General features: G+C 68.5%; 49 protein-coding genes and 3 tRNA genes. 30 read left to right on the top strand and 22 right to left on the bottom strand.

Annotated elements, in window-relative coordinates:
- From IFT36_RS02865 to IFT36_RS02850, 4 genes are all read right to left on the bottom strand, one after another.
- Positions 1-242 (bottom strand): hypothetical protein (locus IFT36_RS02865; RefSeq protein WP_200412369.1); only part of this gene is annotated, 242 nt, incomplete at its 3' end.
- Positions 239-1,561, bottom strand: a complete 1,323-nt coding sequence (locus tag IFT36_RS02860) for an EsaB/YukD family protein (protein WP_056044178.1) — start codon at positions 1,559-1,561, stop codon at positions 239-241. The genes IFT36_RS02860 and IFT36_RS02865, both read right to left, overlap by 4 nt.
- The gene (locus IFT36_RS02855; protein ID WP_055975719.1) at positions 1,558-1,887 is read right to left on the bottom strand and encodes a hypothetical protein; all 330 of its coding nucleotides are present in this window, start codon (positions 1,885-1,887) and stop codon (positions 1,558-1,560) included. Before IFT36_RS02855 ends, IFT36_RS02860 begins: the two co-directional genes overlap by 4 nt.
- Positions 1,884-2,807 carry an FHA domain-containing protein gene (locus IFT36_RS02850; RefSeq protein WP_056044180.1) on the bottom strand — a complete coding sequence of 308 codons (924 nt, stop codon included), beginning with the start codon at positions 2,805-2,807 and terminating at the stop codon, positions 1,884-1,886. The genes IFT36_RS02855 and IFT36_RS02850 overlap by 4 nt, the downstream gene beginning before the upstream one ends.
- Before the next feature lie 356 nt (positions 2,808-3,163).
- On the opposite strand from IFT36_RS02850, the gene IFT36_RS02845 reads away from it, so the two are divergent.
- From IFT36_RS02845 to IFT36_RS02785, 13 genes are all read left to right on the top strand, one after another.
- Positions 3,164-3,505, top strand: a complete 342-nt coding sequence (locus IFT36_RS02845) for a WXG100 family type VII secretion target (RefSeq protein ID WP_307785006.1) — start codon at positions 3,164-3,166, stop codon at positions 3,503-3,505.
- A gap of 12 nt (positions 3,506-3,517) precedes the next feature.
- Positions 3,518-3,826, top strand: coding sequence for a pore-forming ESAT-6 family protein (locus tag IFT36_RS02840; protein WP_043595262.1), 309 nt, complete (start codon positions 3,518-3,520; stop codon positions 3,824-3,826).
- A 9-nt stretch (positions 3,827-3,835) separates the two neighbouring features.
- A complete protein-coding gene (locus tag IFT36_RS02835) occupies positions 3,836-4,927 on the top strand; it encodes a DUF6177 family protein (protein ID WP_192125077.1) in 1,092 nt (363 codons plus the stop codon).
- Between the two features lie 4 nt (positions 4,928-4,931).
- Positions 4,932-5,306, top strand: a complete 375-nt coding sequence (locus IFT36_RS02830; protein ID WP_200412368.1) for a hypothetical protein — start codon at positions 4,932-4,934, stop codon at positions 5,304-5,306.
- On the top strand, positions 5,303-5,659 hold the full coding sequence (locus IFT36_RS02825) for a DUF6507 family protein (RefSeq protein WP_200412367.1): 357 nt from the start codon (positions 5,303-5,305) through the stop codon (positions 5,657-5,659). Before IFT36_RS02830 ends, IFT36_RS02825 begins: the two co-directional genes overlap by 4 nt.
- Complete coding sequence (locus tag IFT36_RS02820; RefSeq protein ID WP_200412366.1) at positions 5,659-8,097, top strand: DNA/RNA non-specific endonuclease; 2,439 nt, start codon at positions 5,659-5,661, stop codon at positions 8,095-8,097. Before IFT36_RS02825 ends, IFT36_RS02820 begins: the two co-directional genes overlap by 1 nt.
- On the top strand, positions 8,087-8,569 hold the full coding sequence (locus IFT36_RS02815; RefSeq protein WP_137846903.1) for a hypothetical protein: 483 nt from the start codon (positions 8,087-8,089) through the stop codon (positions 8,567-8,569). Before IFT36_RS02820 ends, IFT36_RS02815 begins: the two co-directional genes overlap by 11 nt.
- A 54-nt stretch (positions 8,570-8,623) precedes the next feature.
- On the top strand, positions 8,624-9,148 hold the full coding sequence (locus IFT36_RS02810; RefSeq protein ID WP_148053679.1) for a T6SS immunity protein Tdi1 domain-containing protein: 525 nt from the start codon (positions 8,624-8,626) through the stop codon (positions 9,146-9,148).
- Between the two features lie 431 nt (positions 9,149-9,579).
- Complete coding sequence (locus IFT36_RS02805; protein WP_192118391.1) at positions 9,580-9,846, top strand: hypothetical protein; 267 nt, start codon at positions 9,580-9,582, stop codon at positions 9,844-9,846.
- On the top strand, positions 9,843-10,325 hold the full coding sequence (locus IFT36_RS02800) for a hypothetical protein (protein ID WP_156155555.1): 483 nt from the start codon (positions 9,843-9,845) through the stop codon (positions 10,323-10,325). The genes IFT36_RS02805 and IFT36_RS02800 overlap by 4 nt, the downstream gene beginning before the upstream one ends.
- The gene (locus IFT36_RS02795) at positions 10,312-10,797 is read left to right on the top strand and encodes a hypothetical protein (RefSeq protein WP_200412365.1); all 486 of its coding nucleotides are present in this window, start codon (positions 10,312-10,314) and stop codon (positions 10,795-10,797) included. Before IFT36_RS02800 ends, IFT36_RS02795 begins: the two co-directional genes overlap by 14 nt.
- 23 nt (positions 10,798-10,820) lie before the next feature.
- Entirely contained in the window at positions 10,821-11,312 is a 492-nt protein-coding gene (locus IFT36_RS02790; protein WP_200412364.1) for a hypothetical protein, read from the top strand.
- Entirely contained in the window at positions 11,309-11,767 is a 459-nt protein-coding gene (locus tag IFT36_RS02785; protein WP_200412363.1) for a hypothetical protein, read from the top strand. The genes IFT36_RS02790 and IFT36_RS02785 overlap by 4 nt, the downstream gene beginning before the upstream one ends.
- Positions 11,768-11,773: 6 nt before the next feature.
- On the opposite strand, the gene IFT36_RS02780 is transcribed toward IFT36_RS02785, so the two are convergent.
- On the bottom strand, positions 11,774-12,400 hold the full coding sequence (locus IFT36_RS02780) for a hypothetical protein (RefSeq protein ID WP_200412362.1): 627 nt from the start codon (positions 12,398-12,400) through the stop codon (positions 11,774-11,776).
- 94 nt (positions 12,401-12,494) lie between these two features.
- A tRNA-Leu gene (locus IFT36_RS02775) sits at positions 12,495-12,578 on the bottom strand.
- Between the two features lie 108 nt (positions 12,579-12,686).
- Here IFT36_RS02775 and IFT36_RS02770 point away from each other — a divergent pair.
- The 7 genes from IFT36_RS02770 (at position 12,687) to pknB (ending at position 21,726) form a co-directional block, all read left to right on the top strand.
- Positions 12,687-13,400 carry an FhaA domain-containing protein gene (locus tag IFT36_RS02770; protein ID WP_043595272.1) on the top strand — a complete coding sequence of 238 codons (714 nt, stop codon included), beginning with the start codon at positions 12,687-12,689 and terminating at the stop codon, positions 13,398-13,400.
- Positions 13,397-13,918, top strand: a complete 522-nt coding sequence (locus IFT36_RS02765) for an FHA domain-containing protein FhaB/FipA (RefSeq protein WP_200412361.1) — start codon at positions 13,397-13,399, stop codon at positions 13,916-13,918. The genes IFT36_RS02770 and IFT36_RS02765 overlap by 4 nt, the downstream gene beginning before the upstream one ends.
- 6 nt (positions 13,919-13,924) lie before the next feature.
- A complete protein-coding gene (locus IFT36_RS02760) occupies positions 13,925-15,172 on the top strand; it encodes a PP2C family protein-serine/threonine phosphatase (protein WP_043595276.1) in 1,248 nt (415 codons plus the stop codon).
- 85 nt (positions 15,173-15,257) lie between these two features.
- Positions 15,258-16,613: an FtsW/RodA/SpoVE family cell cycle protein gene (locus IFT36_RS02755; protein WP_043595278.1), complete on the top strand. Its 1,356-nt coding sequence runs from the start codon at positions 15,258-15,260 to the stop codon at positions 16,611-16,613.
- Positions 16,613-18,088: a peptidoglycan D,D-transpeptidase FtsI family protein gene (locus IFT36_RS02750; RefSeq protein WP_056044205.1), complete on the top strand. Its 1,476-nt coding sequence runs from the start codon at positions 16,613-16,615 to the stop codon at positions 18,086-18,088. The genes IFT36_RS02755 and IFT36_RS02750 overlap by 1 nt, the downstream gene beginning before the upstream one ends.
- On the top strand, positions 18,085-19,863 hold the full coding sequence (locus IFT36_RS02745) for a protein kinase domain-containing protein (protein ID WP_200412360.1): 1,779 nt from the start codon (positions 18,085-18,087) through the stop codon (positions 19,861-19,863). Before IFT36_RS02750 ends, IFT36_RS02745 begins: the two co-directional genes overlap by 4 nt.
- 156 nt (positions 19,864-20,019) lie before the next feature.
- On the top strand, positions 20,020-21,726 hold the full coding sequence (gene pknB, locus IFT36_RS02740) for a Stk1 family PASTA domain-containing Ser/Thr kinase (RefSeq protein WP_200412359.1): 1,707 nt from the start codon (positions 20,020-20,022) through the stop codon (positions 21,724-21,726).
- A 117-nt stretch (positions 21,727-21,843) separates the two neighbouring features.
- On the opposite strand, the gene IFT36_RS02735 is transcribed toward pknB, so the two are convergent.
- From IFT36_RS02735 to IFT36_RS02725, 3 genes are read right to left on the bottom strand one after another with little or no spacing between them, the layout of a single operon-like run.
- On the bottom strand, positions 21,844-22,482 hold the full coding sequence (locus IFT36_RS02735) for an anthranilate synthase component II (protein WP_123571112.1): 639 nt from the start codon (positions 22,480-22,482) through the stop codon (positions 21,844-21,846).
- The gene (locus IFT36_RS02730; RefSeq protein ID WP_173154031.1) at positions 22,479-22,640 is read right to left on the bottom strand and encodes a hypothetical protein; all 162 of its coding nucleotides are present in this window, start codon (positions 22,638-22,640) and stop codon (positions 22,479-22,481) included. Before IFT36_RS02730 ends, IFT36_RS02735 begins: the two co-directional genes overlap by 4 nt.
- Positions 22,641-22,642: 2 nt before the next feature.
- Positions 22,643-23,419, bottom strand: coding sequence for a class E sortase (locus IFT36_RS02725; RefSeq protein ID WP_200412358.1), 777 nt, complete (start codon positions 23,417-23,419; stop codon positions 22,643-22,645).
- 152 nt (positions 23,420-23,571) lie between these two features.
- Here IFT36_RS02725 and IFT36_RS02720 point away from each other — a divergent pair, with 152 nt between their 5' ends.
- Positions 23,572-23,805, top strand: a complete 234-nt coding sequence (locus tag IFT36_RS02720) for a cell division protein CrgA (RefSeq protein WP_043595289.1) — start codon at positions 23,572-23,574, stop codon at positions 23,803-23,805.
- A gap of 161 nt (positions 23,806-23,966) precedes the next feature.
- Here IFT36_RS02720 and IFT36_RS02715 read toward each other — a convergent pair whose 3' ends face one another.
- Both IFT36_RS02715 and IFT36_RS02710 read right to left on the bottom strand, forming a co-directional pair.
- A complete protein-coding gene (locus IFT36_RS02715; protein ID WP_056044212.1) occupies positions 23,967-24,815 on the bottom strand; it encodes a rhomboid family intramembrane serine protease in 849 nt (282 codons plus the stop codon).
- A complete protein-coding gene (locus tag IFT36_RS02710; protein ID WP_056044214.1) occupies positions 24,816-25,355 on the bottom strand; it encodes a peptidylprolyl isomerase in 540 nt (179 codons plus the stop codon).
- A 137-nt stretch (positions 25,356-25,492) separates the two neighbouring features.
- Here IFT36_RS02710 and IFT36_RS02705 point away from each other — a divergent pair, with 137 nt between their 5' ends.
- Positions 25,493-26,029: a hypothetical protein gene (locus IFT36_RS02705; RefSeq protein ID WP_123571109.1), complete on the top strand. Its 537-nt coding sequence runs from the start codon at positions 25,493-25,495 to the stop codon at positions 26,027-26,029.
- Between the two features lie 256 nt (positions 26,030-26,285).
- Here IFT36_RS02705 and IFT36_RS02700 read toward each other — a convergent pair.
- The 10 genes from IFT36_RS02700 to dnaA all read right to left on the bottom strand — a co-directional run bounded on the left by IFT36_RS02700 (position 26,286) and on the right by dnaA (position 37,731).
- A tRNA-Ala gene (locus IFT36_RS02700) sits at positions 26,286-26,358 on the bottom strand.
- Positions 26,359-26,441: 83 nt separating this feature from the next.
- Positions 26,442-26,515, bottom strand: a tRNA-Ile gene (locus IFT36_RS02695).
- Between the two features lie 73 nt (positions 26,516-26,588).
- Positions 26,589-26,996, bottom strand: a complete 408-nt coding sequence (locus IFT36_RS02690; RefSeq protein WP_043595295.1) for a DUF3566 domain-containing protein — start codon at positions 26,994-26,996, stop codon at positions 26,589-26,591.
- Complete coding sequence (gene gyrA / locus IFT36_RS02685) at positions 26,989-29,676, bottom strand: DNA gyrase subunit A (RefSeq protein ID WP_056044217.1); 2,688 nt, start codon at positions 29,674-29,676, stop codon at positions 26,989-26,991. Before gyrA ends, IFT36_RS02690 begins: the two co-directional genes overlap by 8 nt.
- Positions 29,677-29,753: 77 nt before the next feature.
- The gene (gyrB, locus tag IFT36_RS02680; protein WP_056044219.1) at positions 29,754-31,727 is read right to left on the bottom strand and encodes a DNA topoisomerase (ATP-hydrolyzing) subunit B; all 1,974 of its coding nucleotides are present in this window, start codon (positions 31,725-31,727) and stop codon (positions 29,754-29,756) included.
- Between the two features lie 166 nt (positions 31,728-31,893).
- Complete coding sequence (locus tag IFT36_RS02675) at positions 31,894-32,448, bottom strand: DciA family protein (RefSeq protein ID WP_082460102.1); 555 nt, start codon at positions 32,446-32,448, stop codon at positions 31,894-31,896.
- A complete protein-coding gene (gene recF, locus IFT36_RS02670; RefSeq protein ID WP_200412357.1) occupies positions 32,445-33,704 on the bottom strand; it encodes a DNA replication/repair protein RecF in 1,260 nt (419 codons plus the stop codon). The genes IFT36_RS02675 and recF overlap by 4 nt, the downstream gene beginning before the upstream one ends.
- Positions 33,705-33,721: 17 nt before the next feature.
- On the bottom strand, positions 33,722-34,609 hold the full coding sequence (gene gnd, locus IFT36_RS02665) for a phosphogluconate dehydrogenase (NAD(+)-dependent, decarboxylating) (RefSeq protein WP_056044222.1): 888 nt from the start codon (positions 34,607-34,609) through the stop codon (positions 33,722-33,724).
- 60 nt (positions 34,610-34,669) lie between these two features.
- Positions 34,670-35,818 carry a DNA polymerase III subunit beta gene (gene dnaN / locus IFT36_RS02660; protein WP_056044224.1) on the bottom strand — a complete coding sequence of 383 codons (1,149 nt, stop codon included), beginning with the start codon at positions 35,816-35,818 and terminating at the stop codon, positions 34,670-34,672.
- A gap of 497 nt (positions 35,819-36,315) precedes the next feature.
- Positions 36,316-37,731 carry a chromosomal replication initiator protein DnaA gene (gene dnaA / locus IFT36_RS02655; RefSeq protein WP_056044226.1) on the bottom strand — a complete coding sequence of 472 codons (1,416 nt, stop codon included), beginning with the start codon at positions 37,729-37,731 and terminating at the stop codon, positions 36,316-36,318.
- Between the two features lie 388 nt (positions 37,732-38,119).
- Between dnaA and rpmH the strand changes: the two genes are divergently transcribed.
- The 8 genes from rpmH to IFT36_RS02615 all read left to right on the top strand — a co-directional run bounded on the left by rpmH (position 38,120) and on the right by IFT36_RS02615 (position 43,226).
- On the top strand, positions 38,120-38,257 hold the full coding sequence (rpmH, locus tag IFT36_RS02650) for a 50S ribosomal protein L34 (RefSeq protein ID WP_043595303.1): 138 nt from the start codon (positions 38,120-38,122) through the stop codon (positions 38,255-38,257).
- Between the two features lie 8 nt (positions 38,258-38,265).
- Positions 38,266-38,601: a ribonuclease P protein component gene (rnpA, locus tag IFT36_RS02645; protein ID WP_056044228.1), complete on the top strand. Its 336-nt coding sequence runs from the start codon at positions 38,266-38,268 to the stop codon at positions 38,599-38,601.
- Positions 38,598-38,960 carry a membrane protein insertion efficiency factor YidD gene (gene yidD, locus IFT36_RS02640; protein ID WP_082460104.1) on the top strand — a complete coding sequence of 121 codons (363 nt, stop codon included), beginning with the start codon at positions 38,598-38,600 and terminating at the stop codon, positions 38,958-38,960. The genes rnpA and yidD overlap by 4 nt, the downstream gene beginning before the upstream one ends.
- A 10-nt stretch (positions 38,961-38,970) precedes the next feature.
- Complete coding sequence (gene yidC, locus IFT36_RS02635) at positions 38,971-39,927, top strand: membrane protein insertase YidC (RefSeq protein ID WP_200412356.1); 957 nt, start codon at positions 38,971-38,973, stop codon at positions 39,925-39,927.
- Complete coding sequence (locus tag IFT36_RS02630; protein ID WP_200412355.1) at positions 39,924-40,487, top strand: Jag family protein; 564 nt, start codon at positions 39,924-39,926, stop codon at positions 40,485-40,487. Before yidC ends, IFT36_RS02630 begins: the two co-directional genes overlap by 4 nt.
- A 10-nt stretch (positions 40,488-40,497) precedes the next feature.
- Positions 40,498-41,133 (top strand): 16S rRNA (guanine(527)-N(7))-methyltransferase RsmG, encoded by a 636-nt coding sequence (gene rsmG, locus IFT36_RS02625; protein WP_056044233.1) that lies wholly within the window; start codon positions 40,498-40,500, stop codon positions 41,131-41,133.
- A gap of 222 nt (positions 41,134-41,355) precedes the next feature.
- Complete coding sequence (locus IFT36_RS02620) at positions 41,356-42,279, top strand: ParA family protein (RefSeq protein WP_056044235.1); 924 nt, start codon at positions 41,356-41,358, stop codon at positions 42,277-42,279.
- Complete coding sequence (locus IFT36_RS02615) at positions 42,279-43,226, top strand: ParB/RepB/Spo0J family partition protein (protein ID WP_159828383.1); 948 nt, start codon at positions 42,279-42,281, stop codon at positions 43,224-43,226. The genes IFT36_RS02620 and IFT36_RS02615 overlap by 1 nt, the downstream gene beginning before the upstream one ends.
- A 1,209-nt stretch (positions 43,227-44,435) precedes the next feature.
- On the opposite strand, the gene IFT36_RS02610 is transcribed toward IFT36_RS02615, so the two are convergent.
- Positions 44,436-45,398, bottom strand: coding sequence for a D-alanine--D-alanine ligase family protein (locus tag IFT36_RS02610; RefSeq protein ID WP_159828386.1), 963 nt, complete (start codon positions 45,396-45,398; stop codon positions 44,436-44,438).
- Between the last annotated feature and the right edge of the window lie 14 nt (positions 45,399-45,412).

Raw genomic sequence — 45,412 nt, 5'->3', positions numbered from 1 at the left:
CCGCGCGACGCGTCCACGCCGAGGACGAGCCCGGGGCGGCGACGGGCGAGCAGGGCGGCGACGTAGCCGGCGGTCGAGCTCGCCCCGGCTCCGCCCCGTGCCTGCACGAAGCCGATGCGGCGCGACACCGGGAGCGGGCGCCGGACGATCTCGTCGACCGTCGTCACCTCGTGCACCCGGGCGCTCACGCTGCCGAGCAGGGCCAGCGGCGCCGACCGGACGAACGCGTCGAAGGCGCTCACGAGAAGGCCCCGAGCAGGTCGGCGTAGACGCCGAACACCCCGAGCAGGACGGGGAGCAGGGCCACGACGCCGAGGGCCTCGACGGCGTTGCCCACGCGGCGCAGCGAGGCGCGTTGGTGGGCGACCGGGTCGACGCCGCCGGCCACGACCGCGACCACGACCCCGGCCGCGAACAGGACGACCACGAGCCACCCGGGAGCGAGCGGCTGCACGAGCAGACCGCCGAGCAGGCCGATCAGGGCGGCGGCCCAGAGCACCCAGCCCTGGGCGGCGATCGGCAGGGCCCGGGTGCGGGCCGCGACGACGAGCACCACGGCGACCCCGAGACCGACCTGCCAGAGATCGGCCGACCCGACGGACGAGACGGCCGTGACGGCCACGGGCCCCGCCACCGCGAAGGTCGACCAGGTCAGGGTGCGGTAGGCGTCGCCGACCGTCAGCAGCACCTCGTCACGGCGACCCCGACGTCCGTCGACCACCTGGTCGTCGAGACCGGTCAGGCCGGAGGCGCTCATGGCGAACCAGGGCAGCAGGCCGCAGACGACGACGGCGAGCACGGCGCCGACGCCCACGGCCCCCGCGTCCTGGACGCCGAGGGACCGCAGCACGATCGGCACGGCCCCGAGCACGACGCCGAGGACGCCGCCCCACCACGCCGACCGGGAGCCGAGACCGGCGCCCGCTCCGAGCGCCAGCGCGACCCAGGCGAGCACGATCACGGCGAGCGCCACGTCGACCGGCGGCAGCTCGAGGGCCGGGACGGCCCCGAGCACGACCGCCAGGGGGGCCGCGCACCCCAGGGCGACCGAGGTCGCGGCGACGGAGAGCCAGCGGCCGTCGAACCGGCCGGACACGAGGGCCACCACGACGGCGAACCCGTAGACGATCGCGAGCGTGCCGACGGGCTCGACGTCGGACGCCCTGGCCACGACCGTCGAGAGCGCCAGCGAGAGCAGTCCGATCGCGACGGCCGCCGTCGCCGTGCGCGACCGTCGCGTCCACAGGCCCGGTCGGCTGGCGAGCGACTCGGCGAGCACGTCGGTGACGTCCGCGACCTCGGGCGGCGGGGGCGCGGCGTCCTCGCGCAGCAGCCGGAGCAGTTCGCCGTCGACGATGCGCTGTTCGGCGACCGACAGAGAGGTGTCGAGCTGCTCCCCCGTCGAGCGGACGAGGGTCAGCGGGCGCGACACGGCACCGGGACGCTCGTCGAGGAGCTCCATGAGGCGCGGGATCAGACCACCGATCGGCTCGTCGGCGGGCACGACCATCTCGGCCTTGCGCGCCGTGCCGACGATGGTCAGCCGGGTGTAGTCGGTCATCGGGGCTCCGTCGTGGGGGTGGGGTCGGGGACGTCGGTCGACGCGGGAGAGGGCGACGGCGAGCCGGTGACCGGCACCGCGCCTCCTGACCCTCCGGTGGTCTGCGACTGGGTCGCGCGCTGGTCGGCCAGCACGGAGAGCACGAAGGACGTGCCGGCGCAGCCCGCGCAGGCGACCGCAGCGATGACCAGGCTGACGATCAGCCGACGGACGTTGTCGTTGACGAGCCGACGCTCGTCGAGTTCGCCGAACAGGAGGGCCGAGACCAGGCGGGCGCGGTGCGTCTTGACGGTCTCGAGCAGGACGACGTCGCGGTCCCCGCTCATGCGTCCACCACCCCGGACGGTTGGACGGTGAGGGTCCGTTCGCCGAGCTCGACGACGTATCCCGGTGCGGCCGGCCCGCGCAGGCCCGCCACGAGCGGCTGCCGCGTCCCGTCGGGCGCGACGAGCGAGGACCCGTTCGTCGACCCGAGGTCGGTCACCCACAGCACGGCCCCCTCCCACGCGAAGAGGGCGTGGGTCTTGGTGAGGCTGCGGGCGAGGTCCGCCCAGGCGAAGACCGGGTGCTCCTCGCCCTCGCGGTTGACCGGGGCGCGGCCGATCAGCAGGGTCGACTCGAGGTCGAGGCGTTCGCCGCTGTCGAGCTCGAGGACGATCGACGGCGCGGTGGTCGTGGGTCGGCCCTGGCCCGTGCGCCCGAAGGTGTTCTCGTCGGGTCGTCCCGCGGCGTCGAGCGGGTCGGTCGGGTGGAGCGGCAGCGGGGCGGAGGCCGCGACGGGGAGAGCGGGCCTCTGCACGAGCGGGGGCGACGACGTCATGGGGTCCCGGCCACGCCGCAGGTCGACCGTCACCGCCTGACGACGGATGCTGAAGCGCCCGCGGCGGTCGACCCTCAGCACGGCCGGCGGGCGACCGGTCAGGTCGTCCACCGTGCGCAGGGACAGGACCAACCGGCCTACCGAGCGCCCTCCGCGCACGTAGAGCACCACGTCGAGCAGCACGAAGACCAGGGCGACCACCACCACCGCGATCTCGACGGGCACGGGGACGAGCGCCGCGCCGGCCGTGGCGGACGAGGCGCCCGTGGCCACACCGACGACGAGGACGCCGAACAGGACGAGGGGCACGCCCCAGTCGATGGCGACCGCACCGCGACGCCGCGACGGGGTCGCCGTCTGCACGCCCGCGAGCAGTCCCGAGTAGGTGCCGATGGCGCTGCCGGTCGCCGCCGAGACGATCCGCACACCGCACCAGAAGCACCAGGTCGCGCCCGCACCGAGCGGTTGTCCGCAGCGTCCGCAGCTTCGCGCGCCGACCAGTGCGCCCACGGTTCCGCCTCTCGCCTGCGGGGTGCCGGACCAGGTCGTCGAGACCGACGAGGAGCGACCGCCCGCGTCCCCGGAGCGCACGATCGGCCCCAGGCTAGCCGACCCCACGTCCCCCGGTGAGACACCCGTTCCGGGGCCGTCACCCACCCGTCCCCCGCCTCGGTCCCCCGACATGTACCCCGCAGACGGGTGGCGATCGAGACGGAATCGTGATTTCCTCATGAGTCGACCCGTGACGGGTCGCCATCAGATCGAAGCAAGGGGAGAACGACATGATGAAGTTCGCCATGGGGAGCGAGACCCTCACGCAACTGAGCCAGAAGACGAGCGGGGCCGGCGACGACCTCGGCGCGCTCGTCCGCCAGCTCGCCGACGCGGCCGCGCCGCTCGAAGGCCGCTTCAACGGAGCCGGCCGCGCCGCCTTCGACCGCTTCAAGGGCGAGGTCGACGGCATCTCCGTCGAGCTCAACGCCGCCCTGTCGTCGGTGCTGACCGGCATCACGGGCCAGAACCGTGCCTTCGTCGAGGGTGAGCAGCAGATCGCCGACGAGACCACCTCGGCCCAGTCCGGTGCCGGATTCGAGAGCGCCCGCTTCGGCGGATCGCGCGCATAAGGGGGAACGACCATGGCCAACGCAACCGACCGCCGCGACTTCGACCTCGGAGCTTCCGGCAACGCCCAGGACAACTTCAACGCCGTCGCCAGCCGCCTCGAGGCGCTCATCACGCAGCGCGACTCCGACGTCAAGACCGCCATGGCGGACTACCAGGCCGACGGCTCCAGCGAGGAGTACGCGGGCAAGGAGCAGCGCTGGAACCGCGTCGCCACCGAGGTGCGCACGATCATCAACACGCTCCGCCAGTCGCTCGCGTCGAACGACGAGTCGGCCCAGACCGCCATGCAGCGGGCCAAGGCCGCCGTCGACGGCATCTAGGCACGGCCCGTGAGCGACTCACGGGCGACGACCCTGCCCCACCCGCTCGCCGACGCGAACGGGCCGGGGTGGATCGCGACGATCAGCACCGCCCCCGTCGTCGGCCTGACCTCGGGGCGGCAGGCCCTGCTCACCGACGCGACCCGCGCCGGCGTCCGCGTCGTCGTCGTGACCCACGACGACGCCCGGCTCAGCTGGGCGCTCTACCAGGCCCTGCGCCTCGTCGCCGGGGCCTGGCTGGTGCGGGACGCCGACGGCCACCTGCGCCACGCCATCGGCGGTGCCCGGGTGGCGTCGTACGACGAGGCCCTGCTCGATCCCCTCGGCGACCCGGTCGACGGATCGGCGCGGGCGACCGCGCCCGCCGACGAGTTCGCCCTCCTGCCCCAGCCGGCGGTCGAGACCACGCGCCCGTGGCTGCAGTTCTCCGTGGCCGTGCACCACGCGGCGAGGGCCGAGGCCCTGACCGGCACGACGACGGAGGCGCTGGTCACCGCCGTCGCGGGCGTCGCGCCCACCGTGTGGGGCACCTCCGAACCCCCCGCCACCGTCTGGGACCGCGGTCGCATCACGGCCCTGGCCCGGGCCCGCATGCCGCGGGACTCCCGGGTGCACGTCGCCGGCTCCGCGCCCGACGGCACGGTCTGGACCGGCACGATCCGCATCGCCCGCAGCGAGACCGGCCTGACCGAGGAGACCCGGCTGCTGTTCGCGCTGCCCGAGGCGACCGGCGTCGACGACGCGACCCGCGCCTCCTCGGCTCTCCGCAGCCTGTCCGAGAAGCAGCAGGTGCTGCTGGCGACGGCGTGGAGCCTGCGGGGCGCGGCCGACGCGACCATCACGCCCTACCGGCCGACGACGCCACAGCCCCTCGCCGCGGTGGTCGGCGCGCGGGCCGTGCGGCGCCTGGGGCTCGACGCGACCTCCTTCGCCGCCGAACACGGCGGGACCACGACCGGCAACGCCCGCACCCCCTCGCTCGTCGTGCCGTTCGGTGCCGACGCGACCCGGTGGCAGCGCTTCGCGGCGGCCCTCGACGCGATCGGCCCGGGTGTCGTCGCCGACGCCCTCCTCCCCCCGGCGGTGCGCCGTGCCCCGTGAGTTCGTGATCCTCTCCGCCGAGCCCGTGACGGCCGTCGAGGTCGTGACCGCGGCCGCGGCCGTCGACGGCGGCCTCGGTGCCGGGCGCCTCTGGCAGGGCGGCGGCATCCAGATCGCGTCGGAGGACGGCCTGGTCTTGGCCGTGCTGCGCAGCACGCAGCTCGAGGACGCCCTGGAGGCGCGGCGCGGCCTGGGACTGCCGGTCACCGACCCGGCGTCCCCCGACCGGCCCACGGACCGAACCACCGACGGCCCGGCCACCGACCGCTGGTGGACCGAGGCCTACGGCCCCTTCGACGGGCCGCTCACCCAGGCGCTGGCCCGGCGCCTGGCCGACGACGTGCAGGGCACCCTCGTGACGACAGGAGACGACCGATGAGCTCGTGGAGCATCGAACCCGACGGCGTGGTGGCCGTCCTCACCAAGGTGCAGGGCTCGGCCGAGACGTTCGCGGCGACCTTCACCGGCGTCGAGACGGCCCAGGCCGAGCTGAACGCCGGCGTGGGCGGCGACATCCTCGTGTCGTCGGCCGTGGCCGTCGTCGACCTGATCTCGTCCGAGACGAACCGTGTGCAGGGCATCAACGCGCGCATCCTCGCCTGCGCGACCGGGGCGGGTGACGCGACGCTGGCCTACGTGAACGGCGACGAGGAGATGGCTGCGCAGACGCAGTCCGCCGCCGTGCAGGCCGCCGAGTCAGGCGACCTCAGCTTCTTCGAGGGGGGCCGCTGATGGCCACGAAGGGATCGCTGATCGAACCGGCCGAGTTCTTCGGTCTCGACATCGTGCCGGAGTCGATCGCGTCGGCGGCGGCGAGCTACAAGTCGACGGCCACCGCGGTGACGACGAACGCCGAGGCAGTGATGACCGACTGGTCGGGACTGTCGGCGTCGTACACCGCGCCCGAGGGGCCACAGCTGTTCGCCTCGATGGACCCGGTGCGCACCGATGCCGAGGCCGTCGCCGGCACGATCTCGACGGTGGCCGACCTCCTCGAGACGCTGGCCGAGGCGGTCACGGCACCCGTCGCACGCATCAAGGAGCTGGTCACCGAGGCGAACGCCTTCCGGGCCTCGGTCTCCGGCGGCGTCACCCTCGACTTCTACGACCCCGACAACCCGCTCTTCCAGGCCAGTCAGATGAGCGGTGGCGTGCCGATCATGGCCGAAGGTCAGGGCGAGACCACCATCCCCTGGAACGAGCACACGCCGTCGGTCGAGCGCAACAACGAACTGCAATCGCAGTACAACGCCGAGATCGCGAAGATCGACGCGGCCCGGGTCGAGTTCGAGAACGCCGTCAACGCCCTGCGCGACGACCTGTGCGTCGCGCCCCAGACGGCGGTGACCGGGGAGCAGCTCGACGTCGCCGAGGACAACCCGTGGGGTGCCCAGGGCAAGGGCGAGCGGTCGTGCCAGGAGTCGGTCGGCGACGGACTCGTCGAGTTCGGCACCAGCTTCGTCGAGGGCACCGTGTCGCTCGTCGGCTTCGACGCCGCGAACGGCTGGAAGCACGACTGGTCGTTCGCCGGCGAGGCCTGGACCGGCATGCTGACCGGTCTCGGCGCCCTCGCCATCACGGCGGTCTTCCCGGCAGCGCCCGCGCTGGCGAACCTGCCCGACTCGGCCGTCCCCGAGTCGCTGCGCGGCCTGCGCGACAACTACAAGCAGACGATGGACGGCATGGTCGGCGGAATCGTCGGCACGCCCGAGCAGTGGGAAGAGGACCCGGTCGCGGCCGGCACCTTCGCGGTGGCGAACGTCGCCTCGTTCTTCATCCCAGGCGCGGGCCAGGTCGGAGCGGGCCTCAAGGTCGGGTCGGGCGCGGCCCGGGCGGCGACCCTCACCGGTCGGCTGGCCGAGGTGGCGGAGGACGCGTCGCACCTGCCGAAGGGCCTGTCGCGGGTCGAGGACCTCGTCGCCGAGTTCGGCGACCACGCCGGCGGCCTGTCGAAGCTCGACGACCTCGACGGTCTGTCCGACACGATGGCAGCCCTCGACCGCATGACCGACGTCGAGTTCGAGGGCCTGACCGGCGCCCTCAAGGCGGGCGAGGAGGTCGACTTCGGCTCGCTGTCGAAGCTCGAGGACTTCGCCGACTACGGCGACCTCGGTCGAGCAGCCGAGGAGGCGCGTGCCGCGTCCCCCACGCACGCCGACGCGTCCGCCCACGCGGGTGGTGGCACCGGCTCCGACCCCGCTGCCGGTGCCGCCCGCGCCGCCGACCCCGGGTCGGGCGGCACGACGCTGCTCGAACGTGGCGACGGAGGCGGAGCGGGCGATGCCGGTCGGGCCGACGGTGCCGGATCGAGCGATGCAGGTCGGGCCGACGGCCCTGGGACGAGCGAAGCAGGTCACGCGGACGGCCCTGGGACGGACGAGCCCGGTCGGGCCGACGGTCCCGTCGACGGCGCGGGTGCAACCCCTGACCGGTCAGCCGGTGGCGGCCATGACACGGACATCGGGGAGCTCGACCTGTCGGGCCCTGACCGGACGCCCACCCCGACCGAACCGACGCCGCACGCCACACCGGCCGTCGAGCACCACGTGACGGTCTCGGGCTCCGACCTGCCGACGAAGGAGAAGCCGTTCGCCCACGGTCAGGTCCTCGCCCCGGACACGGCGTACACGGTGCCTGGCCGGGGTGTGTTCTCGACCGACGCGACAGGTCGCATCGTCCACGTCGAGACCGAGTACGGCGGCAAGGGCAACCTGAACTACGACCTCATGCAGCCCGCCGCGGACACGACCTACGTCGTCGGTGGCAAGCACGTCTACGTCACGGACCACGCCAGCCGCACGGTGCTCGCCGAGTTCGACGACCTCCAACTCGGCGATGCCGACCGGTCCGAGTCGGTGCAGAAGCGCATCGGCAAGGAGGGCGGTGTCGGGTACGAGGGAGGCCACCTCCTGGCCAACATGTTCGGCGGCGGCGGCGAGAAGATCAACATCGTGCCGATGCTCCGAGAGGTCAATCGCGGCCGGGGCCACTCCTTCGGTAACCTCGAACGCGAACTCCGGCAAGCCCTGACCGCGTCCGACGGAGGCGCCGCCGACCTCAAAGTGCTTCCGGAGTACGAGGGCACGAACACAGTCCCGACCGGTGTCCAAGTCAAGATCCAGGCTCACGGTCAACCGCTACGACAGGAGTTCTACGACAATGTCCGGTGACGACAAGGTGAAGTCGGGTCTCGAAGCAGAACGTGATGCACTGAGAGAACTGGGTTCGCAGCTCCTTGCACTGATTCCTTCGGGTTCCGACCGCATCCGCATGCAGACAAGCATGGCTCGGGGTGTGATGGCCGGCGAGACGTTGCTCTTCGCAGCCGACGGCTCCCAGGAGTCGGCTGCTCCCGCGCGACGCACGTTCGAAGCGGCTCGTCGACTGAGGCGCCTGATGTACAAGCCAGGGGCAGGCACGTGGTTCACCGCCGTCTTCACCGTGACGGCCGCCGGAAAACTCAGCGCACAGTACGACTACGACAACGAACCCGAACTAGGTCACTTCGGTGCCGAGGAATATCGTGCCGACTTCGAGGATTTTCCCCGGACTGCCGAGAACACGCCCGAGTGGCTCGCCGCGATCCTCGCGGGTGCGCCCACCCGGCACGACCTCGTCGGCCGTGACGAGGGTCCCGTCTGAGAGTCGAGACATGGACTCGCGCAACAGGGCTGGAGTCACGTGACGCAGCCGTTGATGCCAGGGCCTCCACTGTCCTCCGCCAGCCTCGACGCCGCTGTCGAGCGTCTTCCCGACGACGTCGTGGCCCTGTGGCGTGACCACGGGCTGGGCGCGACGGCTGACGGGTACCTGCGCATCGTCGACCCCACCGCGTGGCAGGACGTCCTCGCCGAGGTCGCACCTCGATTCGCGGCGGCCACGCCCCTGATGTCGTCCGCCCTCGGAGACCTGGTCGTCTGGCTCGACGGCCGAGCGCACCTCCTCGAATTTCGACGGGGCACGAGCCGGATCATCGCCAACAGGCTCTCGACGCTCCTCGTCATCCTCGGCTACGAGTCGTTCCTGGCCGACCCCGACTACTTCGACTGGAGCCCCTTCCCGGAGGCGCGGGAGCGTCTCGGGGTGCCCCGCTCCGACGAATGCTTCGGTTTCAGCCCGCTGCTCGCCCTCGGAGGCCGACGATCTGCTGCGTCCCTCGAGGTCGTCGACATGCGCGAGCACGTCCTCCTGATCTCCTCCGTCGCGGGCCCACTGCCGTGACTCACGCCAGCGGCACAGACGCCGCATGCTCGCATCCACTTGCACGTGAGGTGGGGCTGTCGGTCGCGACCGCGCAGTCGACGACGGGCGGGACCCTGATCCTCGTCGGAGGCGGCACATCGCCCGATGCCTACCTCGAGGCATGCCTCACGACCTCGAGAGAACTGGCGGACTCAGGAGTACTCGGGCCCGTGCCGTCCGCTCACGACTCGGAGCCCCACGGCATGCCTGCCGAGAGGGACGCACTCCGCATCCTCGGCAAAGCGCTCCATGCCGTCATCCCGCGCGACCACGATCGAGTGATCGCCCGGATCAGCGTGGTCGGCGGAGTGACAGCCGGCACGATCGAGCTGCATGCCGCAAACGGCAGCTCGACCTCTCTCTCGTCCGGTCGTGGCGTCTTCCGGGCGGCCCGCGATCTCCGGAGGGTCATGAGCAAACCCGAAGCCGGGACGTGGTTCACGGGCGTGTTCACCGTCACCGCCGGGGGGAAGCTCAGTGCGAGGTACGACTACGACCACGAGCCCGAGCTCGGGTCTTTCGCCGCCGAGGCGTACCGCGCCGACTTCGACGAGTTCCCCCGCACGCCGAAGAACACCCCCGACTGGCTGGCCGCCATCCTCGCCGGTGCCCCGACCCGCCACGACCTCGTCGGCAGGGGTGGCACACATGAGCCGAAGGGAGAACCCGAGTCATGACACGACATGAGAACCCACCCGGACTCGAGCAAGGGCGCTCTGCGCTGAGAGGGGTCGGTCTGGCTCTTCACGGCGAGATCGCAGCGGGCTTCGATCGCATCGAGGCCGAGATCAGCATCGTCGGTGGTGTCTCCTCCGGAAAGAAGCGCCTCTACCGCCCGGACGGGACGGACGACTCCATCATGGGCACGAGGGACTCCACCCTCCGTGCTCGTGAACTCAGAGAGGCCATGTACAGGCCGGGGGCCGGAACATGGTTCACCGCCTGGTTCACGGTCACGGCGGAAGGGAAGCTCCGCACGCGATTCGACTACGACAACGAACCCGAACTGGGCCACTTCGCCGCCGAGGCCTACCGAGCCGACTTCGATGAGTTCCCCCGCACCCCCGAGAACACCCCCGACTGGCTCGCCGCCATCCTCGCCGGTGCCCCGACCCGCCACGACCTCGTTCGCCTCGGACACGATGACCGGCGCTGAGGAGAGCCGCTCTGCTTCACGTGACGGGCAGCCGGCGGGACTCGAAGCCGAACGCGTCCAACTGCGCGCCATCGGTCGTCTGCTGTATCCGACTCTGAACTCAGAACACGATCGTGTCGAGATGCAGGTCAGCGTGGCGGGCGGCGTCCTCGCCGGCCGGACCCGTGTCCATCGACTCGACGGTTCGCTCGAATCGATCATCGGGCCTGTCGATGCGTTCGAGGCGGCCGAAGTCCTCCGCGGCGCCATGCACCGTCGAGATGCGAGGACCTGGTTCACCGCGGTGTTCACGGTCACGGCGGCCGGCAAGATGAGCGCGTCGTACGACTACGACCACGAGCCCGAGTTGGGCCACTTCTCCGCGGATGCCTACAGGGCCGATCTGGCTCGATTTCCCCGCACCCCCGAGAACACCCCGCATTGGCTGGCTGCCATCCTCGCCGGCGCCCCGACCCGCCACGACCGCAAGTGATCGATGACCGAAGGGATACACGCATGTCCGACGGCCCACCGACGACCGGCATCGAGGCCGAGCGCACGATCCTCCGAGACATCGGCCGGCAGCTGTACGGCCTGCTCCCGACCGGCTTCGACCGGATCGTCATGAGGACCAGCATCGCTGGGGGCGTCATGGCCGGTGAGACGGTCCTGCCCCGCATCGACGGGAGCGAGGACCACGCGCTGCCCGACGAGACGACCTTCCGGGCGGCACGCGACCTCCGGAAGGCGATGTACCGACCCGGTTCGGGTACCTGGTTCACCGCGGTGTTCACGGTCACGGCGACCGGCAAGATGAGCGCGTCGTACGACTACGACAACGAACCCGAGCTGGGCCACTTCGCCGCCGAGGCCTACCGAGCCGACTTCGACGAGTTCCCCCGCACCCCCGAGAACACCCCCGACTGGCTCGCCGCCATCCTCGCCGGCGCCCCGACCCGCCACGACCTGGCCGGCCGAGCCGACGGTGGCGGCGGGGCCGAGCGATGAGCGAACACGACGACGGCGGTGGCCGCGTGCCGACCGAACGTGATGCCCTCCGTCGGGTGGGTCTCGCCGTCCACCGCATGATGCCTCGAGGCTCCGTCCGGGCGGAGTTCGACTTCTCCGAGGTCGGAGGCGTCCGGGTGGCATCCGTGGGTTTCTTCGACGAAGCCGGCCACGAGTCGTCCACTCCCGACACGGACGAGGCGGGCGCCGCCGCCTCCGACCTCCGACGGCTCATGTACCGAGCCGACGTCGGATCGTGGTTCAGCGCCCGCTTCCGGGTCACCGCCGCCGGCAAGCTCGGCACCTCGTTCGACTTCGACCACCGCGCTCCTCACACCTGGATCGACGACCAGGCCTACCTCGACGATCTCGAGTCGTACCCACGGCCCGCCGAGGCGATCCCTGGCTGGCTCGCCGCCGTCATCGCCTCACGATCGGCCGGAGGCTCTCCGTGACCGGCCTCACGGGCTGATCGGGCCGAGACGCCTCACAGCGGCAGCACGGCCTCGAGGGCGAGCGGGTCGCCGTCGATCGCGATGTCGTTGAGCTGCCGGCCGACGAACTCCGCGGCCTCGACCGTGTCCGACTCGATCCGGTGCCCCGTGCCCTCGACGACGAGCGCCCAGGCGACCGGACCCCACGGAGGCGCGGGTCACCTCGAGACGGCAGCGCGTCAGTTCGCGGTCCTGTCCGAATCGCATCTCCGACAGGTCGGTGATGACCATGCACTCGAGGTCGTCGAGGAACCCGTGCAGGGTGGCGTCCCTCGCGATCTCGAGCCGCGCCTCCTCGTCGAGGCCGTCGGCGGACGAGGTGAACCGCGTACCCTCGACGGTCCGGACGATCCATGAGACGTGGTCGCCGACGGTGACGAAGGACTGCATGCTGCTGATCCTCGGCCCGATGTCGGCATGCGCGTACACCGGGGGCAGGTCGGTGACGCTGACGACGATGCCGTCGCGGCGACCCACGACGCGGCGGTCGGAGTCGACGACGATGCGCTGGTTGCGGGGCACCCACGGGGCCTTCGGGAACTCGTCGAAGAGCACCTCGTCGAACTCGAACACGACCGCGCCCTGCTGGCTCATCGCACCAGACAACCACTGCACGGGCCGACGGCGACGGGTGGGACCAGAGCCGGGAAAGAGAGAAGGCCCACCCGGAGGTGAGCCTTCACGTTCGTGCGCGAGGGGGGACTTGAACCCCCACGCCCTTTCGAGCACTGGCACCTGAAGCCAGCGCGTCTGCCAATTCCGCCACTCGCGCGAACTCGTAGACTTTAGCATGCGTGGGACGCCCGAAAGAGCACCGGTGAGTCCCTTTCACTCGTTCGGGCTAAGATCGGGCGACCAGAGACCCCGAACCTGGAGACCCATGGGACTGCTCGACAACTTCGAACGCGGGCTGGAGCGCGCCGTCAACGGCGCCTTCGCCAAGACGTTCCGTTCGGGCGTGCAACCACTCGAGATCACGAACGCGCTGCGCCGTGAGCTCGACACCAAGGCCGCGGTGGTCTCGCGTGACCGCATCCTCGTGCCCAACGAGCTCCAGGTGCGCCTCGCCCCCATCGACTACGAGAAGATGTCCGGCATCGGTCCGGCCCTGATCGACGAGCTCACGCAGCTCACCCAGCGGCACGCCACCGCCCAGGGGTACCAGTTCGCCGGGCCCCTCGGCATCCGCCTCCGCGAGGACGACTCGCTGAGCGTCGGCATCATGTCGGTCGACTCGCGCAACCTGCGCGGCGAGGTGCAGTGGAAGCCGTTCGTCGAGATCGACGGCAAGCGCCGTGAGCTCAGCGGTGCCCGCACCATCATCGGCCGCGGCAGCGACGCCGACATCACCGTTCAAGACACCGGTACCTCCCGTCAGCACGTCGAGATCCTGTGGGACGGGTCACGTGCCCAGGTCCGCGACCTCGGCTCGACGAACGGCTCGAAGCTCAACGGCAACCCCCTCACCAAGGCGCCGCTGCAGCCCGATTCGGTGATCCAGATCGGTCGTACGCGTATCGTGTTCCGCGTGCTCCCCCAGTCATCGACGCCCGACCCCTTCGACGGGCCCGACTCCACGGGTGGCCGACGATGACCTCAGCCCTCACCCTGCTGGTGCTCCACTTCGGCTTCCTGGCCGTCCTGTGGCTGTTCGTCTTCGTGATCGTGTTCGCGCTGCGGAGCGACCTCTTCGGGCAGCGGGCGCGCAAGATGCCCGCCGACGCCACACCCGGCAAGGCGAGCGCGACCGCCACCGCGCCTCCTGCCCCCGCCCCGCGTCCCGCGCCCGCCGCGCCGGCACCGACGCCTCAGGGTGACGGGCGCGCCACGCGCCTGGTCATCACCAAGGGCGCCAAGGCCGGCCTCGAGATGCCCCTCGGCGACGGGCCGCTCACCATCGGGCGGTCCCAAGAGAGCAACCTCGTGATCCGCGACGACTACACCTCGACCCACCACGCGCGCCTCATGCTCTGGAACGGCCGCTGGGTCGTGCAAGACCTCGACTCCACCAACGGCACGTTCCTCGCCGGTGAGCGCGTGTCGGTCCCCACCCCCGTGCCCACGGGCGCGACCGTGACGATCGGGCAGACGAGCTTCGAGCTCCGGCGGTAGGCCCTCATGACGACGCACGCCAAGAGTGCCGCTCTGTCCAACGTGGGCAAGATCCGGTCCAACAACCAAGACAGCGGCTACGCCGGCACGCAGCTCTTCGTCGTCGCCGACGGCATGGGCGGGCACGCGGGCGGCGACGTCGCCTCGGCCATCGCGATCCGACGGATCCGCGAGACCGACCGCGTCTACACCTCGCCGGGTGACGCCGAGTTCGCGCTGCAGTCGTCGTTGATCGCCGCGAACCAGTTGCTGGCCGAGACCGTCTTCGAACACCAAGAGCTCACCGGCATGGGCACCACCGTCAGCGCCATGCTGCGCGTCGGTGACAGCATGGCGATCGCCCACATCGGCGACTCACGCATCTACCTGTTCCGCGAGGGCGAGCTCAGCCAGATCACCGCCGACCACACCTTCGTGCAGCGCCTGGTCGACAGCGGTCGCATCACGCCAGAAGAAGCGGCGGTGCACCCGCGACGCAGCGTGCTGATGCGCGTGCTCGGCGACGTCGACGCGGCACCCGAGATCGACACGGCGACCCTCGGCACGCAGCCCGGCGACCGCTGGCTGATCTGCTCGGACGGCCTCAGCAGCTACCTCGCCGAGGAGCGCATCAAGAAGGCCATGGCCATGGGCCTCGACGCCGAGCAGACGGCCCGGCGCCTCGTGAAAGAGACCCTCGACCACGGCGCCCCCGACAACGTGACCGTCGTCATCGTCGACGTCGACGAGTCGGGCGACTCGGCACTCGACGAACCCGTCACGGTCGGGTCGGCCGCCGCACCCCTCAGCTTCGACAGCGACGCCGGGCGCAAGCAGCTCCGCCTGCCGACGATCCTGCTGCACCCGCTCAAGGTCGCCACGACGCCGGAAGACAGCCACTTCGAGCCCGAGAGCGACGAGTACCTCGCCGAGCTCATCGCCGAAGACAAACGTCGCCGTCGCCGTCGCCGCATCACCTGGCTGACCGCCCTCGTCGTGGCGATCGCCGCGCTCGTCGCCGGGCTCGTGCTGACCTACCAGTGGACGCAAGACCACTACTACGTGGGCGAAGAACGGGGCACGGTCGTCATCTACAAGGGCGTGCAACAGAGCCTCGGGCCCATCGGCCTCTCGAGCGTCTACGAGACCACCGACGTCCAGGTCGACGACCTGCCGAACTACACGCAGACCACCGTGGAGGACACCATCAACGCCGGTTCCCTCGCGGACGCCAGGGCCATCGTCGAGAGGTTGGCCGATGCCAGCAACCCCTGACGCACCCGGTGGTGACGCGACCGAGGTCATCGGTCGCGTAGGAGGCGCGCGCAAGCCGTCCGCGAAGGCCTCGCGTCCCACGAACATGACGCAGGCTATCTCGCTGCGCCTGCGCGAACCCGCGCGCCTCCGCAACCTTGAACTGCTCATGCTGCTGATCGCCTGCGGCGTCGCCGCCGGAGCGATGGTGCTGGTCCAGCTCGGTGCGACCGGCGAGGTCGACCCGACCGTGCTGATCGCCGGCTCGATGGTGCTGGGCCTGGCCCTGATCTTCCACGTCGTCCTGCGGGTCGTCGCCCGCGAGGCCGACCCGTTCGTCATGCCGATCGCCGTCACCCTGAACGGCATCGGCATCGCGATGATCTACCGCCTCGACCTGGCCGAGGGGCGTGAGGGCTGGGGCGCGCTGGGCATCAAGCAGATGGTCTGGACCGTCCTCGCGATGGTGATCGCCCTCGCCGTGCTGCTCGTGATCCGCAACTACCGGGTGCTCTCGCGGTACCGCTACATCGCGATGTTCGTGTCGATCGTGCTGCTGCTGCTGCCCCTCCTGCCGGGCATCGGCCGCGAGGGGCTGAACGCCCGCGTGTGGATCGACATCGGACCGTTCTCGTTCCAGCCGGGCGAGATCGCCAAGATCACGCTGGCCATCTTCTTCGCCGGCTACCTCGTTACCGCCCGCGACAACCTCTCGCTCATGGGGCCGAAGATCCTGGGCATGCGGTTCCCGCGACCACGCGACCTCGGGCCGATCCTCATCGTCTGGCTCGTCGCCATGGGCGTCCTGATCTTCCAGCGCGACCTCGGCACCTCGTTGCTCTACTTCGGGCTGTTCCTCGTCATGATCTACGTGGGCACGGGGCGCGCGAGCTGGATCGTGCTCGGCGTCGGCCTCTTCCTCGGAGGGGCCCTGATCGCCAGCACCTTCCTGGGGTACGTGCAGGGCCGTTTCGCCGCCTGGCTCAATCCCTTCGCCCAGTCCGAGTACGACGCCGTCGGCGGGTCCTTCCAGCTCGTGCAGGGTCTGTTCGGCTTGGCGAACGGCGGACTGATCGGCACGGGGCTCGGTCAGGGCCGTCCGCAGACCACCCCGCTCGCCGAGAGCGACTACATCTTCGCGTCGCTCGGCGAAGAACTCGGCCTCACCGGGCTCTTCGCCATCCTGGCGCTCTACCTCCTGCTCGTCTCCCGCGGGTTCCGCATCGGCTTCGTGGGTCAGGACGACTTCGGTCGCATGCTCGGGGTCGGCGTCGCCTTCGTCGTGGCCCTGCAGGTCTTCGTGGTCATGGGTGGCGTGACGAGGGTGATCCCGCTCACGGGCCTCACCGCTCCCTTCCTCGCCGCGGGCGGCTCGTCGCTCGTGGCCAACTGGATCATCGTGGCCCTGCTGCTGCGACTGTCCGACTCCGTGCGCAACCAACCGAGGCTGGTGATCGGCTGATGAACAAAGAACTCCGACGCGTGAGCTACGTGGTGCTCGCCATGTTCGTCGCGCTCTTCCTCTCGACGACCTACATCACGGCGTTCCAGGCCGACGCGCTGAACGCCGACGCCCGCAACTCGCGGGCCCTGCTCGCCAGCTACTCGGCGCAGCGCGGTCCCATCCTGGTCGGCGGCCAGGCGATCGCGCAGTCGACCCCCGTCGACGACCAGTACGAGTTCCAGCGCACCTACTCGCAGCCCGACCTCTACGCACCCGTCGCCGGCTACTACACGTTGGGTCAGGGATCCCGAGGCATCGAGGACGCCATGAACCGGTACCTCACGGGCAACGCGAACTCGCAGTTCTTCGACCAGGTCAACTCGCTGCTCACGGGTCAGGACCCCGAGGGGGCCACGGTCAACCTCACCCTCGACCCCACCGTCCAGCAGGCGGCCTACGACGCCCTCGGCTCGAACTCGGGCTCGGTCGTCGCGATGGACCCGAAGACCGGCAAGATCCTCGCGATGGTCTCGAAGCCCAGCTACGACCCCAACCCGCTCGCCAGCCACGACCGTCAGACCGTCACCGACGCCTACGACTCGCTGATCGCCGACCCCTCGGCTCCGCTGCAGAACCGGGCGATCCAGGGCGACCTGTACGCACCGGGGTCGACCTTCAAGCTGATCACGACGGCGGCTGCGCTCGAGAGCGGCGACTACACGCCCGACAGCGCCTTCCCCAACCCGTCGACCCTGACGCTGCCCGGCACCAGCACGAACATCAACAACGCCGAGGGCGGGAGCTGCGGCGGCGGCGAGACGGCCACCATCGCAACCGCCCTCCGCCTGTCGTGCAACATCCCCATGGCGCAACTCGGCCAGGCCCTCGGTGCGAAGGCCCTGCAAGAGCAGGCCGAGAAGTTCGGCTTCGGCGACGACTCCATCGGCGTCCCCCAGGCCGTCACGCCGAGCCAGTTCCCCATCGAGGACTCCAAGGGCCAGGCCATCAACGACGCCACCCTCATGCTGCAGTCCTTCGGGCAGGGCTCCGACCGCGTGACGCCCCTGCAGATGGCCATGGTCTCGTCCGCCATCGCCAACGGCGGCACCGAGATGAACCCGACCCTGATCGAGAGCGTCCTGAACCCCGACCTGAGCCCGGTCGAGGATTTCTCGCCCTCGGAGTACGGCAAGCCCATCAGCTCCCAGACTGCGGCCACGATGACCGACATGATGGTGCAGGACGTCGCGAACGGTGCGGCGAGCAATGCAAGAATTGACGGCGTCGACGTCGCCGGCAAGACAGGAACGGCCGAGAACGGCCCCGGCGAGCCGTACACCCTCTGGTTCACCGGGTTCGCGCCTGCTGCTGACCCCGAGGTCGCGGTCGCGGTCGTCGTCGAGAACGGCGGCGGACAGGGCCAGTCCGCATTCGGCAACAGTGTCGCGTCACCGATCGCGAAGAAAGTACTAGAGGCGGTGCTGAACAAATGAGACCATCCGGCGGAGTCACCTTCGGTGGGCGTTACCAGCTGTCGACCCGAGTCGCCATCGGCGGCATGGGCGAGGTCTGGGAAGCCACCGACCTCGTCATCGGCCGCACGGTCGCCATCAAGATCCTCAAGGACGAGTACCTGGGCGATCCCGGATTCCTCGAGCGCTTCCGCGCCGAGGCCCGTCACGCGGCCCTGGTCAACCACGAGGGCATCGCGAACGTCTTCGACTACGGCGAAGAAGAGGGCAGCGCCTACCTGGTGATGGAGCTCGTCCCCGGCGAGGCCATGTCGACGGTCCTCGAGCGCGACCGCGTCCTGCCGACCGACAAGGTCCTCGACATCGTCGCGCAGACCGCCTCGGCCCTCCAGGCCGCCCACGCCGCAGGTCTCGTGCACCGCGACATCAAGCCCGGCAACCTGCTCGTCACCCCGGACGGCCGGGTGAAGATCACCGACTTCGGCATCGCACGCATCGCCGACCAGGTTCCGCTGACGGCCACGGGCCAGGTCATGGGCACCGTGCAGTACCTCTCGCCCGAGCAGGCGAGCGGCCACCCGGCGTCCCCCAGCACCGACATCTACTCGCTCGGCATCGTCGCCTACGAGGCCCTGGCCGGTCGTCGACCGTTCACGGGCGAGTCCCAGGTCGCCATCGCGATGGCACAGATCAACGAACAGCCGCCCGACCTCCCGTCGACGGTCTCCGAACCCGTTCGTCGTCTAGTCCTGTCCTGCATCGCCAAGAAGCCGGGCGAACGGCCGGCGACGGCATCGGCCCTCGCCCAGGCCGCTCGGGCCCTCCGCCGCGGCGACGTGGCCGCCGCGACCGTCGCCGTCCCGGCGATCGGCGCCGTCGCCGCCACGCCCGCCGGCACGGCGACCCAGGCCTTCAACGCCCAGGACGCCACGACGCAACTGTTCGATCCGATGGCCACCCGTGCCCAGAGCGCCGCCGGCGGTGCTGCCGCGGGCTACGTGGCCGGTTCGGCTGATCCCGACGCCCTGCGCGACGGCGACGACGAACCCGACGAGAAGAAGCGCAGTCCGTGGTTCTGGCCGCTGATCGTCCTCGCCGTCCTGGCCGTCATCGCCCTCGTCGTCGGCATCGTCTTCGCGATCGGCAACACCGACGATCCCGCGCCCGCGCCGACGACCTCGAGCAGCACGCCGACGCCGACCCGGACGACTCCGACGCCCACCCCGACCCCGACGTCCGTGACGGTGTCCTCGGGCGACTACGTGGGACTGACCGAGGCCGCCGCCCGCGCATCCCTCGAAGAACTCGGCCTGCAGGTCGACTCGGCCGACGCCGGGTCGAGCGCCCCGAGTCCCGACCAGGTCGGCACCGTCGCCAGCATCGACCCGACGGGTGCCCTCGAGAAGGGCTCGTCGGTGACGATCTACATCTACCGCGCGGCCCCGACCCCTGCCCAGCCCTCGACGCCCACCGCCACCCCGGGCCAGATCGAGGCCGGCGACACCGCCACCATCAACTGGCCCGCCTACACGGGGTGCCCGACCGGTTACTCGCTGACGGGCTACTCGTACACGATCACCGGCGGGACCGACACCTCGGGTCAGTCGGCCGGGGGCCTCGGTGCCAACGCGACGTCCCTCACGGTGACCGCCTCGGCTGCCGGCAACCTCACGGTCAGCTACGTGGCCAACTGCGGTCAGATCGCGTCCGAGCCGTCGCCGGGAGTCACCATCACGGTGACGGCCCCGGCCACGTCACCGGCCCCGAGCCCCTCGGAGGGCACCGACCCTCAGTAGGTCCGATCGTGACCCCGGTCGTGCAGACGACCGGGGTCACGAAGCCCTGACAATCATCCCTTCGGCCTAGGTCCGTACCCAGTCCGGGGGCTACCGCCCCGGTACACTGGCTCCGACCGTGTCGCCAGACAGGGGTGGGTCGTTGGGAGAACAGGCGTGGCTGAAGGTGTGAGAGAGAGCATCCATCTCCTCGCCAACCGGTACCAGATCGGTGACCTGATCGGCCGCGGTGGCATGGCCGACGTCCACGTCGGCACCGACGCCCGACTCGGCCGCAAGATCGCCGTCAAGCTGATGAAGCCCAGCCTCGCGACCGATCCGGCCTTCCGGTCGAGGTTCCGCCAAGAGGCCCAGGCCGCCGCCCGCATGGCCCACCCGACCATCGTCCGGGTCTTCGACGCCGGCGAAGAGGTCGTCCGCGACCGCCGCGGGCTCGACGTGGTCGTCCCCTTCATCGTCATGGAGTACGTCGAGGGGCGTCTGCTCAAGGACATCGTCGCCGAAGGCCCACTCGACCCCGACGAGGCCGTGCGGGTCACCTCGGGCGTGCTGACGGCCCTCGAGTACTCGCACCGGGCGGGCGTGGTCCACCGCGACATCAAGCCCGGCAACGTCATGTTGACCAACTCGGGCCAGGTCAAGGTGATGGACTTCGGCATCGCCCGCGCCATCAGCGACTCGGCGGCCACCGTCGCGCAGACGACGGCCATCCTCGGCACCGCGCAGTACTTCAGCCCCGAGCAGGCGCGCGGCGAGACCGTCGACGCCCGCACCGACCTCTACTCGACCGGCGTCATGCTCTTCGAGTTGCTCACGGGCAAGCCGCCCTTCACCGGCGACAGCGCCGTCGCGGTCGCCTACCGTCACGTCAGCGAGCCTCCCGTCCCCCCGAGCACGCTCGAGCGACAGGTCAGTCCGGCGCTCGACGCCGTCGTCCTGCACGCGCTCACCAAAGACCGCTTCGACCGCTTCCAGAGCGCCGCCGAGTTCCGCGACGACCTCGAAGCCGCGGGCGCCGGTCGTGCTCCGGCCCGCCGGCCGCACGCTGTCGACGCCGGCTCCACGCTCTTCGGCGTCAACCCGCACGCGAATGCGGGCAGCGAGGCCGCGCTGAAAGAGCTGCAGTCGGACGACACCGGACGGCCCCAACGAACGCAGACCCGGCCGCCCGTCGCCTGGATCTGGGCGGGCATCGTGCTCGTGGCCGTCGTCATCGTCGCCGTCGTCTTCTGGGTGGTCAACCTGACGCCTCCCACCGTCGACAACGCCCAGTCGTCCCGCATCCCCGACCTCGTCGGGGTCAGCTTCGAGACCGGATCCGCCCGCCTCGACGACCTGGGCCTGACGGTCGTCCGTGCCGACGCCACCAGCCCGACGATCGACGCCGGCGACATCGTGTCGACCGATCCGGAGCCCGGCACGTCCGTCCCGAAAGAATTCGCCGTCACGGTGACCGTCTCGTCGGGGCCCCAACTCGTCGCCATGCCGTCGGTCACCGGTCAGACCGTCGACGCCGCTTGGCAGGCCATCACCGATGCTGGTCTCGAACGGGGCCAGCAGAGCTCCGACTACTCGCCCACCGTTGCCGAGGGGTCCGTCCTCTCGTCCGATCCGGCAGCGGCTGCGCAGGTCGCCCTCGGCTCGGGTGTCGACATCGTGGTGTCCAACGGTCTCGTGCAGCTTCCCGACGTCACCCGCCAGCCGTCGGAAGAAGCCATCACGACCCTGCGCGACCAGCTCGGTCTGGCGGTCACCCCGCAGGCCGACCCCGGCTGCACCGGTGAGACGGTGTCGGGCATGAGCGTCCCGCCCGGCGACGTGGCTCAGGGCTCGGCGGTCACCCTGCGCATCTGCACCGGCTGAGCCCTCGCAGAAGCCACGGAGCGACGCCGAGGTCCGACGAAGCCAGTTCGCCGCTCGGAGCGAGACGCCGAGAGCACGACGCTCGGACTTCGACGTCCGGACGACGGGCTCGGACGTTCAGCCCAGGTCGACGAGCGGGTCGAGCCCCCGGGCCGTCACGGCTGCCCCCGGCAAACCGGCGACCGACAACCAGTTGCCGATCATCTGGTAACCGCCCTGGGTCAGCACCGACTCGGGGTGGAACTGCACGCCGTAGACCGGCGCGGAACGGTGCTGCAGGCCCATGATGACGCCGCCCGTGGTGCGCGAGGTCACCTCGAGCGTCTCGGGCACCGTCTCGTCCACCACGGCGAGCGAGTGGTACCGCGTCGCGGTGAACGGCTGCGGGACCCCGTCGTAGAACGCGCTGTCGTCGTGTTCGACCTTCGACGTCTTGCCGTGCATCAGTTCGTCGGCGTGCGTCACGGTGGCCCCCAGCGCCTCGGCGATGGCCTGGTGCCCGAGGCAGACGCCCAGCAGCGGCTTGTCGGCCGCCAGCGCGGCGTGCACGACGTCGATGGAGACGCCGGCGGCAGCGGGGGTCCCCGGGCCGGGCGACAGCAGCACGGCGTCGTACTCGGCGATGCGGTCGGCGGTGTCGGCCGCGTCGAACGCGTCGTTGCGGACGACGTCCGTCTCGGCACCCAACTGCTGGAGGTACCCGTTCAGCGTGTAGACAAAGCTGTCGTAGTTGTCGAGGACGAGGATGCGCGTCATGGTTGCTCCACGGTGACGTCGGGGGTGGGCAGGAGTTCGTTGACGTAGGGGAAGACCCACTCGACGAGGGCGAACAGCACGGCGGCGATCAGGACGAGCACGAGCACGAGCCTGACCCACCAGGGTCCGGGCAGGATGCGCCAGAGGGCGGCGTACACGGTCAGCCTCCGATTCCGGCAGCGGCGAGCTCGGCGGGTGCGCCGGCCGACAGCGGCTGCCACGAGTCGAACACACCGTAGGCGACGATGCGTTCTTGGGCGGTGAACATCGGATTGCAGCTCGTCAGGGTGATCAGGCGGTCGCCCGAGGTCGCCGACACGTCGGGAGCGTCGGGCACCTGCTGCAGCACCGAGACCTGCGTGGCCTGGACGTACTGCAGGTTGCGGAACAAGTACGTGAACCAGCCGTCCTGGGTCTGGACGTACATCTTGTCGCCCTCTTGCAGGTCGGCGATCTCGTTGAACGGCGCCCCGTAGGTGGTCCGGTGGGCGGCGATGCCGAAGTTGCCGACCTGGCCGGGCATCTGCGTCTCGTCGTAGTGGCCGATGCCGATCTTGTTGAGTGTTCGCACGGTGCTCGTCCCCCCGGCGATCGGGACCGCGTAGTCGGCGCCGAACCGTGGGACGTAGAAGTTGGCGAACTCCTCGGCCTCGCCGGGCGCCGCCCCCACGGGCGGCTCACCGTACGAGCCGTCGGGCGACGGCTCGGGCGCTGCAGTCGCCGCCTGGTCGAACTGCTCGCTCAGCCGTGCCGCCTCGCCCTTGTGGGCGTCGGCGACGACGAGGTCGTTGAACCACTGCTGCCACCCGATGAAGAGCAGCACCAGGACGCCGGCCGTGATGAGCAGTTCTCCGAGGACGCTGACGAAGGAGGCGCGGGATCGACGGCGACGCTTCGTGCGTCTCGAGAGCTGGGCCTCGCCCCCGTGGTCCGTCATGACTCGATTCTAGGCGGGCTCCGCTCCCCCGGAGACTGTGGCGGCCACCGGTGGACAACGTGTGGAGAGCATGTGGAGAACGCGGGCGTACCCGGGGACGGACGTGGCGACCCTCCCAGGACCGAAAAGGGCCTCACGGTACACTGTGCGCCATGGCCAAAGACACGAACCGCAGCACGAAGCCCGCCCGCACCGCAGAGGACGCGCCGAACCCCGTGTGGTTCAAGCCGGTCATGTTCGGCTTCATGCTCGTCGGTCTCGCCTGGATCGTGGTGTTCTACGTCAGCCAGAGCACCCTCCCGGTGGCTTCGCTCGGCTCGTGGAACATCTTGGTCGGCTTCGGGATCATGTTCATCGGGTTCTTGATGACCACCCGGTGGCGCTAGAACGCACCTTCGAACTTACACGCCTGTAACTATCCCCATTGTGGGAAACCCTGTGGATAACTTTCCTGTGGATAACTCGGGCGGGTGAGATCGCGTCGGCCGACGAGAAGAGGCGGCTCCCCGATGGGGAGCCGCCTCTCGTCGTTCACCGTCCGGGTGGTCTAGAACAGCCCGACCAGCTGGGCCGATCTGGCCAGGAGCACCGCGACGACGACCACGCCGATCGCGACGAGCACGGCGATCTGCACGGCGTGCTTCGAGCGATGACGGGTCTTCGAGAACAGGAACGCGATCGCCCCGCCCACGACGATGCCCCCGAGGTGGGCCTGCCACGCGATGCCGGGCACGATGAACCCGATCGCGAGGTTGATGCCGACCAGCACCAGGAGTTGGATGCTGCGACCACCGAGGCTGCGGGCGATGACGAAGAACGCCGCCATGAGGCCGAAGATGGCCCCGGAGGCACCGACCACGAAGCTTCCGGGTGCCAGGAGGGCGACAGCGGCCGAACCGCCGATCCCCGAGAGGAAGTAGAGGGCGGCGAACCGACCTCGCCCCAACTGACGTTCGAGTTCTGCCCCGAAGATGTACAGCGAGTACATGTTGAAGAGGATGTGCAGGATGCTCCCGTGCACGAACATCGTCGTGACGGCGCGCCAGGGCTGCACGATCTCGAGCGGCGGGTAGAACGCCAGGGCCCGCGTGACCACGCCGTTGCCCGTACCGGTCACGAGCTGCAAGAGGAACACCGCTACGGTCACGCCGATGATGCCGTAGGTGACGACGGGGGCGCCTCGCCGAGACGCGCTACGGACCCGACCGACCACCTGCGGTTGGAGGCGCGGTGCGTTGCCCCGCGCCTCCTTCACGCACTCCGGGCAGTGGACCCCCACCGCGGCGGGCGTCTGGCACTCGCCACAGATGGTGCGACCGCACCTCTGGCAGAGGACGAAGCTCTGCCGGTCGGGGTGCCGATAGCAGAAGTTCGAGCGGTCGTGCGGATCGGTCACCTAGACCTCGTCGATGGTGACGCTCTCGAGCACCACGTCCTCGAGGGGCTTGTCGCGGGCGTCGGTCTTGACGGCCTCGATCGCGTCGACGACCTTCTTGGACTCGTCGTCGGCGACCTCCCCGAAGATGGTGTGCTTGCCCTGCAGCCACGGGGTCGGAACCGTCGTGATGAAGAACTGCGAACCGTTGGTGCCCTTGCCGCCGCGCGAGCCGGCGTTGGCCATCGCGAAGATGTAGGGGGCGTTGAAGTTCAGCTCGGGGTGGATCTCGTCGTCGAACTGGTAGCCGGGCCCGCCGACGCCCTGGCCGAGCGGGTCGCCGCCCTGCAGCATGAAGTCCTTGATGATGCGGTGGAAGACGACGCCGTCGTAGAGCTTGTCGGTGCTGACCTTGCCGGTGGCCGGGTGGGTCCACTCTTTGGTGCCGGTGGCGAGACCGACGAAGTTGGCGACGGTCTTCGGGGCGTGGTCGCCGAAGAGGTTCACCTTGATGGTGCCGTGGTTGGTGGTGAGGGTGGCGACAGCGGTGTGCGTTGACATGTCGTCATTCTTCCACAGCCACCTCTACGCACCAGCGACTCCCCAGTCACCGTTCCGTGACCTGTCAGGAACCTCCGTGCCACACTGGGACGGGCCAGCAACTCTGGCTCCACTGCCTACTCGTTGGAGGAACGTTCATGGCCCTGTCACGCAAGCAGAAGAAAGAACTCAAGAAGTTCAAGAAGCACGCTGTGGCGGTGTGGGGTGAGCAGCGCGGCGTGATCGACCACGCCGGCAAGGTCATCGGCGGCTACCGCGACGACGCCGTCAAGATCGCGAACAAGAAGGTCGTCCCCCAGATCAAGCACGCGGTGGACTCGAACGTCCGCCCCGTGGTCTCGCAGGGCCTCTCGACCGGCTCGCACTACGCGTCGGTCGCTCAGGACCGCCTGAAGCACGACGTCTACCCGGCGTTCTCGTCGGCTCTCGGCAACCTCGACCTCGCGAACGACCCGAAGGTCGCGAAGGCCGTGAAGAACGCCAAGAAGCAGGGCAAGAAGGCCGCGGCGAAGTACGTGCCGCGCCAGCAGAAGTCGGGCCCCGGCGTCGGCGGCGTCCTGCTGATCGGCGTGGGCGTCATCGCTCTCGGTGCCCTCGTGTTCGCGGCCGTGCAGACGCTTCGTGCCGACGACGAGCTCTGGGTCGCCGACGACGACGCCGACACCAAGGCGTAGTCCCTCACACCCCCACGAAGGGCCCGCCTCCCCGGAGGCGGGCCCTTCGTCGTCCCTGCCCCCGACGACTGCAGCATTCGACGCTGATCCGGCCCCAGCACCAGCACCAGACCAGCACCAGCACAGACACTGCCTAAGGCCCAACGTTGCACGCACGTCGGCGAAGCCGACACGGGCCCGGAGGGCCCCCAGACCAGCACAAGAGAATTGCCCCTGTCCGCTGACGGAGTCAGCGGACAGGGGCAAGGCAATCCAGTGGAGCCTGGGAGAATCGAACTCCCGACATCCTGCTTGCAAAGCAGGCGCTCTACCAACTGAGCTAAGGCCCCGACCCCCCGGTCACCGGGGGAACGAGCACGATCTCACCACCCTGCGCGTCAGGAGACGAGCGTGATGTGAGACCGGTACTGCGTGGGGCTAATAGGACTTGAACCTATGACCTCTTCGTTATCAGCGAAGCGCTCTAACCGCCTGAGCTATAGCCCCCGGACCGTCGTAAAGCCTACAGCACCACGACGGCGAACTCGAATCGGCGGGTTCAACCGACTCGAATGGTGGATCAGTTGTTGGTGAATCCGACGAGGAGACCGCCGGTGATGCGCACGCTCAGGTTGTAGAGGACGGCGACGATGGCCCCGAGGACCGTGCCGACGACCACGTTGAGGATGGCCACCACGATCGAGAAGAGCATGATCTGGCCGACGTTGAAGGTGTCCTGGATCGAGAAGCTCGAGTCGCCGAGGATGTCCCGCAGCAGGGCGTCGAGGTCGTCGAAGATGCCGGTCTGGTTCAGGATCGCCCAGATGAGGAAGGTGGCGACGACCGTGATGATGCCGATCGCGACCGAGATCAGGAAGGCCAGCTTCACGACCGACCAGAAGTCGATGTAGACCAGCTTGAGGCGGACCTGCTTGGTGCCGGACGGTCGTTTCGCCTTCTTCTGCAGTCTCTCGGCGACACTACTCATTGTTCGTTTCCTCTCCGGCGGTTCCGGGGGCCTCGTCGTCGGTCGACTCGGCATCGACCGACGTGACGTCGGTCGTGGGGATCTCGGTGTCGGCGTCGACGGACTCGACGGACTCGACAGACACTACGGCCTCGGCCACGGCGTCCGCACTCTCGTCGACCTCGGCCGCGAGATTGCGCTCACTGTTGCGGGCCACGGCGATGATGCGATCGTCGCTCGCGAAGCGGGCGAAGACGACGCCCATCGTGTCACGGCCCTTGGCCGGCACCTCGGAGACGGCGGAGCGGACCACCTTGCCGCCGGACAGCACCACGAGCACCTCGTCGTCCTCGCCGACGATCAGGGCACCGGCGAGGTCTCCCCGCGCCTCCGCGAGCTTCGCCACCTTGATGCCGAGACCGCCACGGTTCTGGACGCGGTACTGGTCGGCGGCCGTGCGCTTGGCGTAGCCGCCCTCGGTGACGACGAAGACGTAGCCCTCTTCACCGACGACGGAGGCGCTGAGCAGCGTGTCGTCGTCACGGAAGGTCATGCCCTTCACGCCCGAGGTCGACCTGCCCATGGGGCGCAGCGACTCGTTGGTGGCCGTGAAGCGCAGCGACATGCCGTGACGCGAGACGAGCAACAGGTCGTCGTGCTCGTCGACCAGCAGAGCCGAGACGAGTTCGTCGTCGTCGCGCAGGTTGATCGCGATGATGCCGCCGGTGCGGTTCGTGTCGTACTCGGTCAGCGAGGTCTTCTTGATCAGGCCGTCGCGGGTGGCGAGCACGAGGTAGTCCGCGACCTCGTAGTCGCGGATGTCGAGCACCTGCGAGATCTGTTCGTCGGGCTGCATGGCGAGCAGGTTGGCCACGTGCTGGCCCTTGGCGTCGCGGCCGGCCTCCTGCAGCTCGTAGGTCTTGGCGCGGTAGACCCGACCCTTGTTCGTGAGGAACAGCAGCCAGTGGTGGGTGGTCGTCACGAAGAAGTGGTCCACGACGTCGTCGGCTCGCAACTGTGCTCCGCGGACGCCCTTGCCGCCCCGGTGCTGGCTGCGGTAGTTGTCGCTGCGGGTGCGCTTGACGTAGCCACCCCGGGTGATGGTGACGACCATCTCTTCTTCGGGGATGAGGTCTTCGACGCTCATGTCGCCGTCGAAGCCGAACATGATCTCGGTGCGACGGTCGTCGCCGTACTTGTCGGTGATCTCGGCGAGCTCGTCGCTGACGATGGTGCGCTGACGCTCCGGCTTGGCCAGGATGTCCTGGTAGTCGGCGATCTCGCGCTCGAGCTTGTCGGCGTCGTCCTGGATCTTCTGACGCTCGAGGGCGGCCAGGCGACGCAGCTGCAGGTTGAGGATGGCCGAGGCCTGGACCTCGTCGACGTCGAGGAGGTCCATGAGACCCGCGCGCGCCTCCTCGACGGTCGGCGACCGGCGGATGAGCGCGATGACCTCGTCGAGGGCGTCGAGCGCCTTGAGGTAGCCGCGCAGGATGTGCGCGTCGGCTTCGGCCTTCTTCAGGCGGAAACGCGTGCGGCGCTGGATGACGTCGATCTGGTGGTCGACCCACGCCGAGATGAAGCCGTCGAGCGCGAGCGTGCGGGGAACGCCGTCGACGATCGCGAGCATGTTCGCGCCGAAGTTCTCTTGCAGGCTCGTGTGCTTGTAGAGGTTGTTCAGCACGACCTTGGCGACCGCGTCGCGCTTCAGCACGATGACCAGGCGCTGACCCGTGCGACCGGAGGTCTCGTCGCGGATGTCGGCGATGCCGCCGATGCGGCCGTCCTTGACCAGCTCGGCGATCTTGATCGCGAGGTTGTCGGGGTTGACCTGGTAGGGCAGCTCGGTGACGACGAGGCAGGTACGACCCTGGATCTCCTCGACGTTGACGACGGCACGCATCGTGATCGAACCGCGGCCCGTGCGGTAGGCGTCCTGGATGCCCCGGACCCCGAGGATCTGTGCCCCCGTCGGGAAGTCGGGGCCCTTGACGCGCTGCATGAGCGCCTCGAGCAGCTCTTCACGCGTCGCGGTGGGGTTCTCGAGGTACCACTGTGCGCCCGAGGCGACCTCGCGGAGGTTGTGCGGCGGGATGTTGGTCGCCATGCCGACGGCGATGCCGACCGAGCCGTTGACCAGCAGGTTGGGGAACCGGCTGGGCAGGATGGCCGGCTCGCGGGTGCGACCGTCGTAGTTGTCCTGGAAGTCGACGGTGTCCTCGTCGATGTCGCGCACCATCTCGAGCGCGAGCGGGGCCATCTTGGTCTCGGTGTACCGCGGGGCGGCGGCGCCGTCGTTGCCGGGCGAGCCGAAGTTGCCCTGGCCGAGCGCCAGCGGGTAGCGCAGGCTCCACGGCTGGACGAGACGCACCAGCGCGTCGTAGATCGCCGTGTCACCGTGGGGGTGGAACTGGCCCATGACGTCGCCGACCACGCGCGAGCACTTCGAGAACGCGCGATCGGGGCGGTAGCCACCGTCGTACATCGCGTAGATGACGCGGCGGTGCACGGGTTTGAGGCCGTCACGCACCTCGGGCAGGGCCCGGCCGACGATGACGCTCATCGCGTAGTCGAGGTACGAACGCTGCATCTCGAGCTGGAGGTCGACCTGCTCGATGCTGTCGCGCTTCGGTGCCTCGGCGAAGGTCTGTGCACCCTCGGCGTCGGTGCCCTCGGGGGTGTCTGTCGGCTCGTCGGCCATGATTCTCCGTTTGTCGTGGTCTGCCCCGTGGTGCTCGTCGGGGCGCGGGCGTGCTCCGGATCAGCCGGAGGCGCGCATCAGATGTCGAGGAAGCGGACGTCTTTCGCGTTCTGCTGGATGAAGTTGCGGCGCGACTCGACGTTCTCGCCCATCAGGGTGTCGAAGATGGTGTCCGCGGCCACGGCGTCCTCGAGCGTCACCTGCAGCAGCGTGCGGGTGTCGGGGTCCATCGTGGTCTCCCACAGCTCTTTGTAATCCATCTCGCCGAGGCCCTTGTAACGCTGGATCGCGTTCTCCTTCGGGATGCGCTTGCCGGCCGCGCGACCCGACACGAGCACCGCGTCGCGCTCGGCGTCGCTGTACACGTACTCGTGGCTGGCGTTGCTCCACTTGAGCTTGTAGAGCGGCGGCTGCGCCAGGTATACGTAGCCGAGGTCGATCAGCGGCCGCATGTAGCGGAAGAGGAGGGTGAGCAACAGCGTCGTGATGTGCTGGCCGTCGACGTCGGCGTCGGCCATCAGGACGATCTTGTGGTACCTCGCCTTGTCGGGATCGAAGTCTTCTCCGATGTCGGCGCCGAAGGCCTTGATCATGGCCTGCACCTCGTTGTTGCCGAGGGCACGGTCGAGACGGGCCTTCTCGACGTTGAGGATCTTGCCCCGCAGCGGCAGGATCGCCTGGGTCTCGGGGTTGCGCCCCTGGACGGCCGAGCCACCGGCCGAGTCGCCCTCGACGATGAAGATCTCGCTGCGCGAGGGGTCCTTGCTCTGGCAGTCCTTGAGCTTGCCGGGCATGCCGTTCGACTCGAGCACGCCCTTGCGGCGGGTCTGCTCACGGGCCTTGCGCGCGGCCAGACGGGCCTGCGACGCGAGGATGCCCTTGCGGACGATCTCGGCGGCCTGCTTGGGATTGCGGTCGAACCAGTCGTTCAGCTGCGACCCGGCGACCTTCTGCACGAACGACTTGGCCTCGGTGTTGCCGAGCTTGGTCTTCGTCTGGCCCTCGAACTGCGGCTCGCCGAGCTTGATCGAGATGACGGCCGTCAGGCCCTCGCGGACGTCGTCGCCCGAGAGGTTGTCGTCCTTCTCCTTGAGGAAGTTCTTCTCGCGCGCGTAACGGTTGATCAGCGTGGTCAGCGCTGCACGGAAGCCCTCTTCGTGCGTGCCGCCCTCGTGGGTGTTGATCGTGTTCGCGTAGGTGTGAACGCTCTCCTGGTACGAGGTGTTCCACTGCATCGCGACCTCGAGCGAGATCTTCTTCTCGGTGTCTTCCTGCTCGAAGGCGATGATGTCGTCGTGGACGGTCTCGACCTTCTTGGTCGTGTTCAGGTACTCGACGTAGTCGACGAGGCCCTTCTCGTAGTGGAAGACGTCGTGACGGGGCTCGGCGTCGTCCTCTTGCACGCGCTCGTCGCTGAGCTCGATGCGGAGGCCCTTGTTGAGGAACGCCATCTGCTGGAACCGGGTGCGCAGCGTCTCGTAGTCGAACTCGACGGTCTCGAAGATCTCGGAGTTGGGCCAGAACGTGATCGTCGTGCCGGTGGTGTCGTCCTCTTCGCCCTTGGCCAGCGGCGCGACGGGCACGCCGTCGGTGAAGCTCTGGCGGTAGACGTTACCCTGACGGCGGACCTCGACGTCGAGTTCGCTCGACAGGGCGTTGACGACCGAGCTGCCGACGCCGTGCAGGCCACCCGACACGGCGTAACCGCCGCCGCCGAACTTGCCGCCGGCGTGCAGCACGGTGAGGACGACCTCGACGGTCGACCGACCCTCGACGGGGTGGACGTCCACCGGGATGCCACGACCGTTGTCGACGACGCGGACGCCGCCGTCCTCGCGCATGGTGATCTCGATGTGGTCGCAGTGGCCGGCCAGGGCCTCGTCGACCGAGTTGTCGACGATCTCGTAGACCAGGTGGTGCAGACCACGGGGCCCCGTCGAGCCGATGTACATGCCGGGACGCTTGCGCACGGCCTCGAGACCCTCGAGGACCTGGATCGCACTGGCGCCGTAGGTGTCGTCGGGCTGGGCGTCGGTGGGATCAGCTGACATGTGCGTAGGGGCTCCTGCCGGACGGGACGAAGATGTGCCGACCGGTCGCGACCGCTGTCTGGGCGGCCCTCGGACGACCTTCCGAGTCTACCGCAGGCCTGTCCGCCGCGGGGCGAAATCCGCCCTCAGACGGATTTTCCCACCGCACTTGGACGATTCACCCTCGTCAACCATAAGTATCGCGAGGGCCCCGCCCTGGAACCGATCTGGGGCCGCGTTTCCAGGTCGGGGCGTTGGGTGCCAGGAAACGCACCGACTGGATGCCCGCGTCCGGGTACCTCTTCACGATGGTCGTCGTGACCTGCGTGCGCATCAGCCGCAGTTGCGTCGCCCACGCCGTCGAGTCGCACTGGACGGTCAACGTGCCGTCGTCGATCGAGACCGGATCCGAGTGCGCGGCCAGCTCCGCCCCCACCATGTCGGGCCACGCGGTCATCAGCTCGGACTGGGCCAACGGGCTGTTCCAGCCGAGTTCGTTGGTGACGGCCGAGAGGACGTCGGCGATGCCCCGGGGCTCGCGTCCCGTGCCGAAGGGCTGGCTCGGGGAGCCCAACTTGATCGACTTGCGCTTCCGGGCGTCGCGCGACCGCGAGTTGGGGTCGCCGAACACCCGGCGGAACCGCAGATAGACCCGTTGGGCCTCGCTGTCGGGCTGCGCCTCGGGCTCAGGAGGCGCGGGTGGCGTGGACGCCGGAGGCTGCGGTGCGTCGTCGACGCTCACCGCGCCTCCTCGGCGTCGCCGAGCCCCTCGTCGCCGGGCCCCTCGTCGCCGGCCACCGCGGTGACGACCGCGTCGTCGCCCGGACCGTCGACGGCGGGGGCGTCGTCGAGGATCGTCCCCTTGGCGATCCGGACCGTATGGGCCTTGAGTCGTGAGGGGACGTCGCCCTCGACCGCCGCCGTGATGAGGACCTGCTCGTAGTCGGCGACGGCGTCGGCCAGACGTTCGCGACGGGATCCGTCGAGTTCGGCGAAGACGTCGTCGAGCACGATCACCGGGTCGCCCGTCGGCGAGTCGACCCGGACCACGGCGGCCGAGGCCAGCTTCAGCGCGAGGGCGAACGACCAGGACTCGCCGTGGCTGGCGTAGCCGCGCGCGGGGAGCCCGTTGAGCGAGAGGAAGAGGTCGTCGCGGTGCGGCCCGACGAGCGTCAGCCCCCGCTCGAGCTCGGTCGGTCGGACACGGGCCAGCGCCTGACGGAAGACGTCGGGCACCTGGTCGGCGGGGATGGACTCGGTCGGCCCCTCGGCCGCGGTCGTCTCGTCGTCGGGTGTCGCGCCCCGGATGCTCAGCACCGTCGAGAGGTGTGCGGCGTGGTCCGCGCCCGCCACCGCCGCGTAGGCACGGGTCACCTCGGGGGCCAGGTCGGCCGCGAGCCGGTCACGCGCGACGACGAGTTCGCTGCCGAGGGCCACGAGACGTTCGTCCCAGATGTCGAGCGTGCCGAGCTGACCGGCCTTCACCCCGGAGGCGCGGGCCGACTTCAGGAGCGTGTTGCGTTGTCTGAGCACCCGGTCGTAGTCGGTCTGCACGCCGGCGAACCGGGGCGACCGGGCCACCAGGAGTTCGTCGAGGAAGCGTCGACGGCCGGACGGCTCGCCCCGGACGAGCGCGAGGTCCTCGGGAGCGAAGAGGACGCTCGTGAAGTAGCGCGGAAGCTCGCGAGGCTTGATGGCCCCACGGTTGACCTGCGCCCGGTTCGGCGACGACCGGTTGATCTGCACCTCGGCCAGCAGTTCGCGCTCGTCGGCGAGCAATCGCGCCCGCACGACGGCCGAGTCGCGGCCCTGGCGGATGAGAGCCGAATCCGACGACACCCGGTGGGATCCGAGACTCGACAGGTAGCCCAGGGACTCGACCAGGTTGGTCTTCCCCTGGCCGTTGCTGCCGACGAAGAGGTTCGGCCCGCGCGCGAGGCTGACTTCGGCAGACGTGTAGTTGCGGAAGTCCGTCAGGCTGAGATGCAGTACTCGCACGCGGGCCGGTGGAGGCGCTAGGCCTTCTTGACGGCGTGGCCGCCGAACTGGTTGCGCAGTGCGGCGACGGCCTTCATCGTCGGCGAACCCTCGCCCTGACGCGAGACGAAGCGCGCGAAGATCGACGCGCTGATCGTCGGCATCGGCACGGCGTGGTTGATGGCTTCTTCGAGGGTCCAGCGACCCTCGCCGCTGTCCTCGACGTAACCCGAGATCTCGGCGAGCTTGGGGTCGGCCTCGAGGGCGAGGACCATGAGCTCGAGCAGCCAGGAACGCACGACGGTGCCGCGCTGCCAGGCCTTGAAGGTGCCGGTGACGTCCTTGATGAGGTCGCTTCGGGCCTCGAGCAGCTCGTAGCCCTCGCCGTAGGCCTGCATGATCGCGTACTCGATGCCGTTGTGGACCATCTTCGCGTAGTGACCCGCGCCGGTGTCGCCCGCGTGGACGAAGCCCTCTTCGCGAGGACCCTCGGGACGCAGGGCGTCGAAGATCGGCTGCGCCAGGGCGACGTTCTCGGCGGAACCACCGACCATGAGGCCGTAGCCGTTGTCCTTGCCCCAGACGCCGCCCGAGACGCCGGCGTCGACGTACTTGATGCCCTTGCCGCCGAGGAGCTTCTCGTTGGCGAAGTCGCTGGTGAACTTCGAGTTGCCGCCGTCGATGACCAGGTCGCCTTCGGAGAGCTCGTTCGAGAGCTCTTCGATGACGCCGGCGGTGATGTCGCCCGCGGGCACCATGACCCAGACGATGCGGGGGGCGGGGAGCGTGGTGGCGAGCTCGGCGAGGCTGGCGACGTCGGAGACGGCGGGGTTCGCGTCGTAACCGGTCACCTCGATGCCGCTGTCGCGCAGGCGGGCGCGCATGTTGTTGCCCATTTTGCCGAGACCGACGAGGCCGATGTGCATGAGGTTCCTTTGTTCGTGGCGGTGGGGCCCGGAGGCGGCACCGTTGCTGGCAGAGCGCTCTTAGCGCAGGAGGAGGTTGGGCTGCAGCAGGTACTTGTAGCTGTCAGCACCGGCCTGGTCTTTCGAGGACTGACTGGTGATCAGCACGGGACCGGGCTTGTTCGGGTTCTCCGTCTTGGTGAAGGAGATGCGGACGAACTCGGAATGAACTGCTCCGAGACCGTCGAGGAGGAACTGCGGTTTCAACGAGACCACCGTGTCCTCTCCCGTCAACAACGCATCGATCGACTCTGACGCCTGCGCTTGTTCGCTTCCGATGGCCTCGAGGGTGAGGCCGTCGATCGTGAACGTGAACCTGAGGGCCGCCTCGCGCTCGAGGACGAGCGAGACGCGGCGGACCGACTCGACGAGCTCGGCCGTGTTGATCACGGCGTAGTTCTCGACGGTGTCGGGGAAGAGACGCTTCACCGGAGGGAAGTTCCCCTTGATGAGCAACGAGGTGACGGTCTTGTTGTCCGCCTGGAACGCGATGAGCTCGCGCTCGTCGGATCCGGTGATCGAGACCGAGACGGTGCCGGCGTTGCCGAAGGTCTTGCCGACCTCTTGCAGCGTACGTGCGGGGACGAGAGCCGTCGTCGTGGTCGTGCTCGCCACGGTGCCGGGATCGAATTCGATGCCTCGGACGGCGACGCGGTAACGATCGGTGGCGACGAGCGAGAGGGCGTTCTCGGTGACCTCGAGCTGGACGCCGGTGATGACCGGGGTGACGTCGTCGCGGGATGCCGCCACCGCGACCTGGGAGACGGCGAGGGCGAAGGAGTCGCCGGGCACGACGCCCGAACGGTCGCCGACTGTCGGCAGGGTCGGGTACTCCTCGACCGGCATGCTCAGCAGGGAGAAGTTCGCGGATCCGCAGCTGACCGAGATGCGGTTCTCCTCGGTGGAGAAGGTGACCGGCGCGTTCGGCAGACGGCTGGCGATGTCGGCGAGCAGTCGGCCGGAGACCAGGATCGTGCCCGGTTCGTCGATCTCGGCGGGAATGCTCGTCTGGGCCGAGACCTCGTAGTCGAAGGACGACAGGGTGAGCCCGTCGGCGTCGGCCTCGATCAGGACACCGCTGAGGATCGGCAAGGTGGTGCGCTGGGGCAGCAGCTTGACGGCGAAGGAGACCGCATCGCTGAAGACGTCACGGTTGACCTGGAACTTCACGCGGGGACCCCTATCGACTTCGCTCTCGTGGATGGCCGGTTAATAGTGGCACAGCATCGGGGTCCGCCCTTCCGGGAGGCGAAAGCCGAGGCTCCGGGCCCGGATCGATCCACAAGGTTGTCTCTCCATCAATTTCTTGTAACCAGGATTAACAGTCTTAACCGTTGTGCACAGTGTGGATAACCTGTTTAAAACCCCGGGGCTCGGCGGAACTACACACGTGTGACTTGTGGACGGCGTGTGGAACCGAATGACAAGAATGCTCGGGGTCTGCCGGTCGCTCCGAGTGGGATCCCACAGGTCCCCCGGATCCGTGAACAAGGTCGACACGGTTATCCACGAGTTTCCACAAGTTATCCACACTGTGTGGAACGTGACTCCCCAGGGCCCCCTCAGACCCGTCGAGCGCCCCCTGGAACGACGAACGGGCGCCGACACGTGGTCGGCGCCCGGACGGGACGGTCGTGGAGGACGGGCCGGCCTGGCCCGCCGTCCCGTCACTTGTAACGGGTGTCCTGCTTGATGCGACTGGTGAGTTCGGTCACCTGGTTGTAGATCGACCGGCGTTCCTTCATCAGTTCGCTGATCTTCTTGTTGGCGTACATGACCGTCGTGTGGTCGCGGTTGCCGAACAGCTGTCCGATCTTCGGCAGTGACAGGCTCGTGAGTTCGCGGCACAGGTACATGGCGATCTGGCGGGCCGTGGCGATGGCCTGTGAGCGGGACGATCCGTAGAGGTCGTCGACCGTCAGCTTGAAGTAGTCCGCGGTGTGGTTGATGATGTCGACCGGCGCGATGATGTTGTCCTCGTCGAGCGTGATCAGGTCCTTGAGGACGGTCTGGACGAGGGCCAGGTCGACGGCGGTGCGGTTCAGGCTGGCGAAGGCCGTGACCCTGATGAGGGTGCCCTCGAGCTCACGGATGTTGCTCGACACCTTGGTCGCGATGAACTCGAGGACCTCGTCGCGGATCTGCAGCTTCTCGCTCTGGGCCTTCTTGCGCAGGATGGCGATGCGGGTCTCGAGGTCGGGAGCCTGGACGTCGGTGATCAGGCCCCACTCGAAGCGCGAACGCATGCGGTCCTCGAAGCCGGTGAGGTGCTTCGGCGGCAGGTCGCTGGTGATCACCAGCTGCTTGTCGTGATCGTGCAGGGTGTTGAAGGTGTGGAAGAACGCCTCTTGGGTGCTGTCCTTGCCCTGCAGGAACTGGATGTCGTCGATCAGCAGGATGTCGATCTCTCGGTACCTCTGCTGGAAGAGGCTCGACCGGTTGTTGGCGATCGAGTTGATGAAGTCGTTCGTGAACTCCTCGCTGCTGACGTACCTGACCCGGATCCCCGGGTACATGGTCTCGGCGTAGTGGCCGATGGCGTGCAGCAGGTGGGTCTTGCCCAGCCCCGACTCCCCGTAGACGAAGAGCGGGTTGTATGCCTTGGCCGGAGCCTCGGCGACGGCGACGGCCGCGGCGTGGGCGAATCGGTTCGACGCACCGATGACGAAGTTGTCGAAGCTGTACTTCGGGTTCAGGCGGGAGTCGTTGCGTTTCCCGCTCGCGCTCGTCTCGACGGGCGCCGGCACGAAGGGCGCCTCGATGTAGTGGACCGGCTCCGACTGCTCGACCTGCTGCGTGAGGGTGTCCGGGGTGATGTCGGGGTTGACGGTGATGGCGAAGCTCGAGACGGAGGTGTCGCCCAACCCGGCGATGGACTCGAGCAGGGGCTCACGGATCCGTTGTTCGAGCATGCCGCGGGTCAGGTCGTTGGGCACCTCGAGGTAGAGGGTGCCGCCCAGCACGCCCTTGGGCTCCACGAGGCTGATGAAGCCGTGCAGCTGCGGCGTGATGCGGTCGTCGGTCGTCAGCGTCGCGAGGACGGAACGCCACAGGTCCTGGACCGGGTCGACGGTGTGCGCCACTGGAGTCTCTTTCTCGCGGTTCGGCAGCGGACGGATCCGGCCGCCTCCGCGTGCGGGTCGCGTTCACCCGACGGTGTTCGAAGGGTACGAGTGCGGGACGAGTTATGCACAGCTTTCTCCACCGATCGGTTGGCGCCGTTCGGGCCGGGATCGCTGCGTGTTCCCCGTCGTCACGCGGAAGTACCGCGAGAAGTACCCACCTTAGTTCGACGGGGTGTGGAGTCCGCAATCAGAGTTTTCAACACTGTGGACAAACCTCCTGGGAAGCGGCCGTTTGACCCGGGCTCCGATCACGCGTACTTTTAATCAGTTGATTTCAGCCGCGTTGGCTGTACAAGACTTCTCGGATCGTGGCAACAGGCCTGGTCCGCTTTCCTGGAGGACCACCATGAGCAAGAGAACGTTCCAGCCGAACAACCGTCGTCGGGCCAAGAAGCACGGTTTCCGTGCTCGCATGCGTACGCGTGCCGGCCGCGCGATCCTCGCCGCCCGTCGTGGCAAGGGCCGCACCGAGCTCTCGGCGTAGCCACTTCCGTGTTGGCCCGGGCCAACCGGATCGTCCGCGCAGACGACTACCGAACCACCGTGCGCCGTGGCCGCAAGTCGGGCACGGCGCATTCGGTCGTCTACGTGCGGCGTCGTGACGACGAGCTGGTCCGGTTCGGTTTCATCGTGGCGAAGACCGTGGGCAACGCGGTCGTCCGCAACACGGTCCGGCGCCGGCTCAAGGGGGTGTGCCACGAACTCCTGCCGACGATCCCCGGCGGGCTCGACGTCGTGATCAGAGCCTTGCCAGGCAGCCCCGACGTTGCGTGGTCTACCCTGCTGTCGGACATCTCCGAGGTGGTCGACAGGGGCGTGAGAGCGTGACAAGAGCGGTGCAGTTCGTCGCGTTGCTTCCCCGCAACGCGTGCGTCCTCATCCTCCGCGTCTACCGCGCCGTCGTCTCCCCGCTCTACGGCGACGTCTGTCGCTACTACCCGTCGTGTTCCCGGTACGCCCTCGAGGCCATCCAGCTGCACGGCGTCGTGCGGGGCGTGGCCATGGGCAGCTGGCGCATCGCCCGGTGTCACCCTTGGGCAGCCGGAGGCGTCGACGACGTCCCCGAGCCCCGTACACAGAAGTACCGCGTCACGAAGTCCGGCTTCGTGACACCGCGATCCGGCACCACCGCCCCCGACCTCCTCGGGACGGGCCGCATCGCCGCACAGAGCCACGGAAAGGGCTGACCCGAACACCATGGACTTCATCGGCACCATCCTCTGGCCCCTGAGATGGGTCGTCGAGGCGATCCTCGTCGGCTTCCACAACGTCCTCACGGCGTTCGGCATGGACACCGCGGCCGGCAGCACGTGGGTGCTCTCGATCGTCGGCCTGGTCCTCGTGGTCCGGGCGTGCCTCATCCCGATCTTCGTCCGCCAGATCAAGAGCCAGCGACGCATGATGGAGATCGCGCCCCGGCTCAAGAAGATCCAGGACAAGTACAAGGGCAAGCGCGACCAGTTCAGCCGCGAGGCCATGTCGCGCGAGACCATGGCGCTCTACAAGGACACGGGGACGAACCCGCTCAGCTCGTGCCTGCCCCTGCTGATCCAGATGCCGATCTTCTTCAGCCTCTACACCGTGCTGCACAACGCGCAGCAAGAGAAGGTGGGCATCGGCCTGCTGAACGCGGCGCTCTCGAACTCGTTCGGTGAGTCGGCTCTCTTCGGCGCCCCCCTGAAGGAGACCTTCCTGGGTGCCACCACATGGGAGGTCCGCCTGATGGCCGGAGCGATGGTGGTCATCATGACCGCCTCGCAGTTCATCACGCAGCTGCAGATCGTCTCGAAGAACATGTCGCCCGAGACCAAGGCGAGCCCCATGTTCAAGCAGCAGCGCATGCTCTTGTACTTCCTCCCCCTCGTGTTCGTCTTCTCGGGCCTGTCGTTCCCCCTCGGCGTCATGTTCTACTGGCTCACCTCGAACGTCTGGACCATGGCCCAGCAGTTCCTGGTCATCCGCAACATGCCCACCCCCGGCAGCGAAGCGGCCCTGGCGCGTGAAGAGCGCCTCGCGCGCAAGCAGCAGCGCAAGGGACTCCCGAGCATCACCGTGACCGAGATCGAGTCGGCGCCTGCCATGCCGAAGACGACCCAGCGGACCCAACCCGTCGGCAAGAACCGCTCCAAGAAGCAGAACGGCCCCAAGAAATGACCTCTGACGACTCCACGACCGACATCGTGAAGCCCGCCGCCGAGAACGACGACGCCGTCGTCTCGAACGACACCGAGGAGGCGCAGGTCGCCTCGGACGACGCCGCCGACGTCCTCGACGAGGGCGACATCGCCGCCGACTACATCGAAGAGCTGCTCGACATCTGCGACTTCGACGGCGACATCGACATCGAGGTCCGCGGTGGTCGTTCGTACATCTCGGTCGACTCGAGTGGTGAGCAGAAGCTGCGCGTCCTGTCGAAGCCCGACACCGTCAACGCCCTCCAAGAGCTGACCCGCATCGCGGTGCAGACCAAGACGGGTGAGTTCTCCCGCCTCATCCTCGACATCGGGGGATCCCGCGCCACTCGCGAGACGGAACTCGGACGCCTGGTCGACCACGCGGTCTCGAAGCTCGAGGACGGCGCCACCTCGGCGGCCCTGCCCCCCATGTCGTCCTACGAGCGCAAACTCGTGCACGACATCGTCGCGGCACGGGGATTCACCTCGGAGTCCGAGGGCGAAGGCCGCGACCGTCACACCGTCATCACGCGTCCCTGAGCCGGACGACATGACCGACACGTCGACCCTCGAGGTCGAGCCCGCCGTCGCGGCGACGATCTTCGGCGACCGGCTCGACGTCGTTCGCCGCTATGTGGCCGACCTAGCCCAGCACGGCGAAGAACTCGGCCTGATCGGACCGCTCGAGCTGCCGCGTCTCTGGACCCGCCACGTCGTCAACTGTGGCTTGCTGGCACCTCTGCTGGTCGCGGGTCGCGTCGGGGACATCGGGTCGGGTGCCGGCCTCCCGGGACTCGTGCTCGCTGCTGCTCGTCCGGACGCCACGCTCGTCCTGATCGAGCCGATGGAACGGCGCGTCGACTGGCTGACGGCTGAAGCCGATCGCATGGGGCTCGACAACGTCGAGGTCGTCCGTGCCCGTGCCGAGGACGTGCAGCTGGACGGGTGGCTCGACCAGGCGACCGCTCGGGCCGTGTCGGCCCTCTCCAAGTTGATTCCGCTGACGGCGCCGCTGGTGAAGACCGGGGGGCAGCTGCTGTTGATGAAGGGCGCTCGGGTCGACGACGAGATCGCCGCCGCACGCAAGGTGATCGCCCGCCATCACCTCATCGACGTCGAGGCTCGTGAACTGGGTGTGGGGCTCGTCGACGAGACGACCCGGGTGTTCATCGCCACCTTGGACTGACTGGTCCATGTGAGTGACGGTAATGTGGCTTTGACCAGGCCATGTTCGACTACTCGGGGGTTTGCGCTCCGTGTCGACCGAAGTGGTTAGGCAGGCACGCGGACCTCGGGTCCCCGTCTTTGTCGGGGCCTGCCGATAGACTCGGTCTCCGATCCCCGATGATCACCGTGCCGCCTCGCAGCGGCGTGATCACACCTCCGGGTAGGTCGTTTCACGTGAAACATGGCGATACGGAGACCCTCAGTGAGTTCCTCGGCTGACGACGACAGAAGCACTCCCCTGGCTCGAGAGCTTGCCGACCTGAACCGTCGTAAGAAGGCCCTGTCTCGCGAACCGCTCCCGTCGCCCGCCTCGACCCGAGTGATCACCGTCTCGAACCAGAAAGGCGGTGTCGGCAAGACCACGACCACCGTCAATCTCTCCGCCGCCCTTGCGCGGAGTGGGGCCAAGGTTCTGGTCATCGATCTCGATCCCCAGGGCAACGCCTCCACGGCCCTCGGTGTGGAACACCGGGCAGAGACCCCGAGTGTCTACGACGTCGTGGTGAACGACGGCGAGGTAGCGGACGTCGTCCAGAAGAGCCCGGAGTTCGACACGCTTTTCTGCATCCCCGCGACCATCCATCTCGCCGGCGCCGAGATCGAACTCGTCTCACTCGTCGCTCGCGAGCAACGACTGAGCAGGGCGTTGTCCGAGTACCTCAGCAAGACCGAGAACGCCGGCGATCGTTACGACTACGTCTTCATCGATTGCCCTCCGTCGCTCGGGTTGCTCACGATCAACGCGTTCGTCGCAGCCAGTGAAGTACTCATCCCCATCCAGTGCGAGTACTACGCACTCGAGGGGTTGAGCCAGCTGCTGCGCAACATCCAGTTGATCGAGAAGCACCTGAACCCCAAGCTCAAGGTGTCGAGCATCTTGCTGACGATGTACGACGGCCGGACGAACCTTGCTCAGCAGGTCGTCGCCGACGTTCGCGAGCATTTCCCAGATGAGGCACTGAACACTCTCATACCCCGGTCCGTCAGGATCAGTGAGGCCCCCGGTTACGGGCAGACCGTCATCAGCTACGACACCAACTCCCCCGGGTCGATCTCGTACCTCGAGGCGGCCGCCGAACTAGCACGTCGAGGAGCACCCCAGTAATGGCAACCAAGCGAACCGGTCTCGGGCGCGGCATCGGTGCCCTCATCCCCGTCTCCGACGAGAGCCAGGACCGCCCGGTCGACGTCTTCTTCCCGACGGCACAGCAGACGGCCGACGAACTCATCGCCGTGCCGGGCGCTCGTCTCGCCAACCTGAATCCGCTGGACATCACTCCGAACGCGCAGCAGCCTCGGGCCGAGTTCCGCGCGGAAGAGCTTGCCGAGTTGGTGACCTCGATCCGAGAGGTGGGCGTACTGCAGCCCATCGTCGTCCGCCCGATCAAGAACGGCGGCAAGGGAGCAGCACAGTACGAGCTGGTCATGGGCGAGCGGCGTCTGCGAGCGACCAAAGAGCTCGGGCTCGCAACGATCCCCGCCATCGTCAAAGACACCGCCGACGACGCGATGCTGCGTGATGCGTTGCTGGAGAACCTGCACCGCGCCGAGCTCAACCCTCTCGAAGAAGCCTCTGCCTATCAGCAACTTCTTGCCGACTTCGGCATCACCCAGGATGAACTGGCGACCCGCATCGGTCGGAGCCGCCCCCAGATCACGAACACCCTGAGGCTGCTGAGGTTGCCGGCAGCCGTCCAACGGCGAGTCGCCTCCGGCGTCCTCACCGCAGGCCACGCTCGGGCGATCTTGAGCACGGGTGACCCGGTCCTCATGGCCCGTCTCGCGGATCGCATCGTCAATGAAGACCTCAGCGTACGAGCTGCCGAGGCCATCGCTGCAGGGGGCAGCGCGAAGCCGAAGTCGACGCGCACGGCCACTCCCGGCAAGCATCAGGCTCATCTGGACGAGGTGGCCGAGACCCTCGGTGACCGGTTCGAGACGCGGGTCAAGGTGTCCTTGGGCGCTCGGAAGGGGTCGATCACCATCGATTTCGCGTCCATGCAGGACCTGAACCGCATCCTCGGCCAGTTGGGACACGACCAGGAGTCGTGACTCGTCGCCCACAGCGTTGACCGGCATCGGTTTCACGTGAAACATCGACCGCCCCTGCCTTTGCCGGTAGGGGCGGTACTTGTTGGTTGGACATTAACGCTATGTGAGCGTCGTGTGGTGGGACGTTTCACGTGAAACAGTGCAACCCGTCTTCGTGCAGCACTCCGCCCACGCGGGATTCTGACAGTGGTCTCGCCCAGATGGAGTTGGTGAGCTTCCTTTTGGCTGTTAAGGCAGGCAGGTTCCTTCTGGAGTGGCACGGTGCTGATTTCGGCCGTGATCCGGTGTCTTCTAGCGGCACGAGAAGCTTGCGGTGTTGATGCAGGTGCAGGTGCAGGTACATGGCGGTTGTGTATGGCCCAGGGCAGAGGCCGCAGGCACAGGGCCAGCGGACGGCGCAGGCGCAGGTACAGGGCCAGGTGTAGACGTTCGACGCGCGCAGGTGCAGGGCGGAGGGTGAGATCGCCGGCGCAAACTGCACGCGCACGCGCACGGCAGGTGCAGTGCTGAGGGCGGCGTCGTAGGCGCGAACAGCACGCGCATGCGCACGCGCAGGTGAAGACGCAGTGCGATGGCAGGGGTACGCCGAGGTGCGGGCGCAGGTGGTCGCATGACTGCCGATGGGGGCGAAGGGACTGACGCGGGGGCGAGCAGAGGTCCTCATGCACGGACAGATACAGGTTCAGGCCCTGTGGAGATCGAGACACCGTGTCGACGCGGGCACAGACCCACCTCCGGGGCAGCGCAGGCAAAGGACACGTGCGCCGGCAGCTGCACGTCCTGAGCATGTGGTGGCACAAAGTGGACGCTGGAACCTGGGCCAGCGTAGACGAACATTCCGCATCTTCCTCGAGGGGTTCGACATGGAGGCCAGGATGCATGGCTGTGTGCCTGGTAGGCGGTACTCGCGGCGGCCGCATTTCGTCGGCAGCGTCGATCCCACTCGGGCATGATGACCATCGAGAGGTTCATCAGACTCGACGTAAGATGATTCGTCGTAGCTTCTAGGGAGACGTCAAGGTCCCGTAAACGTCGATCTCACGGGCTATTTCTGTGTCAAGTCCACGGGTGGACGACAACGAAGGCGCCGAGATCGTCGATGATCCTGGATGCGTCCATTCAGCACCTGTATGCCCAGAAGATCGACCATGGGCTTGCAGTACCCCACCGGCCGCCCGACGTTTCACGTGAAACGTCGAGCACGTGTCGTCAGCGGAGGTGGTCGGTGACGGCCTTCTCAGCCAGAGCGGCGTAGAACATGCCCAGTTCGTAGCCGGCGGACTCCAGGGCCATCGGGACGAGCGACGTCTCGGTCAGTCCGGGCAGGACGTTGACCTCCAGGAACCACGGGGTCCCTGCGGCATCCACGATCAGGTCCACCCTCGACAAGTGGCGCAGCCCGAGGGCCTCGTGGACGGCCACGGCAGCCCGCGCCGCTGACTCCGACGCGACGGCGTCGATCCGTGCGGGCGTGAAGAACGTCGTCTCCCCCGCGTTGTAGCGCGCCTCGAAGCCGTAGAACCCCTGGCGAGGAACGATCTCTACGGCAGGCAGGGCAAGGGGTCCGTCACCGGTGTCGATGACCCCGACGGCGATCTCGGTGCCCGTGATCTTCTGTTCGACGATGACATCGTCGCAGTACGTGTACGCGTCGACCATGGCCCTGGGCAACGCCCCGATGTCGTCGACGACCGTGACGCCCTGGGCCGAGCCACCCCGTGCGGGCTTCACGACGACGGGCACCGGGTGTTCGTCGGCGATCGCCGCCAACACACCGACGGCACCGAGCTCGCGGAAGGCGTCGTGGGACAGCGTGATGCCGCGCGGTGTCGAGACACCGGCGCGACGTGCGAGCTCCTTCGCGGTCGGCTTGTCCCACGCCAGTCGCGCGGCCGCCGCCTTGCTGCCGACGAACGGCACGTCGAGCGCCTCGAGCAGTCCGCGGAGGGCGCCGTCCTCACCACTCGCTCCGTGCAGAGCCGGCCACACGACGTCGGGACGTGACGCGGTGAGGTGTCCGAGCAACGAGGCGTCCGGATCGCGGAGTTCGACCTCGATGCCGTGGGTGACGAGGCTGTCGACCACGCGCCTCCCCGATCGGAGGGAGACGTCACGTTCGTGCGAGATGCCGCCGGCGAGGACGGTGACGGTACGCAGTTCGCTCGATGCCATGGTGGAACCTCTTC

The organism is Frigoribacterium sp. CFBP 13605, from assembly GCF_014839405.1.
GTDB lineage: Bacteria > Actinomycetota > Actinomycetes > Actinomycetales > Microbacteriaceae > Frigoribacterium.
This window is presented reverse-complemented; position numbering and strand designations above follow the sequence as displayed.

Excerpts from the sequence above, each read along its gene's own strand:
- IFT36_RS02800 (WP_156155555.1), top strand. The coding sequence starts at position 9,843 with ATGACACGACATGAGAACCCACCCGGACTCGAGCAAGGGCGCTCTGCG.
- IFT36_RS02825 (WP_200412367.1), top strand. The coding sequence starts at position 5,303 with ATGAGCTCGTGGAGCATCGAACCCGACGGCGTGGTGGCCGTCCTCACC.
- gyrB (WP_056044219.1), bottom strand. The coding sequence starts at position 31,727 with ATGTCAGCTGATCCCACCGACGCCCAGCCCGACGACACCTACGGCGCC.
- IFT36_RS02770 (WP_043595272.1), top strand. The coding sequence starts at position 12,687 with ATGGGACTGCTCGACAACTTCGAACGCGGGCTGGAGCGCGCCGTCAAC.
- IFT36_RS02820 (WP_200412366.1), top strand. The coding sequence starts at position 5,659 with ATGGCCACGAAGGGATCGCTGATCGAACCGGCCGAGTTCTTCGGTCTC.
- gnd (WP_056044222.1), bottom strand. The coding sequence starts at position 34,609 with ATGCACATCGGCCTCGTCGGTCTCGGCAAAATGGGCAACAACATGCGC.
- gyrA (WP_056044217.1), bottom strand. The coding sequence starts at position 29,676 with ATGGCCGACGAGCCGACAGACACCCCCGAGGGCACCGACGCCGAGGGT.
- IFT36_RS02855 (WP_055975719.1), bottom strand. The coding sequence starts at position 1,887 with ATGAGCGGGGACCGCGACGTCGTCCTGCTCGAGACCGTCAAGACGCAC.
- IFT36_RS02755 (WP_043595278.1), top strand. The coding sequence starts at position 15,258 with ATGACGCAGGCTATCTCGCTGCGCCTGCGCGAACCCGCGCGCCTCCGC.
- IFT36_RS02620 (WP_056044235.1), top strand. The coding sequence starts at position 41,356 with ATGGCGATACGGAGACCCTCAGTGAGTTCCTCGGCTGACGACGACAGA.
- rsmG (WP_056044233.1), top strand. The coding sequence starts at position 40,498 with ATGACCGACACGTCGACCCTCGAGGTCGAGCCCGCCGTCGCGGCGACG.
- IFT36_RS02815 (WP_137846903.1), top strand. The coding sequence starts at position 8,087 with ATGTCCGGTGACGACAAGGTGAAGTCGGGTCTCGAAGCAGAACGTGAT.
- rpmH (WP_043595303.1), top strand. The coding sequence starts at position 38,120 with ATGAGCAAGAGAACGTTCCAGCCGAACAACCGTCGTCGGGCCAAGAAG.
- IFT36_RS02785 (WP_200412363.1), top strand. The coding sequence starts at position 11,309 with ATGAGCGAACACGACGACGGCGGTGGCCGCGTGCCGACCGAACGTGAT.
- IFT36_RS02690 (WP_043595295.1), bottom strand. The coding sequence starts at position 26,996 with ATGAGTAGTGTCGCCGAGAGACTGCAGAAGAAGGCGAAACGACCGTCC.
- IFT36_RS02790 (WP_200412364.1), top strand. The coding sequence starts at position 10,821 with ATGTCCGACGGCCCACCGACGACCGGCATCGAGGCCGAGCGCACGATC.
- IFT36_RS02760 (WP_043595276.1), top strand. The coding sequence starts at position 13,925 with ATGACGACGCACGCCAAGAGTGCCGCTCTGTCCAACGTGGGCAAGATC.
- IFT36_RS02610 (WP_159828386.1), bottom strand. The coding sequence starts at position 45,398 with ATGGCATCGAGCGAACTGCGTACCGTCACCGTCCTCGCCGGCGGCATC.
- IFT36_RS02615 (WP_159828383.1), top strand. The coding sequence starts at position 42,279 with ATGGCAACCAAGCGAACCGGTCTCGGGCGCGGCATCGGTGCCCTCATC.
- IFT36_RS02795 (WP_200412365.1), top strand. The coding sequence starts at position 10,312 with ATGACCGGCGCTGAGGAGAGCCGCTCTGCTTCACGTGACGGGCAGCCG.
- IFT36_RS02840 (WP_043595262.1), top strand. The coding sequence starts at position 3,518 with ATGGCCAACGCAACCGACCGCCGCGACTTCGACCTCGGAGCTTCCGGC.
- IFT36_RS02710 (WP_056044214.1), bottom strand. The coding sequence starts at position 25,355 with ATGTCAACGCACACCGCTGTCGCCACCCTCACCACCAACCACGGCACC.
- IFT36_RS02810 (WP_148053679.1), top strand. The coding sequence starts at position 8,624 with ATGCCAGGGCCTCCACTGTCCTCCGCCAGCCTCGACGCCGCTGTCGAG.
- IFT36_RS02805 (WP_192118391.1), top strand. The coding sequence starts at position 9,580 with ATGAGCAAACCCGAAGCCGGGACGTGGTTCACGGGCGTGTTCACCGTC.
- IFT36_RS02765 (WP_200412361.1), top strand. The coding sequence starts at position 13,397 with ATGACCTCAGCCCTCACCCTGCTGGTGCTCCACTTCGGCTTCCTGGCC.
- IFT36_RS02705 (WP_123571109.1), top strand. The coding sequence starts at position 25,493 with ATGGCCCTGTCACGCAAGCAGAAGAAAGAACTCAAGAAGTTCAAGAAG.
- IFT36_RS02735 (WP_123571112.1), bottom strand. The coding sequence starts at position 22,482 with ATGACGCGCATCCTCGTCCTCGACAACTACGACAGCTTTGTCTACACG.
- IFT36_RS02720 (WP_043595289.1), top strand. The coding sequence starts at position 23,572 with ATGGCCAAAGACACGAACCGCAGCACGAAGCCCGCCCGCACCGCAGAG.
- IFT36_RS02780 (WP_200412362.1), bottom strand. The coding sequence starts at position 12,400 with ATGAGCCAGCAGGGCGCGGTCGTGTTCGAGTTCGACGAGGTGCTCTTC.
- IFT36_RS02725 (WP_200412358.1), bottom strand. The coding sequence starts at position 23,419 with ATGACGGACCACGGGGGCGAGGCCCAGCTCTCGAGACGCACGAAGCGT.
- IFT36_RS02845 (WP_307785006.1), top strand. The coding sequence starts at position 3,164 with ATGATGAAGTTCGCCATGGGGAGCGAGACCCTCACGCAACTGAGCCAG.
- IFT36_RS02745 (WP_200412360.1), top strand. The coding sequence starts at position 18,085 with ATGAGACCATCCGGCGGAGTCACCTTCGGTGGGCGTTACCAGCTGTCG.
- IFT36_RS02750 (WP_056044205.1), top strand. The coding sequence starts at position 16,613 with ATGAACAAAGAACTCCGACGCGTGAGCTACGTGGTGCTCGCCATGTTC.
- IFT36_RS02860 (WP_056044178.1), bottom strand. The coding sequence starts at position 1,561 with ATGACCGACTACACCCGGCTGACCATCGTCGGCACGGCGCGCAAGGCC.
- yidC (WP_200412356.1), top strand. The coding sequence starts at position 38,971 with ATGGACTTCATCGGCACCATCCTCTGGCCCCTGAGATGGGTCGTCGAG.
- IFT36_RS02630 (WP_200412355.1), top strand. The coding sequence starts at position 39,924 with ATGACCTCTGACGACTCCACGACCGACATCGTGAAGCCCGCCGCCGAG.